This is a genomic window from Methanosarcina sp. UBA5 (assembly GCF_002505485.1).
In the GTDB taxonomy this organism is placed as follows: Archaea; Halobacteriota; Methanosarcinia; order Methanosarcinales; family Methanosarcinaceae; genus Methanosarcina.
This window is the reverse complement of the sequence record NZ_DAVG01000019.1, coordinates 1-57,671: the sequence shown is the minus strand read 5'-3', so window position 1 is coordinate 57,671 and position 57,671 is coordinate 1. Positions and strand designations below refer to the sequence as shown.

Here is a 57,671-nt window from a genome sequence, read left to right as displayed (position 1 = left end):
TTAAACAGTTTAAACGTCAGTTAGCTGAGCGGACACAAAATGTAATGGCTTCGCAAAGAGAAAAAATGATGTCGCACCCCTGATAAAGTCTTTAGGTCTTTATATGTATCCTTTAATTTCGGATATAGGAAAGCCATCTTTTAAATTTTATATATAGGGCGTCAAATAACGCCCCATTTTTAATCTCTTCTCACTTTCTGTTAAAATGATATTATTCAATTGATTGTTGTACTTCTGGTACTGACGCCTGGCTACTTTTCTCTGCCACTGTGAATTTCATAGTAAACTCAGTTCCATTATTTCCTTTCAGTTCAAGTTCTCCATCTAACTGGTCGACAAGAGAAGTTACAAGCTGAAGCCCCAAACTATCAAGGTCTTCAATGTTAAGGTCTTCGGGTATACCAATGCCGTTGTCTGAGACGGATAGAACATAAGCAGTACTCGCAAATTTCTCGCTCTTGATTTCTCCATTTCCCTCTCTGTGAAGTCTGATTCTTATTTCTCCTTTATCCCTGCCGGAAAATGCATATTTAAAGGAGTTTGAAACAATTTCGTTGATAGCTATCCCTAATGGAATAGCAGTATCCATATCTAAGAAAATATTCTCTTCCAGATCGAAATTTAAACTAACATCTGTCTTGAGACTGTATGTTAGGAGGAGATTATTAGCTAATTCCTTTATGTATTGCGAAAAGTTAAGTAAATCAATATTTTTACCTTTATACAATTCCTCATGTATAAGAGCAATCGAAAGAACTCTGTCAATGCTTTCTTTAAAAGCTTTCAATACTTCTAAATCTGTGATATTCTTTCTGCCCTTAAACAAATCAGCCTGAAGATCCAGAAGTGAGGAGATAACCTGAAGATTATTCTTGATCCTGTGATGTAATTCCTTCTTACGGGCAATTTCGAAATTCCTTAGAGCTTCTTCAGCTTTTTTGCGTTCAGTTATATTTCTGGAAATGAACGAGACAGCTGACAGCTTTCCATTAGTATCAAAAACCGGAGAAAGAGTTATTGAAATATTTATTGGCTTTCCGTCCTTTCTTAACCTTAAAGTCTCATAACGTTGGATCTCTTTTCCCTGCTTGATATCTTCAATTAGTTTTAGAGTTTCTTTATCCAAATTGGATGGAGCCAGAATGGATGCATGTTTTCCGAGAATTTCTTCCGAGGAATAACCATAAACCTGCTCTGCTCCTTTATTCCAGCTGGTAATAATGCCATCAAGTGATAAAGTTCCTACAGCGTCTAGTGATGATTCCACAATATTCGCCAAGGTCTCAATTCTCTCTTCAATGATTCTAAGATCTGTTATATCTTGCGTTGTTCCTCTAAACCGAACAGGATTATTGTCCTTATCGAAAACAGTTTCACCTTTAGAATGGGCTATGCGCTTTTCCCCATTGGCTAGAATTATTCTATGATCAGTACTAAAGTTTTTTCCGCTTAAAGCTCCTTTAACGGCATTATCGACATAATCTTGATCATCTGGATGTAAGTAACTTAAAAATAAGCCATAACTTACTTCAAACTCTTGAGGCTTAAGTCCAAAAATCCGATACATTTCATCAGACCAATGCAATTTACCAGTTACAAAGTTCCATTCCCAATTTCCAATATGAGCCATTTCTTGGGCATCAGAAAGAAGTTCTTCTTTTTCTTTCAATGTGCTATAAGCTTTTTCAAGCTCTATGGTACGTTCTTTAACTTTTTCCTCCAAAGTTTCATTTGCTATTTTAAGGGCATCTTCTGTATTCTTGAGTTGTGTAATGTCTGTAAAAGTGCAAATTATAATGTTAATGCTACCATCGGGATTTAACAGCGGCTCGGCGCTTGCAAGCGTCCACACCCAATCTTCGTGTGAATAACGACGTATGCCAATAACCTGATTCTTTAACGGTTTGCGATTAATCCTGGCGTACTGTACCGGGTGAGACTCAAAACGCAGGGCATTTCCATCCTTATCGACGACATTCCATGTATCCCAACCAAGGTTTTGAATCTTTATATGCTCAAGCTCTTGTTCAGAGATATTGAAAATTTGCAGAAATGCGGGATTATATATTGCAAATTTACCTTCGCCATCAATGAGAAAAACACCGGATTCTAGATCCTTCACTAGTGCCTTAAACCGCAACTCGCTCGACTTTAATTCTTGCTCAGCCAGTTTGCGCTCCTGTTCAACCTTTCTCCTCTGCAGAACTTGCGTCACCGCCGGCGCGATAGCTTCGAGATCCTCCTGTTGCTCGTAGCTATAGCCACCTTCACGGTTTCCAACCCCAATAGAGCCTACAATTTTTCCGTCTAAGATAAGAGGCACAGTGAGAAATGACTCTATCGGTGGATGACCAGCCGGCAAGCCGGCACTATCGGGGTGTGACTGTGGATCGTTGGTAAAGAAGCTTTTCCCGTTGATTATGACACTACCATACAAACCATGGACAACATAATCATGCGGAAGACAAATATGCCCTGTCTTGTCGTACATATGACACTGTTCCCATGCCAGCTTACTTTTTGCAACATCGTGCAGTAGCCCGTCAGCGCACATTTCAATAATGTAACCAAACTCGCTGCCGGTTACTTCCAGGGCTACAGATAGACATGCTTCCCCCAGTTCTTCTTCTGTTTTTGCCTGCACCACATTGCTGAAGACCCAGTTGATTCCCTCAAGAATACAGTTGTATCTGCGAATCCGGTGCTCTTCTTGCTTACGCTCGGTAATGTCGCGATTGCTGCCCCGGCTTCCAGCGTAGCATCCCTTACCGTCGTAGAAAGGCTGGCATAGGTGGTGAATCCATCTTATTTCGCCATCTTTTGTTATAATGCGAAACTCAATATCACCATGACGACTCGGTGGCGTATCATGCTTATACTGGAGAAATGCCTGCCGATCGTCCGAATGTATTATTTCTTGGAGCAGATCAGGGTTGTTAATGAATTCCCATACAGCGTATCCTGTGACCCGCTCGCAAGAAGGCGACATATACAGGAAACTACCATCAGGGCCCAGCCAAAACTCCCAGTCAAAGGTGTTATCTGCTACGATACGATATTTCCCCTCACTCTCCCGAAGTTTTTCTTCAAGCACTTTCTGGTCACTTATATCGAATCCATAAATGTTTACAGATTCTTCTTCTGGTAAAGGTTGAAACGTGACCAAGTATACTTTTGTTCCCACTTTAATTTCCATTTTTTCTGGTCTATTCTGGTAAAGTACCCTTTGCACAATATCTCCGATACTAGAAGGCAGTTTTTCTCCAATTTCCACACCCCATTCGATTAATAAAGGCTTAGCTGCCTCATTTGAGTAAAGAACAGTAACATTTTTTTCAACGCTAATTACAGGATTGGGGTTTTTAGCAGGAAAGTGTTTCATTCTCGCTTTCATTTTCCCTTGTGACTCCATTTCTTTGGTTGCACTAGCCTTATCGTTAATAATTGTTGAATCGCTCGCAGCAAAAGATGGTTTTTAATTCAAAATAATTATATAATTAAATTAAATTTAAGACTTTCTATTTAAATAAATATCGTTAAGGGCGAAAAATAATTGATATAATTGATTTTCTCAAGAATATAAAGCCTGGGCCGTGTATTAGTAAGTGGTTGATATTTTTTCTATGATTATTTTTACGAAGTTGTATAGTTCTCTAAGCTTACCTGCNNAAAATATCAGCTGATTATTGAGAGACCACCAAAGCCTGAGAATAAATAGATTTCCTACAAAAAATTTAAAATGTCTATTAAGATTAAAACTGAGCCTATCCCAAAAGCCACTTTATTCTTAGTCGTTGGAAATTTTCAAAGTTGTTTTCATGATCCTAAGCTTAATTGATTATTCGAAATACAAGGCCCAAGAAGCAAATTTCAAGTTTTGGGATGAGCTCTTCATAAAATCTATGTGTTTTAGCTTCTTTTGAGCCAATTCCTATGGCAAATTGCAGGAAATTCTTGGACATATGCAGATCTTTTAATGTAAACGATACATAAATTTATTAAAATTTTATTATTTGTTAATTAATAAAATATGAAGCCTTATAAAATGTCACAGTGATGAATGATTTGCAGAATTTGACTACATAAAATCAGTTTCTGATAATTATAGAATTCTTAATTATATTTCTATAGTATTTATATTTTGTAACGAATATAGTCGGTGTGAGCAATTGTGAAAACACTCTCAAGCATGTAAATCATCAGCATATAACATGTAAATAGACATCCCGATATGCGAATGATTTACCAATAATATTTGCTAATGATGAATGAATCGAAAAACATTCAATAAAGAAAACGATATTCATAAAATTATATTCACAATTGCATCTAATTAAGTAAAAATCTGGAGGGTATACAAATGTGGCATAGCTACTGCAGATATGATAGATATAGGCACTGCTGGTGGTGCACAGGTAATTGTCGCGGTGGTAGATACTAAAAACTTTTAGAAACTTTTAGAGACCAAATTGAAACTTTTAGGGTTTACACAGTTGAAAGTACAAACTGTTGAAGGTTTAATGCTGTCAAAATGCTGTCAATTTATCAATTCAACTGTGTAAGTTCTATCTATATAAAAGGATATACACATTAATTTTACCTGTGTATTTCCTATCTTTTTTGTATTGAATAGTGTGTTATCGGCAGAGTTCTTCTATCCTTTAGTAGAAGGAATAATTAAGTTCAAAGAAACATACACTTGAGTTCAAAACTTAGAATATGAAATCTGCAAAGTAGATCATAAAAATAGCAGATGAGCCTATCCCAAAAGTTCATTTAATCTAATTATTGCTGCTACCATTACAACTCCTAAATATGATTTCTCTTTGATTTCATATATTGGAAATACTTTCTTGCATGATTCTATCCAGCTAAAGAACCTTTCTACTAATCTTTTCTTTTTGTATTCTTCCTTATTAACCTTTATTGATCTTCTTCTCTTCATTTTCTTCCTGTTTCTTTTATTTACCGGTATATTGGACTCTATTCCTCTTCTCCTGTTGTATTTTCTAATTTTAGCTGTATCATACATTGCATCAGTTGTCACTTTGGAAGGCCTATTAACAGGCCTTCCTACAGGCCTCTTTATATTGAAATTTTTAAGCGTAGGTATATAATGTGTAGAATCATTCTTATTTGCAGGAACAATGATAATCGAGAGATGTAGGCCCTGTAAGTCTACTAAAACGCTTATTTTTATTCCTTTTATTTTTTTGTGTCCATCATAGCCGATATTTCCCCTTTTTTAGCCGGAATATCCTTTGTATCAGTAAAGCAATGAGAGAGACCTATTTTCTTCAAATCATAACCTTTGTTTAAGAGTTCATTGAAAATCTTCTGATAGGTACCATGTTCACACAAGTAAAGATGAAATCTATGCACTGTTGACTTAGATCCATATTTCCTGGGAATGTCTTTCCACGTACAACCGGTCATAACAACGTAAAAATACCGTTCATTAACTTTCTCATATTTGCGCGTGGCCTTCTTGTATGCGATTTCTATGGAGGAAGATAAGGTTCTATGGATTTCCATAGAACGTCATCGATTTCACAGAATAACATAAAAGCAAATTTATAATTTCAACATTATATTACTTTTGGGATAGGCTCCTTACAATTGAAGCATTCTTAGCTCGCATTTGCAATTCAACTGAAAAAAAGCAACAAAAAGCTTTCAACTGTTTTAATAATAAAGAGCTCATCCCAAAATCTGATTTAATTTCGGTATTGCTGCTGACATTACAACTTCAAAGTATGATTTATCTAGTACATTGCTTAACCTCAGTAATCAATTTTTAATTAAGTTAATTAAAGTGTTAATTGTTAGAGACTTTGGTGGTACAACTTATATTGATGTTTAGAAACTGTAAAGTTTGGAATTCAGTCGTGCGTAAAATTAACGACTTCAGTACAAAATCCAAAAGCTCGATTAGTTACTTACAAGAGATCTAAAAAAGTAATTTCGAGTTTTGAGATCAACTCAAAATGTTAATTGAATTATTTATTTTGTTTTCAGAATCAAATAATTAAGAATAAAATATAATAAATTAAGAAAGTGCTTTATATAAGGACAAGATATCAATATTTTTACTAAATTTTGAAAATTTTTTACTATTTAGCAAAAAATTTTGCGGCCAACTATTAGCAAAATCAACGCTAGATTTTGAAGAACCGACTTTACATTAAAAACTTCAGAATAACAAAAGATAATGGAGTAGGATAATGAAAATTAACAGAAAATTACAATCAGCAGCCTTAGTATCAGTAGCTATGGTTTTATTTTTAATTCTCGTTTCATCTGCAGCATCCGCAGCTACTGGGCAAGGTGCTTCATCTACGGGGACGTATGCATATATTACAAACATGAACAGCAAGGATGTCTCTATAATTGACACAGATACAAACACTGTAAAAGCAACGGTGAATGTAGGAGATAGCCCTTATGGAGTTGCAGTCAACCCGGCAGGAACAAAGGTATATGTGACACAGTTAAATATAGGGAGTTATGAAAATGCCTTTCCAGAATCAATTGTTCAAAAACCGGCATTAATAAAGAAAACAAAAGAATATATGGCGACCAGTGAAGGAACTGTCTCCGTAATTGACACAGCTACAAATACAGTTACAGCTACAGTGACTGTAGGAAGCAGCCCTTATGGAGTTGCAGTCAATCCGGACGGAACAAAAGTATATGTGGCGAACCTGGGTAGCAGCACTGTCTCTGTAATTGACACGGCTACAAACACTGTTACAGCCACTGTGAATGTAGGAAATTATCCTTGGGGAATTGCAGTCACACTAGATGGAACAAAAGTATATGTGGCGAACCTGGGTAGCAACACTGTCTCTATAATTGACACGGCTACAAATACAGTTACAGCCACAGTGCCTGTAGGAAGTGTCCCTAGTGGAGTTGCAGTCACACCGGATGGAAAAAAGGTATATGTGACAAATGAATACGATGTCTCTGTAATTGACACAAAAACAAATACTGTTACAGCCACGGTGCCTGTAGGAAGTTCACCCATTGAAGCTGCAGTCAACCCCGCTGGAACTAAGGTATATGTGACAAATAGTGGTGACAATACAGTTTCTGTAATAGACACGGCAACCGATACTGTTACAACCACGGTGCCAATAGGAAGTATAAGTATGCCTAATGGAGTTTCAGTCACACCAGATGGAACAAAAGTATATGTGGCAAATTATGGGGATAACACTGTCTCTGTTATTGACGCAGCAACCAATACTGTTACAACCACGGTACCAGTAGGAAGCAATCCAATAGCTTTTGGGCAGTTCATAGTTCCTCTCTCACCAGGTCCTTTCGCAAACTTTTCTGCGAGCCCTACCGAGGGAAAAGCACCGTTAACTGTTGCCTTTACTGACAAAAGCACAGGCTCACCGACTAAATGGAAATGGAACTTTGGAGACGGAACAACTTCAACCCAGCAGAATCCAACCCATAAGTATTCAAAAGTAGGGAGTTATACTGTTAAACTTACAACAACAAATGCTGACGGCAGTAACACGGCAACAAAAACAGATTATATAAAAGTAGTAACAAAGCCGATTGCTTCATTCACTGCGAAACCTACCTCGGGAAAAGCACCATTAACTGTTCCCTTTACTGATAAAAGTACAGGAATACCGACTAAATGGAAATGGAGTTTTGGAGATGGAGCATCTTCAACAGAACAGAGTCCAAAACATGAGTATTCACAGGAAGGAAGCTATAAAGTTACACTTACAGTAACCAATGTGGCAGGTAGCAGTACTCTAACGAAGACAAATTTCATAAAAGTAACAACAAATACAAGACCTGGTATATATTCTGAAAACAAATAATCCTTAAAATGAAACACAAGTAAAAAAGCAAAAGATAAAGGGTAATGAGAGTAATCGGTCAAATCTGACAAAAATAGAGAAAGTAGTCTTTTTGTCAGATTTGAAAATTACCTTTTTTGCGAGTTTCAGTAACTGGTTCGCACAGTCCAATTTCCTAACTGATTATAGCCAATTTAAGACATCCATTGCCTTAATCTTACTTTTATTGTGTGAAATACCTGATATTATTATGTTATATTCATCCGGCTTTGGAATTTGGAATTTTGACCTGAAATTACAAAACAGTAATTCAATATAATCCTAAAAACTAGAAATGGATAAGTATAATTTTGGTATTATTCAAGTTTATTCAAACTACATGACGTTTTTCAATAAACTATAAAAATACGTGATTCTGTAAAAACTAAGCTAATAACAGCCTTAATAACAATCTAATGATAATAGTAATAACAATAACTCCCTAATAACAACCCAAATGACTATCCTGAAAAACAAACTTAATGACAACCTTAAAAAACAAACCTATTAGCAACTCATGAAAAAACAAAAATTGATCTCTATGCATCCTAAAACTCAACAGATCCTCGAAGTCTTCGAAGAAATCAATAAAATCCCTAGACGTTCAAAGCACGAAGAACAGATTTCCATCTGGCTGCAGGAGTGGAGCCGGTCCAGAGGTTTTGAGGTAAAAGCCGATTCCTTAAACAATATGCTTATCAAAGCCCCTGCAACGGCTGGATATGAGAATTCTCCCACACTTATTCTGCAGGGGCATATGGATATGGTCTGCGAGAAATGTAAGGATTCCGGACACGACTTTTCCAGAGACCCTATAAGATGCATTTGCGACAGGGACTGGATGCGGGGAGATGGAACTTCCATAGGTGCGGATGATGGAATTGCACTTGCACTTGGACTGGTGCTGGCAGAAGCAGGGAAGAAAAGAGAAATCGGGCATCCACCACTTGAACTGCTTTTTACGGTGGACGAGGAAACAGGCTTAACAGGAGCAAGGGGACTTGAGGCTGGCTTTTTTGAAGGAAAAATACTTCTGAATCTTGACTCCGAGAAGGAAGGCGTTTTTGTAATAGGATGTGCAGGCGGGCAGAATTCACTAATTACACTACCTGTTGAATGGGAAGAACTTGACTTTAAAAAAGAAAATGCATACAGGTTTTTCCGACTCTCGGTTGAGGGACTGGAAGGCGGGCATTCCGGGGTTGAAATCAACAAGCAGCGCGCAAACGGGATACAATTACTCTCTCTGGCACTAGCCGGGCTCAGGGAAAAGCTTGGGGAAGAAAATATAAGGCTTGTCCTGCTAAACGGGGGCAGTGTCCATAATGCTATTCCCACTACCGCAGAAGCCTTTGTTGCACTCAATAAGGATACACTTGAAAAGGCCGAAGAAGCCGTGTCAGGTCTCAGGAAGGCATTTAAGGCTGAATATTCAAAAACCGACCCTGAGCTTATTTTGAATCTTGAAGAAATTGACAAAGAAATAATCTTTGAAGTTGCAGAAGATAAGATCCCCAGAGAGGAAATGTCGTCTCGTGTTCGGGTCTTTTCTGCTGGGACCGAAGAGAAACTGATAGAGCTGATTATGGGACTGCCGCATGGGGTTTACAGGATGTCGGAGACTATTCAGGGGCTTGTTGAAACCTCAAATAACCTTGCAACGGTACGGACGGCTGAAAATGAAGTAATGATCGTATCAAGTCAGCGCAGTTCAAATAACCTCAGGCTAGCTGAAATTAGTAGAAAGGTGGAAGCCGTCGCAAAACTCGCAGGCGCATGGGTTGAACATGAACCCGGATATCCTGCCTGGGAACCCGACCCGAAATCCGAATTGCTCTCAAAATGCAAGCAAGTTTATACCGAAACTTTTGAAGAAGAGCCTGAAATTAAAGTGATTCACGCAGGGCTTGAGTGTGGAATAATAGGTTCGGTGCATGAGGACATGGAAATGATTTCTTTCGGGCCAACGATCAAAGATGCACATTGCCCTTCAGAAAGGATCTTCATTCCTTCGATTGAGAAAGTCTGGATATTTCTGGAAAACCTGTTTAAAACTTATTGCTGACATAGTCTTCATCTCCAATGGGATAAGGTGACCACCTGTATTTGAAAATCAAGCCTTTTCAAAAAAGGCTTGAGCGAAAACCCCTGGAGACGTTTGAGTTTGATGACCTTATTCCCAAACCCTATCGGCGTGATCAACCGGCGCAACGGTTGATCGAAAGCTTCGTAATAGCCAGATGCCATAAAAGAATAGAACAAACGAAAAGAGTAATAACACTAGCCCCTGAGAGGAGCCTGTCAGAAATGCCAGGCAATCCCACAGCCAATGAATGATGATTATAGGAATTACAGTATCAAGGCGGACCCGCAAGGCTACTGCCCAGACCCCAAACATACCTGCAAAAAAAGCCTGAACTACACTCGCCTTAAAGTCTCCGGTTATTAAGCCGTTTAACGTATGGACCGAACCGAAAATAACTGCCGTGATCCACACTGCACGCCAGATACCAAATGATGAAGAGGCCCCATGAAACAATAGACCTCGAAACATCAACTCTTCGCTGATGCCTACCATCAAGGTATTGATAATCACGATTAAAAGTATCCTAGTTGGTGGTAGGTCTGTAGATAAAGCTATCACTAGCAAGAAAAGGAGAAACATGGCTGGTAAACATAACAGACGCAGATTCCGTGAATTATTAGGGCCTTTCCATCCAATCTGATCCCACCAGTTTAAGCAGGTAATTACCCCAGACAAAAAGAATACTGCGAAAATCACGCCAAAAATAAGCTGACTTTTAACCAATTCATCAAGTTGAGTGGGCTTGCCTCTAACCTGCAGGAGTCCTCCTCCCACAACAATAATCAGCCAGATTGTAAATATTCCCAGTGAAATAGGCCAGGGTTTTCTTGATATATTCATCTTATTCTTCTCCAATCTTATTCGAAAATACCCTTTTTTTCGAGTGGTTGTCACTGCCACTAGATTGTCCACTACTACCAGAGATTATCACTACCACTATTACCGGATTGCAATATACACCGGCGTCGGATTTCTATCAGGCGGGTGACGCCTCATCTAAAGTTTGGCCAGCGGGTGCCTGAATTTCAGAAATTGCACAACATCTAATTAAATAGAACTTACGCACTTCATGTACAAAACCAAGCACAATAGACGTTATAACTAAATATGAGTTTTAGACGGTTAAAGGTTTAATGCTATCGATTTCTCGTTTCAACCGCTAATTCATATTTAATTATCAGCCTTAATCTGCAATTCGCTACCGGAAGTAAGTCGGCAATATAAAGCATAAATGAAATTACCAATAAAAATAGTCAACCAAGCAGTTAACAAGAATACCAATATATGACCAGCCCCAGAACCCCACCCACCAGGTTTGGTTAAAATAGCTACATTTTCATTATGCCGTTTAAGGTTCCACCCAGAAACGATATTGTCTTCAACTTCTTGCTGTAACTTCTCTTTTGAAACTCGTTTAACACTAGTATTCACCATGGTACCTAACCCCCTTTTAGAACCTAGACCCCTTTTATAACTTAATCTTCTTTTATAACCTAGACCCCTTTTATAATCTAACTCCCTTTTAGATACATATCATGCTATAATCAAATTTACGCTGGCGCACACCACTGCAAGCAACAGGAGATTTTAGGCGGATTTATTTCATTCAACTCAGAGATTTTTTGATTATGTTTATATTATAATATTGAAGGAAGTATTTTTATGTAACTTACGGAAAAATGCTTCAACCGCGTAAGTCCTAAATTCATAAGTTTCTTCCCGTTTCACCCTCTCATAAAACTCACTTTTCGGCTTCATCATTTGTCTGGACCAATGCCGATCATATTGCTTTTTCACCGGCGAGAGTTGCGTGAGCTTGAAAGCGCTTCAAAACCTGAGACCAGTTCAAAAAGTTCCTCATCAATACCACTCTGGCGCACACGGTAGAATTCTCCTTTGAGATTCTCAAGCAATTCCTCTATGTTTTTGTCGGCACGCTGCATCGCTGCTAGACGGCTAGAATTTTCACTTGCAAGGGATTCAGCACATGCCCTAAAAAGCGAAACGAAAAGGTATTCGCGGATGAGTGCACGCAAGACCTCTGTGATATCGCCCATTACCTCAGGCAGCAAGTTTTTGGTTGGCCATGAAAGTTTGGTCAGTTCATCTCGCCAGGTTTCATCAAATGGCAGCAGTCGCTGGCTAACTGGTTCGTAGGTAACTCTGGTTTTGTGGCGGTTGTAATAGAGATAGAGCTCAGCATCTTCATCCTGACTTCGTAGTTTCTCATTTTCTACAAGAATTTGAGCTATAAGTGGGGTAATTGCCTTAACCGAATTTGGCACATTATAAAGTCCAATAATGGGTAAGCCCTCATCTACCAGGCGCGAATAAACACGCTCTCCTACAGCCCATACCTGAGCTTTACCTGGCAAAGCTCCCAGTTCCCTGACCGCATAATCGGTTATTATATCATTAAATTGACCCACAAGCCCCTGATCTGAACCGAAAACGACAGCCCCGATAAGACGTGCATTTTTTTGCTCTTTTCCTTCTGTCGGAGCTGGCATGAGTGCAATTTTCCGAAAACATAAGCCCAGCCCCAGTTCCACTGTGTGATAATAGTCAGATAACGCACTGACTGATTTTTCATATTGTCCTATATTCGAGGCTGCTAGGGCTTTCATCGTGCGGACAACAGACTGAAGATCTTTTGCTCTATCGATCTTTGTGCTCAAACTCTGAGTGGTTTCGGTCATGATTTCTCCTTAACTTCCGGCTTAAATTAGGATTTAGGTTTTGGCTGGTAAGGTTCCAGTGCTTTGCGGGCGATATCGAGGATAGTTTCGCGATCCTTGGCGCTCAACTCTTTATCGCCTTTAAACCGATTGCGTACATCTTCAGGAATATCTGGCACTGCCTTGCGGAGGGAGATCTCAGCCTCTTCCATTCTGTCAAGTGGCACATTGTCGAAGAGTTTTGCGTTCAATGCAACAAGGATAATAATCTGATCGGGTACGGGTACAGGAGAGTTTTGAGGCTGCTTTAGGAGGGCACGGATCCGCCTACCATGCTCAATAACTTTTCGTGTATTTTCATCTAGCCTTCCGCCGAATCGGGTAAATGCTTCGAGTTCTTCAAATTGTGAGTAGGCAAGCTTGAGGTCTCCAGCCACTGCTCTATAGGCAGCAAGCTGTGCTTTACCGCCTACACGAGAGACGGATTTGCCGACATCAACTGCAGGCAGCACACCCAACTCAAAAAGCGAAGGTGAGAGGTAAATCTGCCCGTCCGTAATTGAAATTAGATTAGTTGGAATATAGGCGGAAATATTCTGCGCTTCAGTTTCGATAATGGGAAGGGCAGTTAATGACCCGCCACCAAGTTCTTTGAGCAGGTGCGTAGACCGCTCCAGCAGTCGTGAGTGAATATAAAAGATGTCACCAGGATATGCTTCTCGCCCTGGAGGACGACGAAGTAATAATGAAAGTTCTCGATATGCACGCGCATGATTGGTTAGATCGTCGTAAACAATAAGCACGTCTCGACCTGCTTCCATAAAATGCTCTGCAATGCTGGTCGCAGCGTAAGGAGCAATATAGATTAGCCCGGATGGGTCATTGCCTTCAGTTACAACAACAATCGTGTAATCCATTGCACCCCTTTCCCGTAAGTTTGCCACTGCTCTGGCCACTGCGGACGTACGCTGACCAATGGCACAATAAACGCACAGGACGTTAAAATTGCGCTGGTTGAGGATAGTATCGATTGCAATTGCAGTTTTGCCAGTCTGGCGGTCACCCAATATCAGTTCTCTCTGACCACGCCCGATAGGAATTAAAGCATCAATAACTTTGATACCGGTCTGAAGAGGTACGGTAACAGGAGCACGATCCATAATTGCAGGACTGGGGCGTTCGATAGGCAAGCGCTTACTTGAAACTATTGGTCCTTTGTCGTCAAGTGGACGACCGAGTGGGTCAATAACTCGCCCCAGTAATTCCTCGCCCACAGCCACATCCATAACCCGGCCAGTGCGTTCAACCTGATCTCCCGCATGCAGATGTGAGTATTCGCCCAGTAGAACGGTACCTATTTCTTTTTCATCAACATTAAACGCGATCCCAAACAAATCCCCTGGAAACTTTATAAGTTCGTCAAAACCTACAGTAGGAAGGCCAGATACATTTGCGATCCCTGTAGAAACTGTCAAAATACTGCCCACCTCCTTTGGAGTGAGCTTTGGGGTTACTGATTCGCTGACCTGGTGTATTTCGGTGAAAACTTTATCGAAAATGTCCTTAAGACTTTTAGGTTCCATGTTCATTAGCTCTTTATGTTGGCTCTAGTTTGGGATTAATCTCCTGCTTAGCCACAGGTTCAGACTTAGTTTCAGATTGCTGTTTAGCAGATTCTTGTCCTGCTTCAGGTTCTTGTTCTGCATCAAGTTCTTGTTCTGCATCAGATTCCTGTTCAATCTCCGGCTCTTTTCTCGATTTGGGCTTATTATAATCAGTTTCAGGTTTGGTTTCGACTTCTGATTCAGTTTTCAATTTGGGTTTATTAGTCTCAGCTTCAGGCTCTTGTTCAGCCTCTGGTTCGTTTTCCGACCTGGGTTTGTTGTTTTTAGTTTGAGACTTGGTTTTGGCTTTACTCGTGTTTTTCTCTTTCAGCAGGTTATCGATACTTTTTTGCAGTGATGAAAGATAATCTGCAATGCTCCATGCCACTTTTTGTCCGTCTGTGGTTAATTCAATACCACTGACAAGATCTGGTGCGGTTTCGAACCTGGGTTGAGTTTCTATACCAAGAGTTTCTTTAATCGTCTTTTTAATCAAATCACGCTGTGCTTGCGGAAGATCAAATGCAGTACGAATTAGCAACTGACTTGATGATGTACTAAGTGCTGAGACCAACTGATTTTTTTCCTCGTCTTTCATGTTTCGCAGCTTTTGAACAAACACGTCAACTACGCGCTCTTCCAAACTGGTTCCAGCCAGATCGGTCAATGCTTTTCGCGCGATGTTAAAGACTTCCTGCTGGGTCCGGTGGCTGATTTCCTGACTTAAATTCTGTTCTTCGTTCCTTAATGCCTCCTGTTGTTTTGCTCTCAAATCGGAGGCTTCCTTCCTTATTTCTTCGAGAAGCCGCTGATGTTCAGCTTTCGCTTCTTCCTTTGCCTTGTTCAGGAGAGCACTGCGCTGCTGATCGAATTCCTCGTTCTTATGCTTGAAATCATCTTTCTCTTTTTGTGCCTCTGCTTCTTTTGCATCCGCATTCTTAAGTTCATCTGCTACCTTTTTCTCGCGTGCATCGACTGCATTGAGTATCGGTTTGTAAAGAAAACGCTTCAACAACCACACCAGGATGAGGAAATTGACCACCTGCGCAACGACAGTAAACCAATCGATCAGCGGCATGATTATTTTCCTCTTTAGTTTAGGTGAGTGCACGGGACCAGAACGGGTTGGCAAAAATGAGAATCATAGAGACCACAAAACAATAGATAGCTAGAGACTCTATCATAGCCAATCCCACAAACAAAGTCCTGGTTATTGTTGCGGAAGCATCTGGTTGCTGTGCCAGTGAACTCAATGCTGTTGCAATCGAACGCCCTTCACCAATTGCAGGCGCGATAACTCCAATAGCTATCGTGATGCCAGAGGTGGCAATTGATGCCACTGCGATTGTAGTTGAATAAGTGTCCATAGCCATAGTGTTTCCTCTGTTGTTGTTCCTCTGTTGTTGTTCCTCTGTTGTTGTTGCTTCAATTCACCTGCTCCTGTTCAGCCTTCTTTTGCTCCCGTTTTAGGTCCATGCTTGTGCTCACGTGTAGCAGCTGCGATGTAAACTGTGGCCAGAACGCTGAAGATATAGGCTTGCACCGTACCAACGAGCAAACCAAGAACAGTCATGACAATTGGAAAGATGAACGGAGTAATAGTCAGCAAAATGGCGACAATCATCGACCCGCTCATTATATTACCGAACAAACGAATTGCAAGAGCCAGAGTGCGAGATAATTCGCTGATAATATTAAATGGCAGCATAATGATCGTCGGCTCTGTGTACGTCTTAAGGTAGTTACCAACTCCTTGCTCTTCTATGCCGAAGAGTGGCACTGCTACAAACACACATAATGCGAGCGCAGCCGTCGTTGAAAGTGATCCGGTTGGTGGTTCATAGCCTGGGATAATAATGCAAAGATTAGCCATGCCAATAAACAGAAAAAGCGTGCCCAAAAAGCCTAGATACTTCTTCGGCTGATCCAGACCAATGTCTTCAATTTGTTCTAATATGCTTGTAACAATAATTTCCAAGATGTTTTGCCAGCGGGAACGTTCCAGACCCGTAGAGAGTTTGCTTGTAATGATTTTTGAGCTAACCACCATTATCAGCATTAGCCCCCAGGTATATACAATCGTGGCATTAAGTTTGATAAAGCCATATTGCCAGAAAATCAGCTCATCAGGACTAAGTCGCATTACTGGCCTCCTTTGTCAGTTGATTCTGATCTTCCTCCGGCAGTCTGGTGAGTCTAACTACTACCTGACGCATAACAAAAAATCCAAACATGCATATTAGCAACCTCTCCCAATGGCCGTCCGAAGCAAAGTAGAATCCAGATATGGCGATGCTGGTCCGTATTAACAGGCTGCCAAGGAACCAGAATGCAGGCCGCCTTCGGGATGAAAGTCCCTTCTGAACCGTCCACCAGAGCCCTCCGAAGAAAACAGCTCCGAGCAGAAAACCAGCTATCAGAGACAGAATAAGATTCAATATTTCATTCATTGTAATCCTCCTGTTCCTCTTGCATTTCCCTATGCTCCTTAGCCACCCAATGCCATGCATTCAAGCAGCCGATAAACAGACCGAGAATAAGCATCGTGAGTGTCCAGGAAAAACTTGCTGGATAGTGCTTATCTAACCAGAGCCCAAGTGCAGCACCAATTAGCGTTGGAACTGCTACCGACCAACCTATGAGCCCCATCATGCCCAAACCAAGCCAGACCGTTCGGTCCACATGCCGCTGCGCTCTGAGTTTGCGTTCAGCTTTTGTCTCTACTTTACGGGCAAGAGGTGACTTGTCCCTTAAAGGTTTATCTGGTTCTCTGTCAGACATTCTGAAACTCCGCTAAGCGGCGTATAAGCCCGATTTCCAACTTTGCCATTACTGAACGAATTTTTTGCTCAGTCTCATCTAAGGTCAAGAACTCTTCCTCTACTGCCTCGTACAGTTGGCTTAAGTCTGTTCCGAAAATGGCATCACGTACCGAGACAAGCACATCCTGACCAGTCTTGATGAGTACGCCTTCATCGACTGCCAAATAGACTTCGCCCTCTGCTTCGGTTTCGTAGGTAAGAATTCCAGGTTCCAAAGCCGCTACACAATCGAGTCGGTGTGGCAGAAGTCCAAATGAACCTTCACGGCCCTCTGCAACTATACGTGACACGCCTTTCTTTTCGGCAAAGACCTGGAAAGGCAGAAGAATCGTAAGATTCATGAGTTCTGAGTTCATGATTTCTCCCTGCTTGATTTTTTTGCTATTGCCTCATCAATTGTTCCGATCATGTAGAGGTCGCTTTCAGGGTAGTCTTTGAATTCATCACGCAAGATACGTTCGCAGCCATCAAGCGCATCTGAAAGGCTGACAGATTTGCCTTTAATGCCTGTAAACTGCTCGGTGGTGAAAAATGGCTGTGTCAGAAAACGTTCCAGGCGGCGGGCACGAGCGACTATATTGCGGTCCTCAGGAGATAGCTGTTCCAGGCCAAGCATTGAGATAATATCCTTGAGTTCGGAGTATTGCGCAAGCGTCTGCCGGATTTTCTGGGCCAGGCGATAATGCCTTTCGCCAATAATGCCAGGTGTGGCCATTTTGGAATTTGACTGCAAAGGATCAATTGCCGGATAAAGCCCCTCGCTTGCCCTTTTGCGAGAGAGAACAATTGATGCCGACAGATGTGAGAATGTGTGCACAGCCGAAGGATCAGTAAAATCATCAGCAGGCACATACACCGCTTGAATTGACATTATGGCCCCGGCATCGGTAGTAGATATGCGCTCTTCCAGCTCGGATAATTCAGTGCCCAAGGTCGGCTGATATCCCAGGCGTGAAGGCATCTGCCCCATCAAGCCGGATACTTCGGAACCAGCCTGAATAAACCTGAAAATATTATCTATAAGCAGTAGCACATCTCGGCGCTCATCGTCCCTAAAGTACTCTGCCATTGTCAGCGCCGTATGACCTACACGAAAACGGGCGCCTGGTGGCTCGTTCATCTGGCCGAACACCATAACCGTATTCGGAAGCACACCCGCTTCTTTCATAGCACGATAAAGTTCTTCCCCTTCTCGACAACGCTCGCCTATTCCGCAAAATATGCTCACTCCCTGATGTTGCTTGACTACATTGTGAATCATCTCGGTTAGCAACACTGTCTTGCCAACACCCGCTCCTCCGAATAGACCCGCTTTACCTCCGCGCTCAAGCGGTACCAGGACATCTATAGCTTTGATACCAGTCTCGAAGATTTCAGACATAGTAGACCGACGTACCAGTGGCGGTGGAGCTTGATGGATTGAACGCCATTGAACATTAGACAGAGACTTCCTGCGGTCTATGGTATCTCCAAATACATCGAACATTCTCGAAAGGATTTCCCTACCTACAGGCGCTTTCAAAGGTCCACCTGTGTCTTCCACTGCCATGCTTCGAGAAAGCCCCTCGGTGGAGGTCAGAGCAATTCCGCGAACACGATGTGCGTCAAGCTGGGTCAAAACCTCTATGGCAATTTGATTTTCCTTTCCTGCACGTAGCAGTGTATATACAGCTGGCAAGTGCCTCTCGAACAATACATCTACGATGCTGCCGCGCACCGAGATGACCTTGCCGAGATTCAGGGGACTATTTTTGTCTTCCATATGACCTTTAACAGCTCCTCCTGATTTGCATCGTACCTTTTTGCTTTTAATTACCCTTTTTCTGAGGCCTGGCTCGTTAGAATTAAGAATGCAGTGAAAACTCCCATCTGCCCATGCCACAAAACCCACATTGACCAGAAAACTCTAAAGAAAAACTACAATAGATCGAGTCTCAAGGAATAACTTTGTAAAGCAATTATATTGGCTTATAAGTCTCGTTTCACCAGTGAATTGTTTTATTGCTTGGTTTCCCCTTTCCCATAGAGAAATATATCATTTCAATATATTAATTTGACTCTAATATAATTTTAATATTTATTGCGAAATCTAATATCGGGTTTTTAAAATCAGGTTTAAAAACGGGTTTAAAATCAGGCTTAAAAATGGGTTTAAAAACAGGTTTAAGAATCAGGCTTAAAAACGGGTTTAAAAACAGGTTTAAGAAACAGGTTTAAATGGGTTTAAGAATCAGGTTTAAAAATAGATTTAAAAATCAGGTTTTACTCGAATATTAGAAATTTACTATTAACTCTTAAGAGTCTTCAGATTTACGTACAAAAACTCCTTTTTGTAATCATGCGGCCTGCTATTCTTCAGGAAAATATCCAGTACAAAATATCCAGTACATTTCTACTTAAGAAGGTACTCTGAAAAAGATAGTCTGGAAAAAAATACACTGCTTTCGCAGAATAGATAAGAAGGATAAAATAAGCAAGCGGGCCCGCCGCGATTCGAACGCGAGTCAATGGGTATCTTCGTAATTATCTTACTTCGAAGCCCATTAGGATATCCTGGCTACCCTACGAGCCCTTGGTGCAGCACTATTGATAGAAGCTATCTATATTAAACTTTTCTCTTGAAATTAAGGCAGCAGGGAATACAGGTCGAGAGAAATAGGACAGAAAAGAGGCACAAAAGAGTAAAAAGGGGACGAAAAGCATAGCAAAGAGGAGAAATAGGTAATAGAAATCAAGGTGGCCAAAAAAAGACAAAAGTTAGTAAAAGAAGGGATATGTAGGGTATGAGGTGGCAGGAAATGCGAAGGGAAGTACAGGAAGTAAGATTTTGAATTTTAAATATATGGCATGGGAAAAGACCATCCTGAAAATTCAGTACAAAGAGTTCAAACTGGATAAGGATAACAGAGGAGTAAATAAAAATATATAGTAAGTGGGACAGAATTAGCAGTACAACTCAATTAAAAAAATAAAATAGATGGGTTTTGATAATAACTACTGTAAAACTAATGAAAATAATAAACGTTTCTTTAATTATAAACAGTTTCTAAATCTCAGGATTATTTAGAGACTGTTCCTAAGCCTTCAAGTTAATAATTTTATATAAATTCATAGTACGGGAAGCTATAAGGGTAAAGTATAGAAAGAGTGAGGATTTACAAAAATGGAGAGGGTTTCAACAGGCATAGAGGAGCTTGACAGGAAGCTGAGTGGGGGTTATCCTGCAAATAAAGTAACCCTTATAACTGGTATAGCAGGAAGCGGGAAAACAATCTTCGGAATCCATTTCATTTATAAAAACTGTCTTGAAGGCAGGAAATGTATGATTATCGCAACCGAGGAAACTCCTGAAGACATTCTCTACCAAGCAAGCCTGCTAGGGCGTGACCTTACACCGTACTATGAGAGCGGACAACTTATTATACAAAATATCTTCGAGAGCCGCTCGGAAATAATAGGACAGACCAGATATGGGTTCAAGCCTGAAAGCCTTGATATCGAAATCCCAAGTCTTATAGAATTAATACATGAAGGAACGGAATGTCTTGTTATAGATAATATAGGCACTTTTGCTCTCAGGATATCCATAAAAAGGCTTAGAGATCAATTTGACGCGCTGAATTACCTGGTAAGGAAAAAAGGCTGCACCGCTCTTTTAATCATGGATGAGTCCGCACACAACATGACTTACCAGCTTGCCGAATATTCGGTCTATGGGTCTATCCGCCTGCTGGTAAGGGAGAATTCTTATCTTGGAAAAATGGAGCGCTACTTGAGCATACCCAAGATGCGCAGCACCCCTATTTCCCCTGAAATGTCTGTTTTTGAAATCACATCTGAAGGAATCGTAATTCGTGAGTCTGGGGGATAAAGCCTTGCAGAATGAAAGGAGGAAACCTAAAATCCTGATCGTCGATGATTTGCTTGAGAACATAGAGCTTATAGAAGCTTACCTTTCAGTGGAGCACTATGATGTTATTACTGCCAGCAGCGGAAGGGAGGCTATCCAGAAATTAAAGGAAGAAAAGCTCGATATGATCTTGCTGGATGTCATGATGCCTGAAATAAGCGGCTATGAGGTCTGCAAAATTGTCAAAGACGACCCAGAAACTCAGTTCATCCCGATTTTGATGCTCACTGCTCTTTCCGATATTGAAGACAGGATAAAGGGAATTGAAGCCGGGGCTGATGATTTCCTTACGAAACCGATAAACAGGCTTGAGCTTAAGACCCGAGTGAAATCCTTACTCAGGGTAAAATGCATGCATGACCGGCTGGTAGCTGACCGAAACAGCCTTGAGATAAAAAATCGGGTACAGAATATCCTTACTGCAATCATTCCCACTCTGCTTGGGGTTGTTTCCAATGAAGAGAAGAAAGTCATAATTAACCAGATGACAAGCATGGTTGAAAAAACGCTGCTTGATATATACCACCTTGAGAACAGGGAACTGGATTTCGCTTATGCAGGTAAGGTCTGTGCCGAGATAATGAACCAGCTGGGCGGAAGCTTTTCCTCTGAAAAGGGTGAAAAAGAAAGTTCGTGGATAATCAGAGGAACAAAGTGCCCCTGGCAAGGGGAAGAAGCCCGTAAAAACCCTATTTTGTGCACTTTGACCCGCAAAATATTCTCGAATATAACTTTGAAAGTGGACTCTGACTTCAGTGTAGAGGCGCTGAAAACTATAGGGAACAGGAATGATTGCTGTGAATTCCTTATAAAAACAGGCTGACATTCCGTTTTCACTATATACCTGATATCAGTTTATTCCGCAAATGTCAGGTTAAGGAAATGGTCAGAACCCAAAAGCAAGCCATTTCATATTTTTCAGTATTTTGATTTTACACTATTGATAGACCATTACCTCTAACAGATCATTCATGCTTCTAACAGGTCTCACACCTTCAATAGATCATTTATACTTCTAGTAGATCTCTAGTAGATCATTTATGTATCCAATAGATCACTTAGTACTCCTATATATTACTCATCAATCTAATATACCACTAACTACTCCAATATATGATATCCCAATAGATAAATCATCCCTCCAATAGATTATTCATGCCTGTAATTATTCTCATTCCTTCTGGGGTAATATCAAAAAGTGAATACTTGACCGGAACAGCCTTATCTCGCATTTTCTCAATGTAAAGATATTTTTTTGTCTTTCCGGAGTTGAAATTCTCCTGTGAAGTGAGCCGGATTAGCCCGAAAACCATATAGCCGGTAAGCCTGTGGGTAAGGTCGTAAGAATCCTCATCCATAACAAAAAGGCTTGTGCATCCATTCTTTAGAAGTATAATGCTGATAGAACTGAATTCATCGGCAAATTCTCTTATGTCGTGGTTTATGGCCATTACCCCTATATTGTCGATAACCATCACATCAACTTCCGGAGATATGGAACTGAGATACTCGATTATATCCGTATCCACAGCACAAAGCCCTTTTCCAAATTTGGACGCGCTTTTGATTTTGTTCATTTTGTCTTCAAAGATATTCTTAATATTGAGCTGTCCACTCTCTACAAAAGGCTTGAGGTCAAGATTGAGACCTCGGGACTGGCTGAGGATGTCCTCTGTAAGCTCCCTTGTAAGAATTAATATACACTTTTTGCCTTGCTCGCAGCTCCTGTGCAGGAAATGAATCCCGAGAATAGTTTTTCCGGCGCCGGGAGGACCCGTAACCAGAATACTTTTTCCTTTAGGAAAGCCTCCATCCATTAGCGTATCCAACCCTTCGATTCCTGTAGACAAACTCTCCATACTATCACATTTTAAATGTAGATAAGTTTCTTATCTATGATAATATGTCTTAAGTAATATATTCTTTCCCAAAGAATTTATTAAGTTTTGGAATAGTATTAAATAAGTTTAAAAATCAGAGCAAAGTAAGTTTCAAAATGGTGTTAAGTAAGCTTTAAAATTAGAGTTAAATCGTTATAACTAAAAAGTAAAAAAGTTTAAAATCGAGCTATTTAATCGACATATCTTTCCTTAAACTCTGAAATCTGCTTGCTGCTTCCCACAACTGCAATGATATCTCCTGCCCTTATTGTTGTCTGCCTTTTAATAACCGTTATGACATGTTTTCCGCGTTCGATGCCTACTATAGTACACCCGATCTGTCCTTCAAGATCAAGCTCTTCTATTGACCTATTATCAAGAAGAGAATCCCTGTCAACGTGGTGTTTTTCGATTTCTATGCCCTCGTAAAGCATTATATCCTCATCGATACTACAGCTTTTTCCCATGCAGTTTGCAGTCATTTTGGCAAGCATCTGGCCAGCTACTATGGAAAGAGAACCCACGTAGTCAGCTCCTGCCTTGTAGATCTTGTCAATTGATTTCACGGAATTTGCCCTTGCCACAATGGTAAGTTCCGGATTCAGATTCCTAGAAATAAGAGTTGCGAAAATAACATTGGTATCATCATTAAGAGCCACAAATTCAAAAGAAGCTGTTTTTACTCCAGCTGCAAGCAGTATGTCTTCATCTGCTCCGTTACCAACGAGATGTTCAAAGTCTACATTTTCAAAGACTTTATCATTTGAGTCCACAACTACAAAGCGGAACGGGCTTCCATAAAGTATATTTACTATGCTCTTTCCAACGTCCCCATATCCCAGTACGATAAGATGGCCTTTTGGCTCCATTTTTGCTCCCAGGTCCTGTAAAATTGCACTCGCCAAATTCAGTTTCGAGTTTTTATATTTAAAGCTCGCCTTTTCACAGTTTATGCAAATAAATTTGTTATGTATATCAAATATCAGTTTATTTCAGTTTTGACTATCAGTCAGTGTGTTAATTTCTTAAGTTTTAAAGATTCAATCAGTGTGTCAGTCTCTTCAGTTTTGAAAGTTCTTCACGGGTCCCTACAGCTAGTAAAACGGTATTCTCACGGACAATATCTTCTTCCTTAGGATCAAAAGACAATGTCCCACTATTCCAGATTCCTACAATCTTTGCACCCGTGAGCTGCTGGCTGGAGATTTCCTTAAGCGACTTGCCTATAAGAGGGCTTTTCAGGTAAACAGGAAACTCAACAATGTGAACCCCCTCAAAAATCTCAGTCGCTCCCGTAACCCGGCTTACAAGCCTGTCCATTGCCTTCCTTCCGATAAACTGCCCGAACATCGATTTAGGAGAAACGACGGTATCGGCCCCTGCATATTTGAGATACCTTGAGTTAGATTGGTCCTCGACAATGGCAATAATATTGATATATTGAAATTCCCTAGCAGTCAAAACGATATTCGCGTTTCTTTCATCCGATTTATTTGCAATAAGGAGTTTGGCTTTTTCTATACCAGCGTTCATAAGGGTTTGCTTATCACTCGGAGACCCGAAAATGCAGGGAATGTTTTTATAAACAAGTTCTCTGATGAGCTCTTCTTCGTCTTCGACTATTACAAAGAGCATATCCTGCTCGGCCAATTCATCTATCAGGGTTTCAACCAGTTGATTGTATCCGCAGATAACTATGTGATCTTTCATGCCGGAAGAGACCCTTCTTGGCAGCCTGAACTTGATAACCTTGTCCATCCAGGGAGTAACAACATAGGTTATAAGAAAACCCGAAATCAAAATTATGCCCAGAACCTGCACGATTATAGTAAAAAGTCTTCCTGGCAGGGAAGTAAAGACCACATCTCCATACCCCACTGTTGCAATGGTGGTTGTGGCCCAGTAAATAGCAGTAATGAGGTTTGCATTTTCGGGCTGTTTCTCAAAAGCCATGAGATACTCGAAAGTCAGAACATATATAGCAAACAGGAACACAGACACTATTTTGTACGCGAGATAGGGACGCCTGTGAAGTAGCTTCCGAAGCCCTGTTATGGAACTGATGTTCTTTCTCCCGGAAGTAGCCATCCTTGAAGTCCTGCCTGAATTTTCCTGATAAGATTAAGCTGAAGCGTCTTATATCTGTTACTGGTCAACGTCTTGTAACTACTACTGAGAAACATCTTCTAGCCGTTACTGGTTAATGTCTTGAACTAACTGATAAAACATCTAGCTGTTACTGGTTAATGTCTTATAGACGTTACTGATAAATGTCCTGTAGATACTACTAATAGTTCTATATATTTTCAGTTTAACAAAAATATTATGCAAATAGTTTTTCGGGATTAAACATGGAAAAGGATTTGAAAGTAAAAGGAAAAAGTAATTGAAAGATTCAGCATGAATAAGAAATTGGGAAAGGAGGTAAACCCGAAGCCTCATAACTTTCGTGAAGCCAGGGTTCAGTCTGAAGCTTCGACGTTAATCAAATCCATTGTCCTATATAAGGCCCGAGTATCATAAATATAAACGAGAACAGGATCAACATCGAAAAGCTCGCTGTAATAGAGTTTGAGACCTTTTCCGAGATTGAATCGTTCCTTGTGAAACGGTATACAAAGGAATAGGTAGAATCCCTAAATACGTGTCCTCCATCCAGGGGCACGGCAGGCAAACAGTTGAACAGTCCAACATAAAAGTTCAGCCAGCCAACCCAGAGCAGGGTATTTGCAATCCAGAAAATTCCTATTCCCAGAGGTTCTGCCCAGCCCACAGGATGGAAAAACTGCATGAAGGTACCTGAAAAGCCCCGGAATCCCTCCCCTGCAAATCCATAGATGGGAAGTCCAAAAAGAATTATCCAACCTGTTGGTATGGTTAACAAGGATGGAATTTGCTTAAGGGCTTCAAGATACACTTTTGCTTGAGGCATCAATACGGAGATTCCGAGCATCGGGAGTTTCATAACTGCATTATTCCCGTAAATAACTCCAAGGAAACCATGATCATTGTCCGAAGAATTGGATGACAACGGCACGTCGAAAACAACAGTGCCTCTTTCAGTGAGGTTACCTGTATAGTTTTCAGGGGGGAGAAGTTCTACTTCTACAGTCTGGTTTGCCCTGGTGGTTTCCATAAAGCTTACGAAACTTGAAATATTTTGCATCTCCGTATTGTTGATTCGGATCATTGTCATTCCAGTTTCGATCCCTGCGGCATCGGCGGGGCTTCCCGAAACAACCCCTCCTACGAGCACTCCGCCAATATAGCCCCCAGGAACTGAGGCAACCTGTAAATCATGCATGGAAACTGTATCGTTTTTTACGGCATAAATGCGGACCGTGTCTCCTGGCCGGGTTTTTTCGAGGTACGTTTGTAGATCTCCGGCTGTCGTGATATTTGTATCATTAATCTGTGTTATTATCATACCTTTCTCGAGTCCTGCATGGTCAGCCGGAGAACTTTCATTTACGCTCAAGATCATGGCATCACTTAAGGGCGCGATTGCCCCGAGTACAGGCCCGAAAAAGAGTAGGAAAGCGATAAAAGCTACGCTGAAATTGGCCATAACGCCTGCTGCAAGAACCCGGGCTCTCTGAGTTCTTGTTGCACCTATTACAGGATTGGATTTCGGTTCTGCATACCTCGTTTCCTCAGTTTCTTGCCTTATTTTTTCTTCTTTTTCCCATTCTTCGATTTCCTCGATTGTGGCTGTCAGCGGAAGTTTCCTTTCGGTTTTCTCTTTCGGCCCGAAAAGCTGTTCATCATCTGGTTCTGCAAAACCTCCTATAGGAACCAGAGCATACAGGATGCCCATTGATTTGACCCGAATGCCTTCAACTCTACAAAGAATCGCATGCGAGAATTCGTGCACGACAAGCGTGACTATAAGGGCAATAATTCCCCAGGTAAAGGGAATGAATTCGTTTAATCCAGGAATAAGAAAGATATTTCTCGGAGAATTATATTTTCCCGGTTCAGGTACATTTCCGTTAAGGAAAGAAGTATACAGCCCAATGTCTGAGAGGGCTACGACCAGGAACATTGCAATCATACCTGCAAACATTAGTAAGATTCCAAGATTTGCAAAGTTTCTCCAGTAAGACTTCGGACGGGCCAGTACATCCAGCAGCTTGAGACCCTTAGTTGTCCTGATCATAAGGATGGGAAGTGGCCCGAAGGTGCTTATGTTATACTTCTCCAGAATACCTTTCCTATCAAGAACGGAAACGGCGAACCAGTACAGTAAAAAAATACTCAGTGCAATGCTTGTGCCATTCAAGGGAATTCTCCGAATTATTGAGCTGAGCCAATTATAATTAAGCTTAACCATTCATGAATTAAATATAACATATTGTGAATTATGCTGAATCAATTGTTAATTAAACTTAGTCGTCTAACTAGTTGTTAATTAGACTTATCCGGCTATGAATAAGCTAGTTAGTATGATTTTGGGATTAAATTGTAAATTTAGAACTGTTGAGAGCACATATTTATAACTTTTAGCACATATTTATAACTATTATTACTGTTAATATACTGTTAATATAATTCTGTGTCTCTAACTCTGCTTCTGAGATTCTGCGCCAATTAATTCATCACGTTGAGTTCTAGTGCTCAATATGATATAAAAATGTTATAGTATGCCTTACTATTTTAAATCGGTATATATTGCCATTCCTTTTTAAAAAGACTCCTATTTGGAAAAGATATATTGAAAATGCATCATAATTATATAAAAATACATATGGAAGTTTAGAATAATAGCCAATGCAGAGAAATTTTACAGCGAATATCGAGAAGTTCTACAGCCACCCAGTTCTAAAGCCAAGGCGATAGACTCTAGTTACATAGTGAATAATGTGCTTTACGTTAAATATCTTGTTCGCGAGATCAGGTTTCCGTGGAGATCAGGTTTCCGTGAGGTGTCTGTTCATGCTTGGAATTGTATATATAACAACCGGAAGTATTGAGAATGCATCAGAGATCGCAAGAGAGCTGGTTTCAAGGAGGCTTGCAGCCTGCGTAAATATGTTTCCAGTATCTTCGGTTTACCGATGGAAGGAAAAGCTTGAAGAAGATAATGAGATTGCAATGTTTGTAAAAACTGACTCTTCACGCTTTGAAGAAATTATAAGGCTCGTAAAATCGCTACATACGTATGAAATGCCCGCAATAGAATTCTGGGGAATTGAAGGAGAAAAGGAGTATCTTGACTGGGTTCACATTAATAGTTCAGGCGAAGGAGCCTGAACGTCAGGCAACTTAAAGTTTGAAGTAGGAAATCCAGAAATTGGAAAACCAAATTAAATACAGGCAATAGCTCCAGAATTAAAATTTTTACAGAACTTGTTTACTTATAGAATTAACTTAATTTCAGGATGGTTTACTTATAGGATTTTGCAGGATAATTTACTTTTAATATTTTGGAAGATAGTGTGCTTACAGGATTAGCTTTATATGCTAGTTCTATCGTTACCTTATTGGATTCCGTAAAATGCGGGAGTAACCAAGCGGTCAACGGTGAACGACTCAAGATCGTTTCGCGCAGGCGTTCAGGGGTTCGAATCCCTTCTCCCGCACTAAAAATATTATGATTTTTCAACATTATGATTTTTCTGTTCTAGCGTAATTTTTTTCTTAATTTCTCGAATTATGTTTTAATTTCATCTGAGGTGCGGCAAGAAGCTAGGTCAAAGGTGGCGGATTTAAAAAGCGAAATTATCCAGGATAAAACATGTAACAGGTAAGCCTAAAAATAACATTAAGGAAATTCTTGAAAAAATAAAATCAAATTGCGTGCGGCCACCCCACCCTAAAGGATGGGGTATGCTTCGGGCCGCCCGCCCGGTTACTTGGATACAGATGACTAAATATCCTTTAACAAGGCTTCCTTAACACAAGTGATTGAAATTTTGACCTCGGTTTCCTATCCGATTTACTATCTCTATAAAAGGAAGCTATGGTTTAGATATTTAAAGAGAAAACGAAGAGGCGAGGGTTCACTTCATCCCCAACCTGAAGGATGGGGTATTCGTGACCCTCTGCGCTCCCGATGTAATTAAAAGGTGGTGTTTATAGAGAATGGGCATCTGTAAGGGACGAGATTAGAGAATCTGTCAAAAATCTTAATTTTTTGAAGCGCACCTTCTCAGATATCCGTACTTATGGTCACCTTTTGAATATATAATATGAAGGCATCAAAAAGTATACTGTAGTTTTATATATGATATTAATAAATTTTATACTGCAAATTGGGTAAGTCTATAAGATATTTTCATTATATCTATACAGTGTTTCTAAGGTATAAAGTCATAAAATATCTTAACCCAAATCATTCTTAAAAATTAGTCTTAGCTTTACCTGCTTCAAAGTACATATTTCCAGCCGTCTTTTTTCAGGCTATTCCTGTGTTCTTCATAATCAGGCATGAGTTTTCTGACAAGTTTCCAGAATCGTACTGAATGATTTTTCTCTTTTACGTGGCAGAGTTCGTGCACTACTACATATTCGAGCTGCCTGGACGGAGCCATTATAAGCTGGAAATTTATCCTCAGTACATTCTCTGCAGAACAGCTTCCCCAGCGCCTTTTCTGGTGCTTTACCTTAAAACTCGGAGTGGCTACCCCGAGCTTTTTTGAATAACTCTTCAGAAGCTTCTCAACTTCCTCTTCGGCACGTTCGCTATAAAAGTTCCAGACAGTTTCTTTCACCAGCAAGGGAAGCTGTTCTTCAGAAGTATTCTCAGGAACCTCAACATCAAGTTCAAAATTCTTGAAAAAAGCCAGGGGTTTTTTAACGTTATTCACGAATGTGATTCTCAGAGGATACTCTCTGCCGAGATAGAAATAAATTTCTCCTTCACAATATTGCTTTTTTTGATCAGGCAGCCTGTTTGCCTCGAACCATTCCAGCTTTTTAAATATCCACGGAGCTTTTCCTTCAATCATTTCCCGGATAGTATCCGCACTCAGCCCCTGAGGCGCCCGAAACTCAACTCGCATGTCCGGACGGACTAAAATAGCTGCTCTCTTTCTCTTTTTACTGTATACGATCTCGTAATTTATAGTCCTGCCACAGGCACTGATTCTATCGTTTTTCCTCATCCCGATTTCCTCAGATTATAACGAGTCTCCAATTCAATTGTTCTTTTAGTGTTCTTTTATTCTTTTATTACTTTCTCTAATCCAGACTTTGTTTGCCTTTCTCATTCATTGAACTTTTTGTAAAGGTAGTTTGCCGTTACCTGAAAGATCAGGATGAATATTATGAGCGCCAGAATATCCACCAGCGGTGAAAATAACGATTTACCAGTATAAGCATACTCAATCATATCATTTCCGTAGGTAAGAGGCGACACCAGTGCGATCTGCTGGCCTATCCTGGGCATAGTCGATATAGGGATAAAAACCCCGGAAATAAAAATAAGTGGCAGCCTGACCGTGTTGAGTATCGACATAACCTCTCCCACATTTTCAGTGGGATATGCGGCAAATAATGTTCCAAGGGTCGCAAAACAGAACGCTGTAAGCGCCATGGAAATAATAAGGATCGATATGTTCATAATAGGCGTACCGAACATAAAGACACCGACGGCAAGCGGTAAACATGCAATGCCGAGACTATACAGAAAACCGCTAAGGCTCTCGCCCGTTACCAGTGAGTATAAGGATATTGGTGCCGAAAGCAGACGTTCAAAGGTCTTTACCCGCCGTTCGATAGGTATTGAAACTGGTTCTATTGATGAAGCTGAAAACAGGAGAGTGATTGAAATTAGCCCAGGAATGAGCGTACCTGGCGGGGTGTTTTTTCCGATGGCAAAGGCAAGGAACATGAAAAGGGGGAAAAATAAGCCGGAAACTATGATATTGGGCTTAAAATAGTAAATCCGCATGTCTTTTTTGGCAATCGCCCACGCAGCGGAGATTTCATAGGAAAGACGCTTTGCCAATCCTTTATTATCAGTCGATGGCATGGATTTTCTCACCTGTCCGTTGTAGACCTGTCAACCGTATGAAAACATCCTCAAGGCTAGGGCCAAGAGTCGTTATACTGATAACTTTAAGATTATGCGTATGGGCATAAGCCATTACTGCATTAATAACCTCAGAGTGATCTTCGGTATAGAGCTTAAACTTATCACCTGCTTTTTGTGCCTCATTTACCATGGAAAGATGGCTAAGCTCGTCAAGCTGATCTGCCGAATTATGATCAAAAGAGATCTCGATCGACTGCACGCTCTGTATAGTCTTTTTCAAGGATTCAGGGGCATCAATTGCAACAATATGCCCTTTATTGATAATCGCTACCCGGTCACACATAACATTTGCCTCTTCAATATTATGCGTCGTTAAAAAAACCGTGACTCCCTCATGAACGAGATCGGCAACCACGTCCCGAATTATGAGATTACTCTGTACATCGAGCCCCGAGGTTGGTTCATCAAGGAATAGCAAACGCGGGCTATTAACCAGTCCCATTGCAAGCGTCAGACGCCGCTTCATCCCCTTTGAAAAAACGTGCGCTTTATCGTTTCGCCGTTCGTATAGCTCAAATTTTTTGAGCAGTTCGTTTGCCTTTTTTTCTCTTTCTTTCCGTCCTACGTGGTAGAGTTCGGCGGAAAACATCATATTCTGCCATGCAGTAAGGTCGTCATAAACGTTTGAATTCTCTGACACAATGCCCATTGATTGCCGTGCGGCAATAGTGTCGTGCTCAATATCATGGCCAAAAATGGTTGCCGTTCCAGATGTCGGTCTCGAAACTCCAGTCAAAATACGAATGGTAGTAGTCTTGCCAGCGCCGTTGGGGCCCAAAAAACCAAATGTTTCTCCCACATCGACTGAGAAACTAATATCATTAATTGCGGTAAGAGAGCCGAATTTTTTGATTAGATGAGATACCTCAATTGCTTGCATATATCCTGATAATGCATTTAATACTTAAATTGTTCTCACAACCTTTTTTCGAAAAAAACTAACCAAAAAGCAGTATAAGTCGTGTATATCACAACCTTTTTTCAAAAAAGCTTGACCAAAAAAAGTTTGACCAAAAAAACTTGACCAAAAAACGTGACCAAAAAACGTGACCAAAAACAGTAGTCATAAAGACTATCTTTACAATTTTTCCTCGATTCACGCATAAGCAGTGTGCATATCGTATGCTCGCGTGTAATGCTCAAAAACCAGTAGGGTAAGGATATTTGCGTCACGGTCAAAAGTGTAGACCAGCACAAAGGGCCCAATATGAATTCTCCATTTATCTTCAAAATCGGCTTCAAGGGGAATGCCCACTTCCAGTCTGTAAGCCAGAAGGCGGAGGCGGTGTTTCACGTAATCATAACCTGGCCTGTCAAGCCTATACAAGTTTTGAAGGTTTTTGTGAACTGAAGGATGAAGAGCTACCTTGTATGTCATTCCTCTATCTTCTCGAAAAGTTCATCAAGCTCAAAAGCAGGCAATCGTTGGATCAAACTATTCTTTTCAGCTTTCCGAATTATAGAAGAGAAAGACGGCTGAAAAGCAGCTTCAGAGAAATACTTAACCTCGTTAAATTTTTTCTCAAGCTCTTTTAGCTGGTTGAAAATTTCCGTAAGCGTCGTACCCACCAACTTATTCGATTTATATAATTTCAGGAAATTCTTCTTAAGTTTTAAGGTATTCTTAGAAATATGCTTAAAGATACACTTTAATATGGCGGTTTATATAATATCAGGCTTTAAATATGAAAAATAGAATTCAGGAACGAAATTAAAAACCAGTTTTTGAAAGTTTTTAAAATTTCAGAATTTTACTTCAGAATCTGAAATTAGTACTACTTTTTCACAGCCTGGAGTTAATGCTGATTTCCCGTGAACTGTAGCATTTATTATTGCAATAAGTTTTGAAAAGGTATTGCTCCTTTTCATAAACCAGATCAGTTCTTTTCTACCAGATCAGTTCTTTTCTTAATCATCCTGAATTTAACCGAATTTCCCGTGATAAATCAAAGCTGATCGTTAGTTCTTTCTTCATAGACCTTTGATGGTTTCCATCCCTCAGTTCCTAATGCTTTCAGTACTGTATAAACTCTGCGATCTGTAGTTCCGCTTTGTTCTGCTATCTCATCTATTGTTTCTTTAGGGATCGTTCCGTCATTTCCTGCTTTACATTGGATCAGCAACGAAGCTATTTGATTGAATGTTTTTTTAGCCCCATTATATTCGTTGGTCTTGCTGGAGTCCTTCACTACTAATAAATTTAGAAACTCCCTTGCAAACTGTTTTGACGTGTCGCTAACCTTCACTCCCTTCTCTGGTGTCCATTCTAAAAAATCCAGTTTGCATGCTTGCAGCTCTGCAAGATACATTTCATCGTTTTGGTCTCCCATAAAGTTTACCAACTCCTAAAACTACCATTTTTTGATTATACATTATATGTTAGGTGTCAAATAATAAAGTACTTTTTAGTTTAGGATTCTATCGAAAGTATGAGCCTATTCCAAAACCAACTTTTATTTCCAAATTCATAAGCGTCTCAGAATTACTTTCTTATAAATTATTATTCCAAAATCGAGATTCAAAAATCAAGTTTGAGTTTCGGAATATGCTCAGTAATTACTTATAAGCACATATTCAAATATTTCTTATTGAAATTGTCGTTAATCTTATAATTTTTATCTCAAATCTTAATCCTGAACAATCGATCATATTGCTTACATTAAAACCATTTTAGACTTTTTCCTTTTTATTTGTCAAAACCGCTAAACTTTCCCAATAGTGTATTATGCACATGAATAAAATACTTTTAAATATAATATATGCCCGGCAATTTTAACCATAGAAACTATCTTATGAACCCCAATTCATGAACCCCATTTCAAAAAAATGAACAGGAGACATTTAGATGCATTACAGCATGGGCATTGATGCAGGAGGCACCTATATTGATTCGGTCATCATTCGGGACTCCGATGGCAAGGTGATGGATTCTAACAAGGTGCTTACCACTTATCCCGACCTGCTTGAAGGAATTAGGAATTCCATAGACGGTCTAGATGAAAAATATTTAAAAAACGTAAAAATGATTTCGGTCTCAACAACTCTTGCCACAAACACAATCCTTGAGAAAAATGGCTATCCTGTAGGTTTGATCCTCGTAGGAGATTATGAAATCCCGGAAAAAATGCATGTTGAGTCTTATACTATCGTAAAAGGAGGACACGACCATCACGGAGCCGAACTGTTTTCCCTTGATATGGAAGCTGTGGAAGCTTTTGTCAGTAAGGTTAAGGATAAAGTTTCGGCCTTTGCAGTCTCTTCCTATTTCAGTATCAGAAACCCTGCTCATGAACTGGCAGTCAAAGCCCGCATTCAGGAACTTACAGGGATGCCAGTAGTTTGCGGGCACGAACTCTCCCTTGACCTTGGGGCATATGAGAGAGGGATTACAGCCTACCTGAATGCCCAGTTGATTCCTGTTGCAAACCAATTTATCCGCTCAATCAGGGAAGAAATCTCCAGGCGAGGAATGGATTCGAGGCTGCTGATGCTTAAATGTGACGGTTCGGTCGTGGGCATTAATGAAGCCCTGGAAAAACCAATCGAATCGATCTTTTCAGGCCCTGCAGCAAGTCTTGTGGGAGCATCACATCTTTCAGGGCTTGAGACCTGTGCAGTTATTGATGTAGGCGGGACAAGTACGGACGTTTCCCGACTCGAAAACGGGCTTCCTGAACTCTGTGCCGACGGGGCTGCAGTTGGAGGCTGGCAGACAAAGGTAAAAGCTATCAGGATGGAAACCTCAGCAATGGGAGGGGACAGCCATGTATGGGTTAAAAATATGAAAATAAACATCGGCCCAAAGCGAGTTATCCCACTATGCGTTGCAGCGGTCAAATATCCTGGTTTTCTCGAAGTCCTGAGAAAAGGGAGAATTCCTGGGACTATGCATCTTGACGAAAATGTGCAGCCTACCAGGTTTTTTGTAAGGACAGGCGTTGAACCCTCAAACCTTGGAAAGTTTGAAAAGGAACTCTTTGACAGAATAGGAGATTTTCCGGCATCCCTTAATGATATCTTCTGGGAGATCGGGAAAACTCCTTCTCCGGGCCTTCTCGATTCGCTTATAAGAAAACGCCTGATCCAGGCAATTGGCTTTACCCCAACCGACGCGCTTCATGTGCTAGGGGAATATACAGCCTGGGATCAAGAAGCTTCAAAAATAGGAGCAAAACTTATGGAGCGCTATACCCAGACTGACCATATTGAGCTCTGCAAACAGATAAAACAGGACGTTGCAAGGAATATGGCCTTAAATCTGGTATCTTTCATCCAGAAGGATGTGCCTTCTCCCGAAATCGAAAAAATCCTACTTTCCGACAGATTTACACAGTTCAAGATGAAAATTCCTGTGGTGCTGATAGGAGGACCTGTGGTCGCGTACACCAGAGAATTGAAGCAAATTCTTGATGCCGACATTATAATTCCGGAGTATGCCGAAGTAGGAAATGCTGTTGGAGCCGTTATGGGCAAGGGCATAAAAAGGATTGAAATCCTTATCAAAAGCTCCTACTCAAAAGATAAGAAAAGGCTCGTTCTTCTGTTTTCGCCTCAGGGCAGGGAAACCTTTGGAAGCTATCAAGACGCTCTGGAATATGCAGAAACTCTGGGGAGAAAACTCGTCATGGAATACATGACCGAAGCCGGCCTTGACAAAGGGCAGATCCAGATAGAGGTAAGTAAAAAAGATGTATCTCTGAGTGAAGCAGGGGCAGTACCTCTAGAGACAAAGCTTGTTTTTGTTGGAATTGGAATGCCAACAGTTTGAATTCCGGAAATCTCCCGGAATATTTATATTTACCCTCAATAGTGCAGATAATGCGATTGATTAATTCAATATTTGTTCTTAAATTTCTCACCTGTCCCTGAATAGCTGTTTGTTTCCAGAATAATATCCGAAATAAACTTTTGGTTCTGAAAAAAGGATTTCAGGTGGGCTGAACAAAATTTACCAGACTGAGTGGAACTAACCAAACTGTATGGCACTGACTAAGCTGAATGGAGCTGCCCAAACTAAATGGAACTGACCAAACTGAATGGGATTTACTATCCTGATTCTGCGGTCAGAACATTAGCACGTAATTAAAAATGGCATAAAGGAAACAGCATTACAAACGGCAAGGAAAGTGTAATGCAAAAACGTCTGAAAATAAAAGTGGAGATGTAAAAATGGAATGTAATTCAAAAATGGCATATGAGCTGGGCATTGATGCAGGTGGAACTTATACTGATTCGGTTTTAATTAGGAAATCGGATGGAAAAGTTATATGTTCAAACAAGGCTCTCACAACCTATCCTGATCCTCTTGAGGGAATAAAGAAGTCAATTGACGGACTCAACCCTGAAAAGCTAAAACTCGTGACTGTTGTTTCAGTTTCAACCACTCTTGCCACAAATACCATCCTTGAGAGCACGGGATATCCTGTTGGGTTGATCCTTATAGGAAACTATGATATCCCTGAAGATTCGGGAATTGAAAACTGGATTATGGTGCAGGGAGGACATGACAGTAATGGCGAGGAAGTCTCAGCCCTTGACCTGTCAGCAGTAGAAAAATTCGTGCTTGAAATAAAAAACAGGGTTTCGGCTTTTGCAGTCTCTTCTTATTTCAGTGTGCGAAATCCTGAGCATGAGCTGCGTGTAAAAACTCTGATCCAGGAACTTACAGGGCTGCCTGTTGTCTGCGGGCATGAGCTTGCCCAGTCTCTAGGAGCCTATGAAAGGGGAGTTACTGCCTACCTCAATGCCCAGCTCCTGCCTGTAGCAGAGGGCTTCTTAAAGACGGTAGTAAGTGAGATTGAAAGAAGAAGCCTCAACCCGAGAATTGCCATGCTGCGCTGCGACGGCTCTGTAGTAAGCATGTATGAAGCCATGAAAAAACCCATCGAATCGGTATTTTCAGGTCCCGCAGCAAGTCTTCTTGGGGCTTCTTATCTGTCCGGATGTGAGACCTGCACTGTAATTGATGTTGGAGGTACGAGCACGGACGTCTCCCTGATCTATAAAGGGCTTCCATACCTCAGCGAGGCAGGAGCAGTTGTGGGCGGCTGGCAAACAAAAGTCAGGGCGCTGCGTATGGAGACTTCAGCTATGGGTGGGGACAGCCATGTCTGGGTTCAGAGTGGCAATATAAACATAGGCCCCAGGCGGGTTATTCCTCTCTGCAGGGCAGCAGTCCTGTATCCCGATTTCATGGGCACTCTGGAAAAACGCTGGATTCCTGATAGGCTCAAACTGGATGAACATATCCAGGCAACAAAGTTTTTTGTCCGGACAGAGCAAAAATCTGTCAATTTGAACCAAGAAGAAAAAGAACTCTTTGCCCTTATACGGGATGAACCGCTTTCTCTCAAAGATGTCTACTGGGACAGAAATATTCTTCCTTCAAAGAGAGTAATGGACTCTCTAATTCAGAAGCGGCTTGTTCAGGTAATCGGTTTTACCCCCACGGATGTCCTGCATGTGCTTGGGGAGTATACTGAATGGAATGCCGAAGCCTCGGAAATTGGAGCTACTCTGCTTGCAAACTTCATAGGAATCGATAGGCATGAGTTCTGTTTAAATGTGAAACGACTCTTTGCCAGGAACATGGCAATAGACCTCATTGCTTTTCTGATGGAAGGAGTGGATAGGAACGAAATTAAAAAAATGCTCGAAGGCGATTTCTTTGCTCGCTTTAAAGTGGATATCCCTGTTGTCCTGCTTGGAGGTCCGGTGAGGGTGTATGTGGACGAACTGAAGAAGCTGATAGATGCCAAAATATTTGTTCCTGAATATTCAGAGGTTGGAAATGCCGTCGGAGCTCTTGCAGGAAAAGGGACAAAACGCATTGAAATAACGGTGCGCACACTTTATAGCGAGTCCAAATATGACCTTAAGACAAAAGGGATCTTTGTATACACCCCTATAGGTAGGAGGCATTTCGTAATCCGGAACGAAGCCCTGGAGTTTGCTGAAGAATTCGGTAGAAAACTGATTCTTGATTACATGGCCGAGTCCGGGCTTCTCCCTGACCAGGTTACGGTTAGTGTACAAAAAAAAGATATAAAGGTCCATGCAGGTGAAATTCCAATAGAGACCAGATATATCTTTGAAGGGGTTGCAAATTCCAATGTCTATGAAAAAGCTCTTTCTGGACAGAGGAAAAAAATAAAGGTTTTACAGAACTAACTGAACAGGTTCATTATCTGGATTGCAATTCCTGCAGGAAAATATCTGTCTCTGAAAACTATGAATGAAAAGGATAAAGTTCATAACTCTGGTGTACGTTTCAGAGATGAAAGATAGGACTATCAGCCCAATAGTTCAGCTCATCTTTATAAAAGATTTATAAATTATCTATGTGTGTATTGGTTGCTCATACAATGGAAACCGCACAGTAAATACATAAATCCCTTTAGGAGTTAACATGATCCCAAGAAAAGCATTTTTGACAAAGGGTACCGGGGTACACAAAGACCGTTTAGCATCCTTTGAACTTGCACTAAGGGCTGCAAAGATAGAGAAATTCAATCTTGTAAGTGTTTCAAGTATTCTGCCCCCCAATTGCAAACTAGTACCCAGAGAAGAAGGACTTTTAGAGTTGAAACCCGGTGCCATTGTCCATTGTGTACTCGCAAGGAATGATACAAATGAGCCTCATCGGTTAATGGCTTCAGCTATCGGAACTGCGGTTCCTGTAAATGAGGAAAACTACGGTTATATTTCCGAGCATCATTCTTTTGGAGAAGAAGAAATTATTGCAGGAGAATATGCTGAAGACCTGGCAGCAACAATGCTTGCGACTACTCTTGGCATAGAATTTGACGCGGAAATGGCCTGGCATGAGAGAGAACAGGTGTACAAGGCAAGCGGGCATATCTTTGATACATTCCATATGTGCCAGACCGCAAACGGCGACAAGGACGGAAAATGGACCACGGTTGTAGCTGCAATGGTTTTCGTTACAAAATAAGTCGCAAAATAAAATGAACTGAGGAAAGTAATAAACAGTGAAAATAATAAAAATAAGAAGATTAGTTAAAAAATAAGGAGAGTAATTAAAAAAGGGAAATTGATTGAAAAATAAGGAAAGTAAATTAAATGTATTAAAAAATTATATTTTAAAATACTGTTTTTTAGTTGAGTAAAGGGGAAGAAATCCCGACTTCCCCAGTCTCATAGAAATGCATAGCTGGAGGAGACCGCCACCGATCTCCCGAATATTTTCGAGTTTCTCGATCAATCAGGGCTCTATCCGAGAGTTACTCTCTTGATGATAAATTTTCAGGCGAATCAATTAACTGAATCCCTTGAATTGCTATACTTAACTCCCTTTTGTCGCTATTATTTAGCTCCGGAAAGTCACATGGTCTTTCGGTGCCTTCAGGTACATTTAAAGTAATGGTATTTTTTCCTTTATTTAAGGTAACCGGAAGATTTACTGTGCTTAAATTCGGGCTGATAACTTGTTTACTCTGGAGAGTTTCGCCGTTATAGATTTCCAGTGTCTTTGGTGAATGTAAGCTGCATGCGCTGAGTTTTAATGTTGAATTTTCAGCAATACCTGAATAAACCGATAAAGTAGCATTGTTTGCTATCCACCTGGTTATTGTGCCGTCCCAATTCTCCGGGCGACTCCATCCCTCACCTAAAAGCATAAAGGGCCGAATTATTTCATCTGGAACACGGTAAACAATAAGCCCATCTTCAGCATATACATCAGGTTCAGTTTTAAGGGTCTTATTCAGTAAATCGTTTACAAACTCGAGCTGCTCACTGGACAATTGATTTTTGTGGACAATAACATACCTTATATTATTGGCGTTCAGGACCGAGGTGCCTATATGAGCAACATTTTCCTGTAAAATATCTTTAGTTCCCAGGGAATAATACTGTAATTCTTTAATGAATGGAGTGTTCCTTTGGAAATCACTAACATTGGCTGGATATCTTGCTGCATATCCGCCTACAAGAGCTTTATTGTGGACTGTCTGATAGTACAAGTACTGAAAATCCATATATCCTGCGTTAGAGTTTTGTGGGATTTCGAGCACTGCATAGTTATCCGTATCATTACTAATTTTATAGTAAAAGTCAGGAACATTTACCTGTGTGGTCGGATACGGAATACACAGGTATTCAAAAATCAGCAGGAAACCAACTATTGTAAAGATAAGCTTTTTTCTTTCGGGCTTATACTTCAGTAATTCAGAAAAACCGTATCCTGCCAGGACGGAATACCCAAGGGTTGCAATAACAAAAAATCTGCCAACTGTCCTGCAGTTTTTGAGGAAGGGCACTGTACTATATAGTAGCTGATATGGAAGCGGGATTTTCAGATTTGAATCCGTGAAAGAAAATAAGCCATTAAAGTGCAATATAGGTCCTATGCTAATTATTGTAAAGAAAAGTGTAGATATTAACCAGAATTTTACGTCAGGCTTTCTCCTTGATTTCAGAAGTGAAATAATTGAGAGCCCCAGAACAATATATCCTATAAAGTTCACTTGTTCAGCAGGCCAGCTTGGTATATTCGAATATAAATCTAAGGTAAACCGACCAAGTAATGGATGTAAATTAGAGGGGAGGAAAAAGCTCAGCAAATCATTTGATAATTTGGGAATTTCAGCCGCACTTGGCTTTAAGAAGTTTTGTTTTGAAAGGGCAATAAGTATCTCATTAATGGTCAAAGGTAACACGCCAAGAAAAGCGACGCCGCCAAAAAAGAAATATTTTTTAATTATTTTTTTTACAGAATGAGTAAAGTTCTTTTCGGACCTGAGAGTCAGGTAGAAATTATATAAGAATACTAATCCTGTAAAGATCCCCATAAAAATCAGATACTGCAGGTCGCTCATTGCTACCAGAATGAAAAAGATTCCTGCAAGGATTGGGTTCTTGATTCCTTCTTCTTTAACTGTTTTCATGAGATACAGCGCACAAAAGGGTATCCACTGAACTGTCGCTGCTCCAAAAAAGTATAGTCCTCTGGAAAAATGGTACGGGGAAAATGCAAATACAATTCCTGCAATAAAGGCAGCATATTTATTATCCGTAAGATAGTTTACCAGCAGATATGCACCAATAGCTCCTATTATAAAAGTTAAGAGCCATAATATTGTGTAAATGACGTGCAGTTCTAAAAAGGGCGACAGCAATACATATAGCATTTGATTGAAGGCTGATGAAAAGGGCATTGATTCTATGCCATTCGGATAAAAAAGGAGATGGTCATGCGTCAAAGCCGCTAAATCCGCTTCCTGTATTGCTATTTTTGTGTACCATAAGATTCTCATCCACTGAAATGAATCCGCTCCCGTTCCAGGAATATCGGTTTTTATCTTAAAGAAGACAGGATAAGTAAGAATAATTGTCAAAAGAGCGTATGAGATTCCAACTAGAGAATATTCCCGTAAATTGTTAAAATGTTTATTCCTAAAACTTCGGTTTTTTTCCGGGTTAGATGTTTTTCTTAGTTCCACGAAGTCGTCTCCCGTTTTTCAGAATATTTATTATATTATTTAAACTAAATTTTCATAATAAGTAATTTTTAATAATAAATATATTTAATAATAACTAAATTTTAATATTACTGTTTTAATAATAGTACTGTTTTAATAATTTACTTTTTACATAGAACCATAGTCCATGGAAACGGCCTTCGGACCTCCAGCACATCAAAATAGGTTTCTATTAAACTCACGAACTTTCCTGAACTCCAGTTCTGGACATGTTCAGGATCATTCCCAAAACGTGTAAAATTTTTGCCCCGGAAAAAATTCATTGCACGGAAATATGGTTCGTTAGGCACGCTGAGAATACAGTAGTTTTTAGATATTCGTCGGATCTCCTGAAGGGCTAATTTCGGTTTTTCTAGGTGTTCCAGTACTTCTGTAGCTATAACAAGATCGAAACTGTTTTCTTTAAAAGAAATTTCATATATGCTACCTGAACAAAAATCACATTCTGGATTTTTCTCTTTTGCAATTCTCAGAGCGTTTCTGGAAATATCAACACCTGTTATTTTTGGATAATCAAGGCAGTTAATGACAAAACCTTCCCCACAGCCTATATCAATGACATTATTTATATTTTCCAAAGGGACTGCAGTTTCCTGTAAGTTTTTCATGAAGTTGGATATCACTATCCCCATAAGCGGATTTTTAGAATTGTATTTTTTGTAATTTCTACTCTGGTCCATTTAGCCCCACCTGTCTAAAATATGTTTTTAATTCTTAATAATCGAATTTAATATTTTAATTCTTAATAATCGAATTTAATATTTTAATTCCTAATAGCTGAATTTAATATTTTAATTCTTAATAACCGAATTTGTTTCAATTTCTCGCCAATAATTTTGACTTAATTGGTCTCAAGATCTTTTTTAATAATTCTACCTGACTCATTGAAATTTCAAGGTTTTTTTCGAAAAGTAAGCATGAATCCAAATATTGCTGGTAATAGCGTAGTCAAGAAATATAGAACTATAGAGCAGGAGAACCCATATGCAGAACTTTCATTCAATAGCTTGAATATTGTAACGCTTACAAATTCTCTAACTCCAAATCCTGATATCGAAATTGGAAAATTACCCAGAACTACTACTATTGGAAGAGAAAAGGTAAGTAAGCTGTTTAATGAGGGATTTAAGGATTTTATAACTATCCAGTATACAAGTAAATTCAGCAAATAATATCCAAGAGTTAATGCAGAAACAGAAAAAATAGCTTTTTTATTTCCAGTGATTTCTTTTATCGTTTTAATATAATTTTCTTTGAATTCACTTTTTTTCGAAAATAACCCAAAAATAAGAGTTACGATCTTTTCATTTGTTATGACGAATATGCCAGCGATAAAAATCATTATCATCGGCGTCATTAAATAGATTAGATTTCTATCCTTAAAAAAGAAAGCTATGGATAGTACACTCAAAACCAGAAGACAGATCATATCTATAATTCTGTCCATTACTACGGTTGGTATGCTTCTGGAGCTCTCAGCATCTAAGTAAAAAGCTCTTGAAACTTCTCCGGCCCTGCCTGGAGTAAGAGCTCCGTAAAAATTGCCTATTAAGATTATTTCAAGTGATCGTTTTACGGGGATTTGAACATTTATACAATTGAGCAGATCCTGCCATTTTCTTGCTTTTATCAGATACATCAGTGCAATAAAAGGTAATGAGAGAGAAAGCAATGCCATATTCATTTGCGTAAAAGTCTCGTAGATTGTCTTCAGGTCAAGTTTGACTATAAGGTAAAGCATTAAACCCGAAGTAACCACGATTTTACATGCCGTTTTCCAGTTCATAGCTATCGTACTTTATAATATAGTCATCGTTGTTTCTCGAGTTTGTGATCAGTTCTCCTATAAGGCCAAGGGAAACAAATTGAGCTCCAAGCACCGTGAGTAATATGCTCAACATAAGCAGAGGCCTGTCTCCTATCCTGATGCCCCTGAACCATAGGGAGACCAAGTTCAGGTTTATGATTATTGCTGAGAATATAAGTAAAAAGCCCATACCTCCAAAGATGTGAAGGGGTCTTTTCTTGTATAAATTCAAAAATGTGACTGTAATCAGGTCCAGAAAGCCTTTAAAAAGCCTTTCAACTCCATACTTTGATTTTCCATGAACTCTGGGATGGTGTTCGACTTCGATTTCTCCAACAGTGTATCCTTTCCAGTGAGCTAGAGCTGGAATATAGCGATGGAACTCTCCATATAATCTTACATTCTTTACGACATAATTTCTATAACCTTTGAATCCACAGTTGAAGTCATGAATTTTGACTCCTGTGATACATCGAGTCAATGCATTGAAGAATTTTGAGGGAATAGTTTTTGAGACAGGATCCTGCCTTTTACTCTTCCAACCTGAAACCATATCATATTCTTCTAATTTTTCAAGAAATCTCGGGATTTCTTTGGGATCGTCCTGCAGATCTCCGTCCATGGTAATAACAAAATTTCCCTGTGATTTCTTGAACCCGCAGGAGAGAGCCGCAGCTTTTCCATAGTTCCTCTGGAACCTTATAATCTTAACTGCGCTATCTTTGATTGTCTTTAATTTTTTAAAAGTATCATCCCTAGATCCATCATCTACGAAAATAATCTCGTATTTTTTTCCCAATCCGGAAAGAACTCCACGCAGTTCATTATATAATTCCCCTACGTTTTCTCCTTCATCACAAACCGGGATTACGATTGAGAGATCTAATTTATCGGACATTTACCGTTTTCTCCTAAACTGTGTTTCAGCTTATATGTGAAATTGTAACTTAAGGAATTTCTGAAACCAAAGTCATGCTCGTCAAATTTGAATCCAAATAATAGAAGGAAACTGGACTTGAAATTGACAGCAAATTGAAACAAAGCCCTTTACAATAGTATTTTTAAGCCACTTCGAAGTTTCTACTAAACTAATTTCTGTGATTTTCAAATTAATTATTAGATAATCTCAGAAGCTTTTTGTTCTATAAAATAAAACTAAATAAAGATTACTGGTGCATCGATTCCATATATATTCAACAAACCATAGATAAAACAAGGTGGTTTCAATTCGTGTTTATCCGTGCCTATTTGTAGGCATTTATGGGGAACTCATTGACCAGTATTGATTTCAAAGTTCAGTTCTAGTTCCATAATTTGAAACCGATGCACTAAATCTGGGATGGAAAAGGTGATATGCAACTTGCTAAGAACGCAGGACTTTTCACTATAGGAGTGGCTCCAACGGTAAATCCAGAGCTTCTAAAAAAACAGGTGCTGGATTTGGTGCTTGCGAAAATCGGCGATGAACTGGACTCATATAGACCTTCTTAGCCAGTCTATCGCAAAATCTGGGATATGAACATCAATATATATACGAAAGTGTGGCTAGACATTGTACTAGCTTTCGGTTTTACATCTATCCCAGAAGATTATGACAAAAAGAAAATTGAATGTACAGTTTTAAGAAAGGTTGAATTGTTGGATAGAGGGAGAAGGAAAGAGATTATCACTGAAACTCCTCCAAATTGGCTTTTAGATAAACTGAAAAATCTAAAATCAAAGTTGTGGTGGCGCACCCCGCAGCAAGCTAGCGGGGTATTCAACTGAAATAAAGGCTTGATTTAAGTCCCCTATTTTTATTTCCCTTTTCTTTTCTTATCTTGTTTCTTTAGTCGTTCGTTTCTTTATCATTCTTAGCTTGTTTTTGCTGCCTTCTGTTTCTTGGTCGCCAAATTATGAACCTGTTTATGTTATAAAAAAGAATAATTATATAATCCGTTTATTATTATAAAAGGTCATACTTTCTTTAATTAGATAGTTGATGTTAAGTTGGCTCCAGGGTGGAGCCTGCAGGATAATCAGAAGCTTAGTTCCATCTATGCTTTATTATCCCTATGAACCACAAAGCAGGCATTATCACTTTCGAAGGCACAAAAAGAATCTAATCAAACAATTCTCGCGCCTTCATTTAGTTTCTGTTTTCAGCAGCCGTGAGTAATAATCCGGCTGTTTGTTGAGATGGGCAATGGTGATTTTAGCAGCTAAGATAGTCTCGTTGAATTTAATGTTTATTCGCGGATTTTTGGCGGTTAATATGGTATTTTTGAATGTAATATCGGTTCGCGAATTTAAATTGCCATGCTCGGACTCAGCATTCATACCGAGCCAAAACTCATGGAGGTTGCCTTTAAACCTTAGTTGTCGGGCTGTCATATTTGTGTAATCAAGTGTGAATTTCATAGATTATGAGTATCACGGAGGTTACTTTAAAGTCTATCCTTTTTTAGCACAAAAATTAAGGTCAATACATATCTTCTTCAAATTGCAGGTTGTCCACTGATACAGGATGATTGCGTTTTGATGCTTTTGCGACACGGTGGATCTAAACATATCAAAGTAATGGGAAAATATTGAGCCGAAAATATGATGCCAGAAAATTATAAAGTTTCTAAAACTAATAAAATGAAGAAAAAAGTGAAAAATTATAATCAGGAATTAAGATTTTAAAGAAAGCGATAATTTTTTAGAAAAATCCGATCTTCTGAAAAATCCATCTCATTCAACAAAATAAATCATTTTATTAGGCATGAGAGTCAGTTCTTCGTTTTCTATTGCTGCCTGTACAAGTTTTTCAATTCGTTCCTTTGTGTTTTTGCGTGTGGTTTTTATCCCGAGCACTCTCGAAGTCTGGACAATAAGATCTTCAAGAGGAGTTGAATACTGACTGTTCAGGACAAAACAAATAGCTTCTTTTATTTCCTCGTCACAGATCCACTCGACTTTTGCAGATGCGTCTCCTTCACGCCTACGCAGGAGACAGGCAGGTTCCGAAACTGGCCAGTAGAACTCGCCTTTGATCCGGATTTTTCCGGAACTTTCGGCAAGAACTGCAATCTCAAATATCCGCTGCTTGATTTTCCCGAAAATGCGAGGAATTCCTGTATGCGATTTTATCCGCTGCGGCAGGAGTTCTGCATGAATCGGGCCTTCACACTTTATAATTCGTATGATTGCTTCCTCAAGCTGCTCATCCGAAACATCCGAAAGATCGCCTATTTGAGGAAGTCCTGAGGAAAGGCAGGCCTGATAAAGTGGTATGGCAGCTTCGAACGAATTGGTTTTTCCGGACATCTTTTCAGGTTCTTTTTTTGAAATATCCGGTTCAGGCTTTTTTCTTGGAATGTCCGGGATTTCAACATTTCTCCGTCCGGTATTATCGGTCCTGAGTTCCAAGGAACTTCCAGTATCGGATTCTTCAGGGAACTTCCCTGCTTTTTCAGCCGGGGCTGAAGATAGCGGTCTCTTTGGAATTCTGGTTTCAGCCTCAAACATACATCCGAGAGCAAGCTCAGTTATCTGAGTCTTAGATCTCCTTTTTATGTAGGGCTCAATTACAGGTTCGGCTTCTGGCCCGAGTTGAGTTTCTGAGTCCCATACCCCAGCATAACTGTCGTCCCCGCCTGTATAATTGTCTTCCTCGGAGTCCGGCTCGGGTTCAAAATAGCTTCCTGAGCCGTAAATATATGCAAACTCATTAATCCGCTTGCGCTTTTTTTTCTTTTCAGGGCATGCACTGAAATCAATCTCAGGGTAAGCCTGGAAAAAACTGACTTTCTCTGGCTCTGGCTCAGGTATCAATTCGGTTTCTTTTTCCTTCGAGCGGGGATCTACACTGAATTTAAGGAGTTTTGATTTTTTTGACCTTCTTACAGGCTTCTTGCGGGAGTTTTCATTGGCCGCCAGAGCCATCGACCTGGCTTTTATATCCATTTCTGGCAGGAAATCCGTGCCTGACTGGACTGTAATTCCTTCTTCCAGTTTAAAAAACGAGCCTGAATAGAGCTCTTCAGCTTCGGCTTCAAAGGAGGGCTCTGGAAGAAATTCGGTTTCAAAAGTTTCCGGAAGGCAGACTCTGTCATAAAATCGAGTTTCAAGTTCGTTCTCACCTTCTCTCGCCACACTCACTGCAGGCAAAACCGGAACTATGGATAAAACCGGATTTGCAGGAGAACGAGAAAATCTTCCTACAGGACTTCGATTAACAGGTTCGGCCCAGTCAGACGGCTCATTAATCCTCGAAACTTCAGGTTTGATTTTGGATTTTGCCTGCACTTTTGCCTGTTTCACAGCCCCCTTCACAGCTTCAAGCAGCTTTTCCCTGCTCTCTTTCGGATGCAAGTACCAGTCCGTTGACCAGACACAGTAGATCTTCCAGCCCAGCCCTTCAAGAACCTGCTGGCGCAGGCGGTCGCGGTCCCGTGCAACCTGCAGGGAATAATAGCTTTCTCCATCGCACTCGATTCCAAGCACATACCTCCCTGGATTAGTGGGATCAGGGACTGCAAGGTCAAGTCTGTACCCTGCACAGCCGATCTGCCTGTGGATTTCGCAGCCGTTTTCTGTCAGGAAATTGAAAACAGTCTCTTCGAAAGGGGAGTCAAGTTTTTCCCTGCGGTATGCAGGTAAGGGGAGCCTGCCGCTCTCTGCGAACTCAAGGAAGACTTTGAGGGCCCGGAGCCCGAAAGGTGAGTTTTCATCCAGTTTCAGGTCCCTTGACGTAAAATTTGCAAAAACAACGCATTTTTCCCTAGCCCGCGTAATAAGAACATTCAGACGCCTTTCCCCTCCCTCGCGATTAAGCGGGCCGAAGTTAAGGGAAAGTTTTCGGTTGCCGTCAAAGCCGAAACCCACACTCAACAGTATAACATCCCTTTCATCGCCCTGAATAGTCTCAAGATTCTTAACAAAGAAGTGCTCGCCTTTTCCGTTTCCCGAATTAAAGTCAAATCCCGGGTTTACTTTAAGCAGAGCCTCAATTTCTTCCTGGATAGCTTCCTGCTGTTTTATATTGAAAGTCCCGACCCCAAGGCTTTTATCAGGATACTTACTGAAGTGTTCGAAAACTGCCCTTGCAACGGCTCTTGCCTCTAACCTGTTTACTCCACTTTTGCCCCTGTCATAAACCGCATCCTGAAGATGCACAAATTTCAGCCCGAGTTTTTCATCTTTTTGCATGGGAGAGGGATAAACATAGAGGCGGTTGTCATAAAACTCCTGGTTTGAAATTGCGATCAGGGACTCATGCCTGCTCCTGTAGTGCCAGCGCAGAGTCTTTACCGGGAAACTGCGTTTGCACACATTCAGGATACTTTCCATATCCCCGGCTGTAACGCAGTCATCTGGCTCACTTTCCGGAGAGTCAAGCACGGTATCGAAAAAGTCGGTTGGCGGAAGCTGTTTTGAGTCCCCCATTACCACTACCTGATTTCCGCGCAGAAGAGCTCCAACCGCATCTTCGGGCCTGACCTGGCTGGCTTCGTCAAAGATAATCACATCAAAACGGGTGCTTCTGGGATCAAGGTACTGGGCAATGGAAAGCGGGCTCATAAGGAAACAGGGCTTGATTTTCTGGATCAGGCCGCCAGCCTTTGTCATAAGGGTACGGATAGGCATATGCCCTCTTTTCCTGTTGAATTCGTTGAGCAGAATGCCCGCTTCTGAGGCTCTTGATGCGCCTGAAGTCAATTTTGGGGTTTCCTCATAAGCAGAGCATGCTATCCTTTTTCTATTTTCCAGAAGGACCTTTTTGTCAAGTTTCCTGAACTTACCAAGCTTGCCTTCGTGGAGTTCCCGGATAAAAGTCGAAAGTGCAGGCCTCTCCCTGAAGGCTCGATTCAGGAGGATCTCGGCGTAGTTGCCTTCAAAAGCAGGAATTGCATCACAAACTGCAAGTTTTCCGGATTCAAGGTCTTCCATTATCGGGGCTGCCTTTGTTTCCAGACAGGCCTGCCTGTACCCTAGATACTGGCTCCAGAATACCAGGGATGAAGTCTCGTTTTTCCATCGGGTTACGCGGACTTTTAACAAATTTAGCTTTGCGCCTTCCAGGCCGTTTGGGCACATTTTCCCGAAATCTGCGCCTATACGAACCCCAACTCTCTTAAAAACCTCCAAAAATTCCTGCGTTGCGGCCAGTACATGGATGACTGCAGACTCGAGGGCTGAGATGTCAATTCCGGTTTCTATAAGCCTGAAACTGCTGTCCGTCAGAGTGCCTTCTTTCAGGTACTGCCGGAAGAGAATTATCCATTGGCTGTATTTCTCAAGCAGGGTAGGGTCACTTTCAAAGCCTTTCCAGTAATCCCCAAAGTACTTTTTGCCTTCTGTCCCCGAATTTTCAAGTTCCAGCCTGAGGGTCTTGTATTTGTAAAGGGAGGCAAGATCAAGCAGGATATTACTGTCCCAGAAGGGCACTCGTGAGATATAGCAGGCTGAAATCTCTTTTTTGAGCTTCCTGTATTTCAGGTTTACGAGTTTGAGGAGACCGTTGCCGGAAAGCTCCTCGAATTTAGAAGTATCAAGGTCAAAGACCTCAGGGTGAAAAGTTTTGTCCACAAAAGTTTTGAGCTCAAAGGATTGCCTGAGTTTCGAAATAAGAGCGTCGGCCTCAGCTTTTGAGTTTTCGGATTCCCATTCCGAATTCTGAAGCATTTTCTCAGGCAAGGGTTTTGAGTTTTCGAGGAATTTTGCGGCATTGATTACAGTTGCAATTCCCTCAAGGATTGTGGGCTTTGAGGTCGCAGAAAGGTCATTAAGGGTTTTTATGGCAGTTTCAAGGGCCTCAAAAGCCGCAGCGCATTCGTCTGTAAGGGCTCCGATTTCTCCCAGATCTGAAGGCAGTACAAGCCCTGGATCGCAGCCGTACCATGGATTTTTCCTGACCGGCCAGAGAAAAGGAAGAACCTGGCCCAACTTTTCAAGAAGAGCTTCTGCATCGGCCCAGGCTTCAGGATCCCATGTCTCAGGCTCCTGAAACTTGTATGCAGGCATTTTCAAGTCTTTTGATTCAAAATAAGCCCTTGTCTTTTCCCTTATACCATAAAGGGTATATAGGCTTGGGTAGAGTTTTCCCGAAGGTTCTTCAAGGGACAGAGCATACTGGTTGAGCTCATGTTTTAGTTTTTCTAGTTCATTGATATCCCTTTCAGGGTTTATGGGGGCAGGAGCTTCGCGGTTCAGGGTCTTTTCCAGTTCTTCAAGCACGGCTTTTTTGCGGGTCTGGTTGCTGTGGATCTCCAGGCAGAGTTCTCCAAGGCCGGAAGAATCCAGCCTGCTTTTTACAACCTGAAGGGCAGCCATTTTTTCACTAACGAAAAGTACGCTTTTTCCCTGGGCCATAAGTTCTGCAATCGTATTTGCAATCGTCTGGGACTTGCCGGTTCCGGGCGGACCCTCAACAACAAGGTTTTTTCCGGCTTTCACATCTTCAATGACCGCAATCTGGGAAGAATCGGCATCCATTATCTGGTAAGTGTTTTTTGCTGGAAGTTTCAAGTCAACCTCTTCTTCCAGGAAACCGGAAACCTCACACTCGATATCTTCAGGGTTAAAGACTTCCCGGATCAGGGGGTGGTCGGCAGGAGACATGTCTTCAGGCCAGGTTGCAGGGTCAAGGTCCTTATACATGACAAATTTCTTGAAATTAAAAAGGTCAAGGCAGATCTCAGGCAGGAGTTTCCAGCCTCTCTTTCCATGAATTTCTCCAAATACAGCCCTGAAATATTCCTCAATTCCGGAAGCTTCCTCAGGCATTTCAAATTCAGGAAGCGAAATTCCGAACTCTTTCATTTTTGCCTGGAGGGTAATTGAAGTAAAGATCTCGTCTCCTGTCCACTGGATGCTGAAAATTCGGCCTTTCCCTATGCGTTTGAGTTCAACAGGAATAAGAAGCAGAGGGGCTTTCGGATTTTTTATGGCTAATCGGCTGTCACTCCACTGCAGAAAACCCAGTGTAAGATAGAGCACAGGATATCCCTGTTCTTCAAATATAGAGTTTGCCTGGTTAAATACATAAAAAAGTTTTTTATTAAGAGTTTCGCTGTCATCTGGAGTTCCCAGGAAAGTTTCGGAGTGGGAAGTCTGAGGTTTATCTTCGGAGACCAGGATTTTTCCTATTGTTTTCAAAAGCCGTTTTTCCTTTTCAGAAGCCTCGTCTTCCTCCCCATTTCCAGTTTTCCTGCCTTTTCTTAACTGGGCTGTTGCCCTGAACCTCATTGATTTTTCCTGGAGAACAAAGAGCGCGTAAATTTCCTCCGGCTTCCTACCTATAATCGAGATGGTCCTTTTCTGGGAAGGGCGATAATTGAGAAGATTATTTTGAAGGGACAGATCAAGTAAATTCTGCCTCAGGGCTTCCAATTCCTTAACTACGTCTACCATAAGAATACCAGGCGATTTTGAAATAATCAGTGAAATATATTCAAGAATATTCAAGATTAATAGGTACAGAAAACTTATTAACAAATTTTAATTTACCCAGCCGGAAACAGAGCTATGAATAGAGAAAAAATACAATCCGGATAGAGGAAAGTTCCTTTAAGAATGACATACTTAATAATAACACATTTAAGAATATTTTTTTGTTATATCTGAAAACTATTTCCCTACTATTAGAGTTTTTCTAAAAATTACGGTTATTCGTACTTTCGTTATTTCAGCCTTCTTGAGTGCAAGCGTCTAGTTGGTTCATCACGCCGCTGCTTGAGGTTTTCGCTCAAGCTTTTTTTCAAGAGGCTTGCTGGACTCGGGATGTTCACATTACTTTTCTCTGCTTCCGGTAAGCTAAGGAACTGCAGGCAGTTTTTCCTTGAAAACAGGTTCGTTTTCGGTTTTGCTTTCCTCCTCTAAGCTTGCCAGGAAAGAGCTGGAAAGGATAAGGACACAGCCAATCAGGGTTTCAATAGATACGGGGTCTTTTAAGAGTAGATAAGCGAAAAAAATCGCACTTACAGGTTCAAGCAAGGAAAGTACGCTTGCATTCTGGGCTTTGACGTACAAAAGCCCTGTAAAGTAAAGAATCGAACCCAATGAAGTGATTGTTACCCCTAGAAAGAGGAGAACAGGCAGGTTTTCAACAAGGGTTGTTACTGGGGCCTGTTTTACAAAAGGAAGCAATAATAACAGCGTTACGAAGGTTGAGATAAAAAGTTGTTCTAAACCTGAATACTCGTTCCTGAGATAGCGGGAAGTAATGGTAACGCAGGCGTAAAAAAGGCCTGAAAAAAGGCCCATAAGCACCCCAGAAAGATATGCTGGCTCAATTCCCGATACAGAAACAAGGTTTTTAGGATCGATTACCATTACTACACCCGCAAAAGAAAGAATCAGGGCAACAAGGCTCTTTTTGTTATGTTTCTCCTTCAGGAAGACAGGAGCAAGCAGCAAAACGTAAAACGGAGCCGTATAAAGTAGAAGTACGGATATTGAGACATTAATAAAGCTCACAGCCATGTAATAAGAGACCATTGCGCCTGCATTAAGGATTCCGAGCAGTATCAAGGTTTTTCTTTTTCCCCGTAGCCTGATTCCTGACAGTTTTCCGGTAACTACCAGATAGCCTGCAAGTGCAAAAAGCCCGAAAAGAAGCTGGTAAAACACAACAGCTCCTGCGGCCATGTTCTTCACATACATGAAAAAAATTCCTGAAAATCCGTAGATGACGGATGCGGCGATTATCTGGATATTTGCTTTTATGTGCTGCGGCTCCATGACCTTTTCAAATAAGGTTTTCTGTTAATAAGATTATCCTGAGTATGTTGAAAGTAATATCCAGATAGTTGGACTATTAGCAGTATCCAGATCATTTTTCCCGATGTAGCTGGCATGAAAAGTGCCCAAATATCCAGACAGTTGGACTATTAGCAGTATCCAGACAGTCAGAGACTATTAGCAGTCGGCATTCTGTGAACGGTAGTCTAAAAAATAGCCAAAAAACTGTTTTATAAAAGTGATTTTGATAATCTTAAATGCTGTAAAAGTAAAAATATAAGTGGATAGGCGAGTGCGGAAAAGAATGATGAAAGGCGTGTTTGGATTATTTCTCAACCTTCATCACATCACCCCAAACACGCCTGTGCTTCTCACCCGCACATCTCCTTGAAAACACCGATTTTCCTGTAGCCTTGATTATGCTAATACTATGATTCCGAAGTAGGTTCATAAAACTTGATTTTTGAACCTATTTCCCGATTACGAATTTCCCAGTAAACAGTGAATTTATTTTGGAATCGAAGCACTAGTTTTCCCTTAGAGCATGTCTTAAAATTAAATTCAGTATTCTGATTGGGACAAGATTTACGCACTTGAAATGAAAAACATTAGCATTAAATAATCAAGCGCTTAAATATGTATTTCAAGACTGATGTTTAATACACTTGCTTTCCATCATAAGTGAGTAAATCCTATTTTCGCCAGGTCTCACAACAAATTGTGATTACACGTAATATCGAAGCTCAATCGTCTATCACATTCATATTTTTGGTTGCTCGCAAGCTCCTCCGAAGTCAGCCTTAATAGGCATACGGCCTGACCCATTTAGAGGTTTACCGTGGGTCTGAATGAGTTCATACCATCTCTTGAAAGCTTCAATGAACATAATGGCAGTAAGGAACATTAGTATGGCACTCAGGAAAACCAATAGATACTGACCTTTAGGTAGATAATTGGTAACAATGTTTAGATATCCAGCGCTGAAAGTGACAGGAATCATAAATAGTCCTGGTACAGCTGTGATTAAAGCATACTTACCCTTACCCATGCGCAGTATCATGGTAGTACCTATTATTAACGCACATGCTGCAAGCAATTGGTTAGACATGCCGAATATCGGCCAGATAGTGGTTATGTTGCCAGTGTAAAGCAGGTAACCCCATGAAACAGTGAAAAGAAAGCTAGTTATAGCAATGCCTGGCATCCACTTCTTCTCGCTGAACTTGGGGATTACTCTACCAACCATCTCTTGAAGTAGATATCTGCCAGCTCGAGTTCCTGTGTCTACAGCGGTCAGGATAAACAACGCCTCAAACATTAGTACAAAGTGATACCAGTAACCCATCAGATGACTCATGAAGGAAATTGAGGAGAAAATATATGCCATGCCTACTGCCAGAGAAACTCCTCCTCCGGTTCTTCCCTGAAGGGTCTCTCCTACGGCAGCAGCCAATTGAGGAAGATGGACTGGTGTCATGCCAAGTGCGGCATATGCTGAACTCGAGGCATTTATGGCGAAATAGTCCTGCGGCAAAAGAACGCAGGCTGCAATGAGAGCCATTATGGCCACGAAGCCTTCAACCAGCATGGCACCGTATCCAATGAAGAGAATATCCTTTTCACTGGATATCATCTTGGGGGTCGTGCCACTGGCGATAATAGAATGGAAACCGGACAGTGCTCCACAGGCTATTGTAATAAAGAGAAATGGAAAGACTGAACCTTGTATAATGGGACCTCCGCCATGTACGTAGCTGGTAACTGCGGGCATGTTCATCTCAGGATGAACCAGGAATATACCCAGGGCGAGGGCAGAGATAGTTCCCAGCTTGAGATAGGTAGACAGATAGTCTCTCGGGCAGAGCAGGAGCCAAACTGGCAGGACCGAGGCCGCGAAACCGTATATCGGAACTGATACCGCCAGAGCATTTTTAGAGAAAGTAAGCATTGGGGCTAATACAGGATTAGCAGCCACATAAGGGCCCAGATATATCACAATGGTTAGGAGAATTACACCTAAAATACTTCCACCTTTTACATCTCCTGGTCTTAAGACATGAATGTAAAGGCCCATGATCAGAGCGATAGGTATGGTAAACAGGACAGTGAATAGACCCCAGGGGCTGTCAAATAAAGCATTAACAACGGATATAGATAGTCCGGAAAGCGTTAATATAAGGATAAATAACATTGCGAAAGAAGCAACTATGCCAGCTGTACTTCCTATTTCTTTCTCGGCAATAAGAGGCAGGCTTCGTCCCTGGTGTCTCACAGAGGCGAAAAGTGACACCATATCATGAACTGCACCTGCGACCACTGCTCCAATTATTATCCAGAGGGCTCCTGGGAGGTATCCAAACTGGGCTGCAAGAACCGGCCCGATAAGTGGACCGGCTGCAGCAATTGCTGCGAAATGATGTCCAAATAGCACGTACCGATTAGTCTCCTGATAATCATGGCCGTCGGCCATAGTTATTGCTGGTGTCGGTCTGCCAGGATCAATTTCTAAAACTTTTCTCGCTATAAACAGTCCATAATACCTGTAAGCAAGCGCAAATACGCTCAGTGCAACGAGCACAAGAAATAAAGCGTTCAAATCGTTCCTCCTTTACTTGCAATTGCAATTAGCTTAGTTTGTAATAGTGCAGTAAAACATCTCTCATGAGACTCTGTGCAGTTTGCGGAGAATTCGATTCTTTTGCAACGAATATTGAATCTCTATGGTCATCCACCCTTGACCAAACAAACCCTGAGTTAGCAAGAGATGTGACGTCCTTCACAAAAGAGTATTACACAAGAGTATTGGGAGTTTAACATTCATCATAAGCTTTGTTAATTCTTTTACGAAATCTATAAAAATTGCTGTGCGGAAGGCAATTTTTACAGAGAGGTTAATTTCTAATACTCAGGTTAGAAGCTAAGTTTTATATTGTTGTATAAAAGACTTACTAATTAAAAGGAGGAATTACACTGTTGAACTGAGAATTAATAAGCTCTAAACCCAAGCTGTCTGAAAATTGAATTTGATCTTAAAGTCTATTGCACTTGGTTTTGTATTTAAGGGCGTTCCAGAAAAATAAATTTCAAAAAGTGTATCTGAGTAAGTATAAAGTTGAGTCCATAACTCGGACTTACACGTTTGAACTGGAAAATAGTAGCATTAAACAGTCAAAAGGCTAGAATAAAACTTTTAACTAAAATAAATAAAGTGCGCATTTAAACCATAATATCTGTTCTTTTGCAAAAAATCTCAGAATAAGCATGTAAGTCTATGGATGGGAACCGATGTTAAAATATTCGAGGTATAGTTAGCTCCATTAGGACCAGAGTAATTTTAGATTCTTGATTTGTCCTTTTTTAACTAGATTCAATGCTTCAATTCCTTTTAAAATCCTACTTGCAGAACAAAAATCCTGAAAACCTAGCATTGGAGCAATTATTAGCTTTATAGACTTATGATCTTGTTCTATAACATTATTCAAATACTTGACTTGTCTAATTTCAACATTTTCATACAACTTATTTTCATTTTTTAGTTCATGTATGGCAATAGGATAAGCTCTATTCTTATCGATTTTTATTACTCTTGGTATTTGATTGTGATTTGAGCCCAAAGCTTTTTTAATAAATCTCTTTGCAGCTTTTCTATTTTATTTTTGAACTTAGCATGAAATCGATTGTGTTTTCGTCTGGATTAACTGCTCTGTAAAGATATCTCCATTCACATTATGAATTTTTGCAACAGAACCCCTATATTGCTGAACTTCCAATGTTTTTAAGGCGTTATAAATAGATTTTTTATATTGGGGTGAAAATACAAGCTACTTGATAAAATAAGGAGACTACTGGAATTGGTTTCTTCAAAAATTACTCCTATTTTTTCTCTGGCAGCATTTGCAGTTATTCACAGCCTGACTGCAAGCCTACCCTTCAAACGCCTCATCGTGAGAGGCTTGGGTTCCAAGGCAGACAGGTTGTATCTGCCGGCATACAGCCTCATTGCAATGCTAACAATATTGCCGCTAGTTTATCAGCTCTACAAAAACCCTGGACGGGTTCTCTATAAAATCCCTTCTCCCTGGCGCTGGCTGATGGTCGGCGGGCAGTTAATTGCTTCGATTATTGCCCCAAAGGCTTTTCTGGATGCACCCCACCGATTTAAAATACGCTCACAGCTCTCTGTTCCACAGACACCTGAAGCAGGCTCACTGAATATCCGGGGCATTTACCGATGGGTAAGAGATCCCTTCCTGCTCTCAGGCCTTGTCATAATCTGGCTCACTCCCATTATGACCGTTAATCTACTTGTCATATACCTTTTGACTACCATATACCTGTATCTTGGATCCCTGCACTGGGAAAGCAGGCTGATAGCACAATTTGGTGACGAATACCGTGAGTACCAGAGAAGGGTAAATAGATTCATTCCCAAATCATGGAAAAATGCTAAAGATATTGATAAATTCAAAGAATAAGATATTTTTTAGGTATCACTAAGGCATGTTTTCAGCAAAAAAGAAAATATTATTAGTATATTTTTCCTGTCAGTTCAAAAGGGGGGAAGTTTCATAGCAGAAGATCAATACTCTCATAAACAGGATTTAGATTCTAAGAATATAGGTAACAATATCATTGGAAGGCTTTTTCCTGAAATAACATCAAAGTCTCTAGCAGGCGATGTTGTAACCCTCCCTGAGGTTTTGGAAGGAAAGGCTACACTAATCTGTATTGCTTTTGTGCGCAGCAAACAGAGCATGATCGACTCCTG

General features: G+C 40.5%; 47 protein-coding genes, 2 tRNA genes and 1 pseudogene (1 of these 50 running past the window's edge). 14 read left to right on the top strand and 36 right to left on the bottom strand.

Annotated features, from left to right (window positions below; all coding sequences use genetic code 11):
- Positions 1-83, top strand: partial view of a hypothetical protein gene (locus tag BP621_RS02005; protein WP_292387687.1) — the final stretch only. 1,174 nt of this gene lie to the left of the window's left edge; the window shows 83 of its 1,257 coding nt (coding positions 1,175-1,257); its start codon lies off the left edge, out of view; its stop codon occupies positions 81-83.
- 128 nt (positions 84-211) lie between these two features.
- On the opposite strand, the gene BP621_RS02000 is transcribed toward BP621_RS02005, so the two are convergent.
- From BP621_RS02000 to BP621_RS01990, 3 genes are all read right to left on the bottom strand, one after another.
- Positions 212-3,394: a PAS domain S-box protein gene (locus tag BP621_RS02000; protein ID WP_292387686.1), complete on the bottom strand. Its 3,183-nt coding sequence runs from the start codon at positions 3,392-3,394 to the stop codon at positions 212-214.
- Between the two features lie 1,365 nt (positions 3,395-4,759).
- Positions 4,760-5,194, bottom strand: a complete 435-nt coding sequence (locus tag BP621_RS01995) for a transposase (protein ID WP_292387696.1) — start codon at positions 5,192-5,194, stop codon at positions 4,760-4,762.
- An 11-nt stretch (positions 5,195-5,205) separates the two neighbouring features.
- A complete protein-coding gene (locus tag BP621_RS01990; RefSeq protein WP_292387684.1) occupies positions 5,206-5,535 on the bottom strand; it encodes a transposase in 330 nt (109 codons plus the stop codon).
- 689 nt (positions 5,536-6,224) lie between these two features.
- Here BP621_RS01990 and BP621_RS01985 point away from each other — a divergent pair.
- On the top strand, positions 6,225-7,850 hold the full coding sequence (locus BP621_RS01985; protein WP_292387683.1) for a PKD domain-containing protein: 1,626 nt from the start codon (positions 6,225-6,227) through the stop codon (positions 7,848-7,850).
- Between the two features lie 559 nt (positions 7,851-8,409).
- Entirely contained in the window at positions 8,410-9,933 is a 1,524-nt protein-coding gene (locus BP621_RS01980; protein ID WP_292387682.1) for an aminoacyl-histidine dipeptidase, read from the top strand.
- Between the two features lie 108 nt (positions 9,934-10,041).
- On the opposite strand, the gene BP621_RS01975 is transcribed toward BP621_RS01980, so the two are convergent.
- The 12 genes from BP621_RS01975 to BP621_RS01920 all read right to left on the bottom strand — a co-directional run bounded on the left by BP621_RS01975 (position 10,042) and on the right by BP621_RS01920 (position 19,630).
- Positions 10,042-10,794, bottom strand: coding sequence for a CPBP family intramembrane glutamic endopeptidase (locus tag BP621_RS01975; protein WP_292387681.1), 753 nt, complete (start codon positions 10,792-10,794; stop codon positions 10,042-10,044).
- 330 nt (positions 10,795-11,124) lie between these two features.
- A complete protein-coding gene (locus BP621_RS01970; protein WP_292387680.1) occupies positions 11,125-11,388 on the bottom strand; it encodes a hypothetical protein in 264 nt (87 codons plus the stop codon).
- A gap of 359 nt (positions 11,389-11,747) precedes the next feature.
- On the bottom strand, positions 11,748-12,653 hold the full coding sequence (locus BP621_RS01965) for a F0F1 ATP synthase subunit gamma (RefSeq protein ID WP_292387679.1): 906 nt from the start codon (positions 12,651-12,653) through the stop codon (positions 11,748-11,750).
- Between the two features lie 26 nt (positions 12,654-12,679).
- Positions 12,680-14,221, bottom strand: coding sequence for an alternate F1F0 ATPase, F1 subunit alpha (locus tag BP621_RS01960; RefSeq protein WP_292387678.1), 1,542 nt, complete (start codon positions 14,219-14,221; stop codon positions 12,680-12,682).
- 7 nt (positions 14,222-14,228) lie between these two features.
- On the bottom strand, positions 14,229-15,314 hold the full coding sequence (locus BP621_RS01955; RefSeq protein WP_292387676.1) for a F0F1 ATP synthase subunit B: 1,086 nt from the start codon (positions 15,312-15,314) through the stop codon (positions 14,229-14,231).
- A gap of 19 nt (positions 15,315-15,333) precedes the next feature.
- Positions 15,334-15,609, bottom strand: a complete 276-nt coding sequence (locus tag BP621_RS01950; RefSeq protein ID WP_292387675.1) for a F0F1 ATP synthase subunit C — start codon at positions 15,607-15,609, stop codon at positions 15,334-15,336.
- Positions 15,610-15,680: 71 nt separating this feature from the next.
- A complete protein-coding gene (locus BP621_RS01945) occupies positions 15,681-16,379 on the bottom strand; it encodes a F0F1 ATP synthase subunit A (RefSeq protein ID WP_292387674.1) in 699 nt (232 codons plus the stop codon).
- Positions 16,369-16,686, bottom strand: coding sequence for an ATP synthase subunit I (locus BP621_RS01940; protein WP_292387673.1), 318 nt, complete (start codon positions 16,684-16,686; stop codon positions 16,369-16,371). Before BP621_RS01940 ends, BP621_RS01945 begins: the two co-directional genes overlap by 11 nt.
- Positions 16,679-17,017, bottom strand: coding sequence for an AtpZ/AtpI family protein (locus tag BP621_RS01935; protein ID WP_292387672.1), 339 nt, complete (start codon positions 17,015-17,017; stop codon positions 16,679-16,681). The genes BP621_RS01940 and BP621_RS01935 overlap by 8 nt, the downstream gene beginning before the upstream one ends.
- On the bottom strand, positions 17,010-17,414 hold the full coding sequence (locus tag BP621_RS01930) for a F0F1 ATP synthase subunit epsilon (protein ID WP_292387671.1): 405 nt from the start codon (positions 17,412-17,414) through the stop codon (positions 17,010-17,012). The genes BP621_RS01935 and BP621_RS01930 overlap by 8 nt, the downstream gene beginning before the upstream one ends.
- Positions 17,411-18,820: a F0F1 ATP synthase subunit beta gene (gene atpD, locus BP621_RS01925; protein WP_349682037.1), complete on the bottom strand. Its 1,410-nt coding sequence runs from the start codon at positions 18,818-18,820 to the stop codon at positions 17,411-17,413. Before atpD ends, BP621_RS01930 begins: the two co-directional genes overlap by 4 nt.
- A gap of 716 nt (positions 18,821-19,536) precedes the next feature.
- Positions 19,537-19,630 (bottom strand) — tRNA-Arg (locus tag BP621_RS01920).
- A 591-nt stretch (positions 19,631-20,221) separates the two neighbouring features.
- Between BP621_RS01920 and BP621_RS01915 the strand changes: the two genes are divergently transcribed.
- Entirely contained in the window at positions 20,222-20,929 is a 708-nt protein-coding gene (locus tag BP621_RS01915) for an ATPase domain-containing protein (RefSeq protein ID WP_292387669.1), read from the top strand.
- A 4-nt stretch (positions 20,930-20,933) separates the two neighbouring features.
- Complete coding sequence (locus BP621_RS01910) at positions 20,934-21,791, top strand: methanogen output domain 1-containing protein (RefSeq protein WP_292387668.1); 858 nt, start codon at positions 20,934-20,936, stop codon at positions 21,789-21,791.
- A 310-nt stretch (positions 21,792-22,101) separates the two neighbouring features.
- Here BP621_RS01910 and BP621_RS01905 read toward each other — a convergent pair whose 3' ends face one another.
- From BP621_RS01905 to BP621_RS01890, 4 genes are all read right to left on the bottom strand, one after another.
- Entirely contained in the window at positions 22,102-22,827 is a 726-nt protein-coding gene (locus BP621_RS01905; RefSeq protein WP_292387667.1) for an RAD55 family ATPase, read from the bottom strand.
- A gap of 212 nt (positions 22,828-23,039) precedes the next feature.
- Positions 23,040-23,717, bottom strand: a complete 678-nt coding sequence (locus BP621_RS01900; RefSeq protein ID WP_292387665.1) for a potassium channel family protein — start codon at positions 23,715-23,717, stop codon at positions 23,040-23,042.
- A gap of 175 nt (positions 23,718-23,892) precedes the next feature.
- Positions 23,893-24,936 carry a potassium channel family protein gene (locus BP621_RS01895; RefSeq protein ID WP_292387664.1) on the bottom strand — a complete coding sequence of 348 codons (1,044 nt, stop codon included), beginning with the start codon at positions 24,934-24,936 and terminating at the stop codon, positions 23,893-23,895.
- Between the two features lie 397 nt (positions 24,937-25,333).
- Entirely contained in the window at positions 25,334-27,130 is a 1,797-nt protein-coding gene (locus BP621_RS01890; RefSeq protein WP_292387663.1) for a site-2 protease family protein, read from the bottom strand.
- Positions 27,131-27,783: 653 nt separating this feature from the next.
- On the opposite strand from BP621_RS01890, the gene cutA reads away from it, so the two are divergent.
- Together cutA and BP621_RS01880 are read left to right on the top strand one after the other, a co-directional pair.
- Positions 27,784-28,101 (top strand): divalent-cation tolerance protein CutA, encoded by a 318-nt coding sequence (gene cutA, locus BP621_RS01885; protein WP_292387662.1) that lies wholly within the window; start codon positions 27,784-27,786, stop codon positions 28,099-28,101.
- Between the two features lie 246 nt (positions 28,102-28,347).
- A tRNA-Leu gene (locus BP621_RS01880) sits at positions 28,348-28,430 on the top strand.
- A 786-nt stretch (positions 28,431-29,216) separates the two neighbouring features.
- On the opposite strand, the gene BP621_RS01875 is transcribed toward BP621_RS01880, so the two are convergent.
- The 7 genes from BP621_RS01875 to BP621_RS01845 form a co-directional block, all read right to left on the bottom strand.
- Entirely contained in the window at positions 29,217-29,954 is a 738-nt protein-coding gene (locus BP621_RS01875) for a M48 family metallopeptidase (RefSeq protein ID WP_292387661.1), read from the bottom strand.
- Between the two features lie 101 nt (positions 29,955-30,055).
- Positions 30,056-30,742 carry an ABC transporter permease gene (locus BP621_RS01870; protein ID WP_292387695.1) on the bottom strand — a complete coding sequence of 229 codons (687 nt, stop codon included), beginning with the start codon at positions 30,740-30,742 and terminating at the stop codon, positions 30,056-30,058.
- Positions 30,743-30,809: 67 nt separating this feature from the next.
- Positions 30,810-31,766, bottom strand: coding sequence for an ATP-binding cassette domain-containing protein (locus tag BP621_RS01865; RefSeq protein WP_292387660.1), 957 nt, complete (start codon positions 31,764-31,766; stop codon positions 30,810-30,812).
- Positions 31,767-31,982: 216 nt separating this feature from the next.
- The gene (locus tag BP621_RS01860) at positions 31,983-32,264 is read right to left on the bottom strand and encodes a type II toxin-antitoxin system RelE family toxin (protein ID WP_292387659.1); all 282 of its coding nucleotides are present in this window, start codon (positions 32,262-32,264) and stop codon (positions 31,983-31,985) included.
- Positions 32,261-32,455, bottom strand: coding sequence for a hypothetical protein (locus BP621_RS01855; protein ID WP_292387657.1), 195 nt, complete (start codon positions 32,453-32,455; stop codon positions 32,261-32,263). Before BP621_RS01855 ends, BP621_RS01860 begins: the two co-directional genes overlap by 4 nt.
- 174 nt (positions 32,456-32,629) lie before the next feature.
- A complete protein-coding gene (locus BP621_RS01850) occupies positions 32,630-32,755 on the bottom strand; it encodes a hypothetical protein (RefSeq protein ID WP_292387656.1) in 126 nt (41 codons plus the stop codon).
- Positions 32,756-32,832: 77 nt separating this feature from the next.
- Positions 32,833-33,216 carry a hypothetical protein gene (locus tag BP621_RS01845; RefSeq protein ID WP_292387654.1) on the bottom strand — a complete coding sequence of 128 codons (384 nt, stop codon included), beginning with the start codon at positions 33,214-33,216 and terminating at the stop codon, positions 32,833-32,835.
- Between the two features lie 515 nt (positions 33,217-33,731).
- On the opposite strand from BP621_RS01845, the gene BP621_RS01840 reads away from it, so the two are divergent.
- The 3 genes from BP621_RS01840 (at position 33,732) to BP621_RS01830 (ending at position 38,840) form a co-directional block, all read left to right on the top strand.
- Positions 33,732-35,654 carry a hydantoinase/oxoprolinase family protein gene (locus BP621_RS01840; protein ID WP_292387653.1) on the top strand — a complete coding sequence of 641 codons (1,923 nt, stop codon included), beginning with the start codon at positions 33,732-33,734 and terminating at the stop codon, positions 35,652-35,654.
- A gap of 419 nt (positions 35,655-36,073) precedes the next feature.
- The gene (locus BP621_RS01835) at positions 36,074-38,056 is read left to right on the top strand and encodes a hydantoinase/oxoprolinase family protein (protein WP_292387694.1); all 1,983 of its coding nucleotides are present in this window, start codon (positions 36,074-36,076) and stop codon (positions 38,054-38,056) included.
- Between the two features lie 238 nt (positions 38,057-38,294).
- Positions 38,295-38,840 carry a pyruvoyl-dependent arginine decarboxylase gene (locus BP621_RS01830; RefSeq protein WP_292387652.1) on the top strand — a complete coding sequence of 182 codons (546 nt, stop codon included), beginning with the start codon at positions 38,295-38,297 and terminating at the stop codon, positions 38,838-38,840.
- A 289-nt stretch (positions 38,841-39,129) separates the two neighbouring features.
- Here the strand turns inward: BP621_RS01830 and BP621_RS01825 are convergent, their stop codons facing one another.
- The 4 genes from BP621_RS01825 to BP621_RS01810 form a co-directional block, all read right to left on the bottom strand.
- A complete protein-coding gene (locus BP621_RS01825) occupies positions 39,130-41,349 on the bottom strand; it encodes a hypothetical protein (protein ID WP_292387651.1) in 2,220 nt (739 codons plus the stop codon).
- A 140-nt stretch (positions 41,350-41,489) separates the two neighbouring features.
- Complete coding sequence (locus BP621_RS01820; protein WP_292387650.1) at positions 41,490-42,068, bottom strand: class I SAM-dependent methyltransferase; 579 nt, start codon at positions 42,066-42,068, stop codon at positions 41,490-41,492.
- 212 nt (positions 42,069-42,280) lie between these two features.
- Positions 42,281-43,174 (bottom strand): lysylphosphatidylglycerol synthase transmembrane domain-containing protein, encoded by an 894-nt coding sequence (locus BP621_RS01815; protein ID WP_292387649.1) that lies wholly within the window; start codon positions 43,172-43,174, stop codon positions 42,281-42,283.
- Positions 43,152-44,093 carry a glycosyltransferase family 2 protein gene (locus tag BP621_RS01810; protein WP_292387648.1) on the bottom strand — a complete coding sequence of 314 codons (942 nt, stop codon included), beginning with the start codon at positions 44,091-44,093 and terminating at the stop codon, positions 43,152-43,154. Before BP621_RS01810 ends, BP621_RS01815 begins: the two co-directional genes overlap by 23 nt.
- A gap of 455 nt (positions 44,094-44,548) precedes the next feature.
- On the opposite strand from BP621_RS01810, the gene BP621_RS01805 reads away from it, so the two are divergent.
- Positions 44,549-44,686 carry a hypothetical protein gene (locus BP621_RS01805; protein WP_292387647.1) on the top strand — a complete coding sequence of 46 codons (138 nt, stop codon included), beginning with the start codon at positions 44,549-44,551 and terminating at the stop codon, positions 44,684-44,686.
- Between the two features lie 48 nt (positions 44,687-44,734).
- Positions 44,735-44,962 carry a hypothetical protein gene (locus BP621_RS01800; protein ID WP_292387646.1) on the top strand — a complete coding sequence of 76 codons (228 nt, stop codon included), beginning with the start codon at positions 44,735-44,737 and terminating at the stop codon, positions 44,960-44,962.
- 357 nt (positions 44,963-45,319) lie between these two features.
- Here BP621_RS01800 and BP621_RS01795 read toward each other — a convergent pair whose 3' ends face one another.
- The 4 genes from BP621_RS01795 to BP621_RS01780 form a co-directional block, all read right to left on the bottom strand.
- Positions 45,320-45,595, bottom strand: a complete 276-nt coding sequence (locus BP621_RS01795) for a DUF5661 family protein (protein ID WP_292387645.1) — start codon at positions 45,593-45,595, stop codon at positions 45,320-45,322.
- Positions 45,596-45,910: 315 nt separating this feature from the next.
- Positions 45,911-51,574, bottom strand: coding sequence for a DUF3320 domain-containing protein (locus BP621_RS01790; RefSeq protein WP_292387644.1), 5,664 nt, complete (start codon positions 51,572-51,574; stop codon positions 45,911-45,913).
- Positions 51,575-51,976: 402 nt separating this feature from the next.
- Positions 51,977-52,903: a DMT family transporter gene (locus BP621_RS01785; protein WP_292387643.1), complete on the bottom strand. Its 927-nt coding sequence runs from the start codon at positions 52,901-52,903 to the stop codon at positions 51,977-51,979.
- Between the two features lie 760 nt (positions 52,904-53,663).
- Entirely contained in the window at positions 53,664-55,499 is a 1,836-nt protein-coding gene (locus BP621_RS01780) for a carbon starvation CstA family protein (RefSeq protein ID WP_292387641.1), read from the bottom strand.
- A 65-nt stretch (positions 55,500-55,564) separates the two neighbouring features.
- Here BP621_RS01780 and BP621_RS01775 point away from each other — a divergent pair, with 65 nt between their 5' ends.
- Entirely contained in the window at positions 55,565-55,717 is a 153-nt protein-coding gene (locus tag BP621_RS01775) for a hypothetical protein (protein WP_292387640.1), read from the top strand.
- 503 nt (positions 55,718-56,220) lie between these two features.
- Here the strand turns inward: BP621_RS01775 and BP621_RS01770 are convergent.
- Positions 56,221-56,541: pseudogene (locus BP621_RS01770) on the bottom strand (DDE-type integrase/transposase/recombinase); the annotation flags it as partial.
- A gap of 213 nt (positions 56,542-56,754) precedes the next feature.
- Between BP621_RS01770 and BP621_RS01765 the strand changes: the two are divergent.
- Positions 56,755-57,378, top strand: coding sequence for a methyltransferase family protein (locus tag BP621_RS01765; protein WP_292387639.1), 624 nt, complete (start codon positions 56,755-56,757; stop codon positions 57,376-57,378).
- 113 nt (positions 57,379-57,491) lie between these two features.
- On the opposite strand, the gene BP621_RS01760 is transcribed toward BP621_RS01765, so the two are convergent.
- The coding region (locus tag BP621_RS01760) for a hypothetical protein (protein WP_292387638.1) at positions 57,492-57,671 on the bottom strand (180 nt) is incomplete at its 5' end.

What these genes read in the sequence shown, in the direction of transcription:
- BP621_RS02000 (WP_292387686.1), bottom strand. Translation starts at nt 3,394, where the DNA reads ATGAAAGCGAGAATGAAACACTTTCCTGCTAAAAACCCCAATCCTGTA.
- BP621_RS01990 (WP_292387684.1), bottom strand. Translation starts at nt 5,535, where the DNA reads ATGGAAATCCATAGAACCTTATCTTCCTCCATAGAAATCGCATACAAG.
- BP621_RS01985 (WP_292387683.1), top strand. Translation starts at nt 6,225, where the DNA reads ATGAAAATTAACAGAAAATTACAATCAGCAGCCTTAGTATCAGTAGCT.
- BP621_RS01980 (WP_292387682.1), top strand. Translation starts at nt 8,410, where the DNA reads ATGCATCCTAAAACTCAACAGATCCTCGAAGTCTTCGAAGAAATCAAT.
- BP621_RS01975 (WP_292387681.1), bottom strand. Translation starts at nt 10,794, where the DNA reads ATGAATATATCAAGAAAACCCTGGCCTATTTCACTGGGAATATTTACA.
- BP621_RS01970 (WP_292387680.1), bottom strand. Translation starts at nt 11,388, where the DNA reads ATGGTGAATACTAGTGTTAAACGAGTTTCAAAAGAGAAGTTACAGCAA.
- BP621_RS01965 (WP_292387679.1), bottom strand. Translation starts at nt 12,653, where the DNA reads ATGACCGAAACCACTCAGAGTTTGAGCACAAAGATCGATAGAGCAAAA.
- BP621_RS01960 (WP_292387678.1), bottom strand. Translation starts at nt 14,221, where the DNA reads ATGAACATGGAACCTAAAAGTCTTAAGGACATTTTCGATAAAGTTTTC.
- BP621_RS01955 (WP_292387676.1), bottom strand. Translation starts at nt 15,314, where the DNA reads ATGCCGCTGATCGATTGGTTTACTGTCGTTGCGCAGGTGGTCAATTTC.
- BP621_RS01950 (WP_292387675.1), bottom strand. Translation starts at nt 15,609, where the DNA reads ATGGCTATGGACACTTATTCAACTACAATCGCAGTGGCATCAATTGCC.
- BP621_RS01945 (WP_292387674.1), bottom strand. Translation starts at nt 16,379, where the DNA reads ATGCGACTTAGTCCTGATGAGCTGATTTTCTGGCAATATGGCTTTATC.
- BP621_RS01940 (WP_292387673.1), bottom strand. Translation starts at nt 16,686, where the DNA reads ATGAATGAAATATTGAATCTTATTCTGTCTCTGATAGCTGGTTTTCTG.
- BP621_RS01935 (WP_292387672.1), bottom strand. Translation starts at nt 17,017, where the DNA reads ATGTCTGACAGAGAACCAGATAAACCTTTAAGGGACAAGTCACCTCTT.
- BP621_RS01930 (WP_292387671.1), bottom strand. Translation starts at nt 17,414, where the DNA reads ATGAACTCAGAACTCATGAATCTTACGATTCTTCTGCCTTTCCAGGTC.
- atpD (WP_349682037.1), bottom strand. Translation starts at nt 18,820, where the DNA reads ATGGAAGACAAAAATAGTCCCCTGAATCTCGGCAAGGTCATCTCGGTG.
- BP621_RS01915 (WP_292387669.1), top strand. Translation starts at nt 20,222, where the DNA reads ATGGAGAGGGTTTCAACAGGCATAGAGGAGCTTGACAGGAAGCTGAGT.
- BP621_RS01905 (WP_292387667.1), bottom strand. Translation starts at nt 22,827, where the DNA reads ATGGAGAGTTTGTCTACAGGAATCGAAGGGTTGGATACGCTAATGGAT.
- BP621_RS01900 (WP_292387665.1), bottom strand. Translation starts at nt 23,717, where the DNA reads ATGGAGCCAAAAGGCCATCTTATCGTACTGGGATATGGGGACGTTGGA.
- BP621_RS01895 (WP_292387664.1), bottom strand. Translation starts at nt 24,936, where the DNA reads ATGGCTACTTCCGGGAGAAAGAACATCAGTTCCATAACAGGGCTTCGG.
- cutA (WP_292387662.1), top strand. Translation starts at nt 27,784, where the DNA reads ATGCTTGGAATTGTATATATAACAACCGGAAGTATTGAGAATGCATCA.
- BP621_RS01875 (WP_292387661.1), bottom strand. Translation starts at nt 29,954, where the DNA reads ATGAGGAAAAACGATAGAATCAGTGCCTGTGGCAGGACTATAAATTAC.
- BP621_RS01870 (WP_292387695.1), bottom strand. Translation starts at nt 30,742, where the DNA reads ATGCGGATTTACTATTTTAAGCCCAATATCATAGTTTCCGGCTTATTT.
- BP621_RS01865 (WP_292387660.1), bottom strand. Translation starts at nt 31,766, where the DNA reads ATGCAAGCAATTGAGGTATCTCATCTAATCAAAAAATTCGGCTCTCTT.
- BP621_RS01860 (WP_292387659.1), bottom strand. Translation starts at nt 32,264, where the DNA reads ATGACATACAAGGTAGCTCTTCATCCTTCAGTTCACAAAAACCTTCAA.
- BP621_RS01850 (WP_292387656.1), bottom strand. Translation starts at nt 32,755, where the DNA reads ATGAAAAGGAGCAATACCTTTTCAAAACTTATTGCAATAATAAATGCT.
- BP621_RS01845 (WP_292387654.1), bottom strand. Translation starts at nt 33,216, where the DNA reads ATGGGAGACCAAAACGATGAAATGTATCTTGCAGAGCTGCAAGCATGC.
- BP621_RS01840 (WP_292387653.1), top strand. Translation starts at nt 33,732, where the DNA reads ATGCATTACAGCATGGGCATTGATGCAGGAGGCACCTATATTGATTCG.
- BP621_RS01835 (WP_292387694.1), top strand. Translation starts at nt 36,074, where the DNA reads ATGGCATATGAGCTGGGCATTGATGCAGGTGGAACTTATACTGATTCG.
- BP621_RS01830 (WP_292387652.1), top strand. Translation starts at nt 38,295, where the DNA reads ATGATCCCAAGAAAAGCATTTTTGACAAAGGGTACCGGGGTACACAAA.
- BP621_RS01820 (WP_292387650.1), bottom strand. Translation starts at nt 42,068, where the DNA reads ATGGACCAGAGTAGAAATTACAAAAAATACAATTCTAAAAATCCGCTT.
- BP621_RS01815 (WP_292387649.1), bottom strand. Translation starts at nt 43,174, where the DNA reads ATGAACTGGAAAACGGCATGTAAAATCGTGGTTACTTCGGGTTTAATG.
- BP621_RS01810 (WP_292387648.1), bottom strand. Translation starts at nt 44,093, where the DNA reads ATGTCCGATAAATTAGATCTCTCAATCGTAATCCCGGTTTGTGATGAA.
- BP621_RS01805 (WP_292387647.1), top strand. Translation starts at nt 44,549, where the DNA reads ATGCAACTTGCTAAGAACGCAGGACTTTTCACTATAGGAGTGGCTCCA.
- BP621_RS01795 (WP_292387645.1), bottom strand. Translation starts at nt 45,595, where the DNA reads ATGAAATTCACACTTGATTACACAAATATGACAGCCCGACAACTAAGG.
- BP621_RS01790 (WP_292387644.1), bottom strand. Translation starts at nt 51,574, where the DNA reads ATGGTAGACGTAGTTAAGGAATTGGAAGCCCTGAGGCAGAATTTACTT.
- BP621_RS01785 (WP_292387643.1), bottom strand. Translation starts at nt 52,903, where the DNA reads ATGGAGCCGCAGCACATAAAAGCAAATATCCAGATAATCGCCGCATCC.
- BP621_RS01775 (WP_292387640.1), top strand. Translation starts at nt 55,565, where the DNA reads ATGAGACTCTGTGCAGTTTGCGGAGAATTCGATTCTTTTGCAACGAAT.